The organism is Nonomuraea sp. NPDC059023, from assembly GCF_042740095.1.
Classification (GTDB): Bacteria; Actinomycetota; Actinomycetes; order Streptosporangiales; family Streptosporangiaceae; genus Nonomuraea.
This window is the reverse complement of the sequence record NZ_JBHYIO010000037.1, coordinates 47203-104059: the sequence shown is the minus strand read 5'-3', so window position 1 is coordinate 104059 and position 56857 is coordinate 47203. Positions and strand designations below refer to the sequence as shown.

The 56857-nt window shown below is 70.9% G+C and carries 50 protein-coding genes and 3 riboswitches (1 of these 53 cut by a window edge); of the genes, 14 read left to right on the top strand and 36 right to left on the bottom strand.

What is annotated here, in order from left to right; all coding sequences use genetic code 11:
* Nucleotides 1-142 carry the beginning of a DUF1772 domain-containing protein gene (locus ACFWYW_RS44815; RefSeq protein ID WP_379611109.1) on the bottom strand. 326 nt of this gene lie to the left of the window's left edge, so only the first 142 of its 468 coding nucleotides appear in the window; its start codon is at nt 140-142; the stop codon falls past the left edge of the window.
* Nucleotides 143-233: 91 nt separating this feature from the next.
* On the opposite strand from ACFWYW_RS44815, the gene ACFWYW_RS44810 reads away from it, so the two are divergent.
* The 3 genes from ACFWYW_RS44810 (at nt 234) to ACFWYW_RS44800 (ending at nt 2363) form a co-directional block, all read left to right on the top strand.
* The gene (locus ACFWYW_RS44810) at nt 234-893 is read left to right on the top strand and encodes a TetR/AcrR family transcriptional regulator (RefSeq protein WP_379611108.1); all 660 of its coding nucleotides are present in this window, start codon (nt 234-236) and stop codon (nt 891-893) included.
* Nucleotides 894-1065: 172 nt separating this feature from the next.
* The gene (locus ACFWYW_RS44805) at nt 1066-1821 is read left to right on the top strand and encodes an SDR family NAD(P)-dependent oxidoreductase (protein ID WP_379611107.1); all 756 of its coding nucleotides are present in this window, start codon (nt 1066-1068) and stop codon (nt 1819-1821) included.
* Nucleotides 1818-2363, top strand: coding sequence for a YceI family protein (locus ACFWYW_RS44800; protein ID WP_379611106.1), 546 nt, complete (start codon nt 1818-1820; stop codon nt 2361-2363). Before ACFWYW_RS44805 ends, ACFWYW_RS44800 begins: the two co-directional genes overlap by 4 nt.
* Nucleotides 2364-2396: 33 nt before the next feature.
* On the opposite strand, the gene cydC is transcribed toward ACFWYW_RS44800, so the two are convergent.
* The 13 genes from cydC to ACFWYW_RS44735 all read right to left on the bottom strand — a co-directional run bounded on the left by cydC (nt 2397) and on the right by ACFWYW_RS44735 (nt 16427).
* Nucleotides 2397-4169 (bottom strand): thiol reductant ABC exporter subunit CydC, encoded by a 1773-nt coding sequence (gene cydC, locus ACFWYW_RS44795; RefSeq protein WP_379611105.1) that lies wholly within the window; start codon nt 4167-4169, stop codon nt 2397-2399.
* Entirely contained in the window at nt 4166-5887 is a 1722-nt protein-coding gene (gene cydD, locus ACFWYW_RS44790) for a thiol reductant ABC exporter subunit CydD (protein WP_379611104.1), read from the bottom strand. The genes cydC and cydD overlap by 4 nt, the downstream gene beginning before the upstream one ends.
* Nucleotides 5888-5900: 13 nt before the next feature.
* Entirely contained in the window at nt 5901-6290 is a 390-nt protein-coding gene (locus tag ACFWYW_RS44785; RefSeq protein ID WP_379611103.1) for a VOC family protein, read from the bottom strand.
* Nucleotides 6287-6445 (bottom strand): CopG family transcriptional regulator, encoded by a 159-nt coding sequence (locus ACFWYW_RS44780; protein ID WP_379611102.1) that lies wholly within the window; start codon nt 6443-6445, stop codon nt 6287-6289. Before ACFWYW_RS44780 ends, ACFWYW_RS44785 begins: the two co-directional genes overlap by 4 nt.
* 14 nt (nt 6446-6459) lie before the next feature.
* Nucleotides 6460-7170, bottom strand: coding sequence for an ATP-binding cassette domain-containing protein (locus ACFWYW_RS44775; protein WP_379611101.1), 711 nt, complete (start codon nt 7168-7170; stop codon nt 6460-6462).
* Nucleotides 7163-8074, bottom strand: coding sequence for an ABC transporter ATP-binding protein (locus tag ACFWYW_RS44770; protein ID WP_379611100.1), 912 nt, complete (start codon nt 8072-8074; stop codon nt 7163-7165). Before ACFWYW_RS44770 ends, ACFWYW_RS44775 begins: the two co-directional genes overlap by 8 nt.
* On the bottom strand, nt 8071-8937 hold the full coding sequence (locus ACFWYW_RS44765; RefSeq protein WP_379611098.1) for an ABC transporter permease: 867 nt from the start codon (nt 8935-8937) through the stop codon (nt 8071-8073). The genes ACFWYW_RS44770 and ACFWYW_RS44765 overlap by 4 nt, the downstream gene beginning before the upstream one ends.
* Nucleotides 8934-9878, bottom strand: coding sequence for an ABC transporter permease (locus tag ACFWYW_RS44760; protein WP_379611097.1), 945 nt, complete (start codon nt 9876-9878; stop codon nt 8934-8936). The genes ACFWYW_RS44765 and ACFWYW_RS44760 overlap by 4 nt, the downstream gene beginning before the upstream one ends.
* A complete protein-coding gene (locus ACFWYW_RS44755) occupies nt 9875-11437 on the bottom strand; it encodes an ABC transporter substrate-binding protein (protein ID WP_379611096.1) in 1563 nt (520 codons plus the stop codon). Before ACFWYW_RS44755 ends, ACFWYW_RS44760 begins: the two co-directional genes overlap by 4 nt.
* A gap of 70 nt (nt 11438-11507) precedes the next feature.
* Nucleotides 11508-12581 carry a hypothetical protein gene (locus ACFWYW_RS44750; protein ID WP_379611094.1) on the bottom strand — a complete coding sequence of 358 codons (1074 nt, stop codon included), beginning with the start codon at nt 12579-12581 and terminating at the stop codon, nt 11508-11510.
* Nucleotides 12578-14752 carry a YcaO-like family protein gene (locus ACFWYW_RS44745; protein ID WP_379611093.1) on the bottom strand — a complete coding sequence of 725 codons (2175 nt, stop codon included), beginning with the start codon at nt 14750-14752 and terminating at the stop codon, nt 12578-12580. The genes ACFWYW_RS44750 and ACFWYW_RS44745 overlap by 4 nt, the downstream gene beginning before the upstream one ends.
* A gap of 353 nt (nt 14753-15105) precedes the next feature.
* Nucleotides 15106-15777: a response regulator transcription factor gene (locus ACFWYW_RS44740; protein ID WP_379611092.1), complete on the bottom strand. Its 672-nt coding sequence runs from the start codon at nt 15775-15777 to the stop codon at nt 15106-15108.
* 77 nt (nt 15778-15854) lie between these two features.
* Complete coding sequence (locus tag ACFWYW_RS44735) at nt 15855-16427, bottom strand: sigma-70 family RNA polymerase sigma factor (protein ID WP_379611091.1); 573 nt, start codon at nt 16425-16427, stop codon at nt 15855-15857.
* Between ACFWYW_RS44735 and ACFWYW_RS44730 the strand changes: the two genes are divergently transcribed.
* Nucleotides 16402-17202: a zf-HC2 domain-containing protein gene (locus ACFWYW_RS44730; protein WP_379611090.1), complete on the top strand. Its 801-nt coding sequence runs from the start codon at nt 16402-16404 to the stop codon at nt 17200-17202. The genes ACFWYW_RS44735 and ACFWYW_RS44730 overlap by 26 nt on opposite strands.
* A 106-nt stretch (nt 17203-17308) precedes the next feature.
* Here the strand turns inward: ACFWYW_RS44730 and ACFWYW_RS44725 are convergent, their stop codons facing one another.
* The gene (locus ACFWYW_RS44725) at nt 17309-17848 is read right to left on the bottom strand and encodes a LysR substrate-binding domain-containing protein (RefSeq protein ID WP_379611089.1); all 540 of its coding nucleotides are present in this window, start codon (nt 17846-17848) and stop codon (nt 17309-17311) included.
* Nucleotides 17849-17976: 128 nt separating this feature from the next.
* A complete protein-coding gene (locus tag ACFWYW_RS44720) occupies nt 17977-19323 on the bottom strand; it encodes a short-chain fatty acyl-CoA regulator family protein (protein ID WP_379611088.1) in 1347 nt (448 codons plus the stop codon).
* 150 nt (nt 19324-19473) lie between these two features.
* On the opposite strand from ACFWYW_RS44720, the gene ACFWYW_RS44715 reads away from it, so the two are divergent.
* The 4 genes from ACFWYW_RS44715 to ACFWYW_RS44700 all read left to right on the top strand — a co-directional run bounded on the left by ACFWYW_RS44715 (nt 19474) and on the right by ACFWYW_RS44700 (nt 24246).
* Entirely contained in the window at nt 19474-20964 is a 1491-nt protein-coding gene (locus ACFWYW_RS44715) for an MmgE/PrpD family protein (RefSeq protein ID WP_379611087.1), read from the top strand.
* The gene (gene prpB / locus ACFWYW_RS44710) at nt 20964-21869 is read left to right on the top strand and encodes a methylisocitrate lyase (RefSeq protein WP_379611086.1); all 906 of its coding nucleotides are present in this window, start codon (nt 20964-20966) and stop codon (nt 21867-21869) included. The genes ACFWYW_RS44715 and prpB overlap by 1 nt, the downstream gene beginning before the upstream one ends.
* Entirely contained in the window at nt 21866-22954 is a 1089-nt protein-coding gene (locus ACFWYW_RS44705) for a bifunctional 2-methylcitrate synthase/citrate synthase (RefSeq protein ID WP_379611085.1), read from the top strand. The genes prpB and ACFWYW_RS44705 overlap by 4 nt, the downstream gene beginning before the upstream one ends.
* Before the next feature lie 241 nt (nt 22955-23195).
* A riboswitch (cobalamin riboswitch) is annotated at nt 23196-23399 on the top strand.
* Between the two features lie 43 nt (nt 23400-23442).
* Nucleotides 23443-24246, top strand: coding sequence for a hypothetical protein (locus tag ACFWYW_RS44700; protein ID WP_379611084.1), 804 nt, complete (start codon nt 23443-23445; stop codon nt 24244-24246).
* Here ACFWYW_RS44700 and ACFWYW_RS44695 read toward each other — a convergent pair.
* From ACFWYW_RS44695 to ACFWYW_RS44625, 15 genes are all read right to left on the bottom strand, one after another.
* Nucleotides 24233-24781, bottom strand: a complete 549-nt coding sequence (locus tag ACFWYW_RS44695; protein WP_379611083.1) for a hypothetical protein — start codon at nt 24779-24781, stop codon at nt 24233-24235. The genes ACFWYW_RS44700 and ACFWYW_RS44695 overlap by 14 nt on opposite strands.
* Nucleotides 24778-26496, bottom strand: coding sequence for an ATP-binding cassette domain-containing protein (locus ACFWYW_RS44690; protein WP_379611082.1), 1719 nt, complete (start codon nt 26494-26496; stop codon nt 24778-24780). The genes ACFWYW_RS44695 and ACFWYW_RS44690 overlap by 4 nt, the downstream gene beginning before the upstream one ends.
* 2 nt (nt 26497-26498) lie before the next feature.
* Nucleotides 26499-27569 carry a FecCD family ABC transporter permease gene (locus ACFWYW_RS44685; protein WP_379611081.1) on the bottom strand — a complete coding sequence of 357 codons (1071 nt, stop codon included), beginning with the start codon at nt 27567-27569 and terminating at the stop codon, nt 26499-26501.
* The gene (locus ACFWYW_RS44680) at nt 27566-28747 is read right to left on the bottom strand and encodes an ABC transporter substrate-binding protein (RefSeq protein ID WP_379611080.1); all 1182 of its coding nucleotides are present in this window, start codon (nt 28745-28747) and stop codon (nt 27566-27568) included. The genes ACFWYW_RS44685 and ACFWYW_RS44680 overlap by 4 nt, the downstream gene beginning before the upstream one ends.
* Nucleotides 28748-28878: 131 nt before the next feature.
* Nucleotides 28879-29075: riboswitch (cobalamin riboswitch) on the bottom strand.
* Nucleotides 29076-29133: 58 nt separating this feature from the next.
* Nucleotides 29134-29517, bottom strand: a complete 384-nt coding sequence (locus ACFWYW_RS44675; RefSeq protein WP_379611079.1) for a (2Fe-2S) ferredoxin domain-containing protein — start codon at nt 29515-29517, stop codon at nt 29134-29136.
* 32 nt (nt 29518-29549) lie between these two features.
* Entirely contained in the window at nt 29550-30554 is a 1005-nt protein-coding gene (locus tag ACFWYW_RS44670; RefSeq protein ID WP_379641277.1) for a hypothetical protein, read from the bottom strand.
* Between the two features lie 23 nt (nt 30555-30577).
* Nucleotides 30578-31864: an MATE family efflux transporter gene (locus ACFWYW_RS44665; protein WP_379611077.1), complete on the bottom strand. Its 1287-nt coding sequence runs from the start codon at nt 31862-31864 to the stop codon at nt 30578-30580.
* Nucleotides 31865-31869: 5 nt separating this feature from the next.
* A complete protein-coding gene (locus ACFWYW_RS44660) occupies nt 31870-32892 on the bottom strand; it encodes an LLM class F420-dependent oxidoreductase (protein WP_379611075.1) in 1023 nt (340 codons plus the stop codon).
* Between the two features lie 19 nt (nt 32893-32911).
* Nucleotides 32912-34063 carry a YcaO-like family protein gene (locus ACFWYW_RS44655; protein WP_379611074.1) on the bottom strand — a complete coding sequence of 384 codons (1152 nt, stop codon included), beginning with the start codon at nt 34061-34063 and terminating at the stop codon, nt 32912-32914.
* Nucleotides 34064-34304: 241 nt separating this feature from the next.
* Entirely contained in the window at nt 34305-34880 is a 576-nt protein-coding gene (locus ACFWYW_RS44650) for a (2Fe-2S)-binding protein (RefSeq protein WP_379611073.1), read from the bottom strand.
* 298 nt (nt 34881-35178) lie between these two features.
* Nucleotides 35179-35302, bottom strand: a riboswitch (cobalamin riboswitch).
* Nucleotides 35303-35327: 25 nt separating this feature from the next.
* On the bottom strand, nt 35328-37052 hold the full coding sequence (locus tag ACFWYW_RS44645) for an ABC transporter ATP-binding protein (protein WP_379611072.1): 1725 nt from the start codon (nt 37050-37052) through the stop codon (nt 35328-35330).
* Nucleotides 37052-38761: an ABC transporter ATP-binding protein gene (locus ACFWYW_RS44640; RefSeq protein WP_379611071.1), complete on the bottom strand. Its 1710-nt coding sequence runs from the start codon at nt 38759-38761 to the stop codon at nt 37052-37054. The genes ACFWYW_RS44645 and ACFWYW_RS44640 overlap by 1 nt, the downstream gene beginning before the upstream one ends.
* Nucleotides 38758-39510, bottom strand: coding sequence for an ABC transporter ATP-binding protein (locus ACFWYW_RS44635; protein WP_379611070.1), 753 nt, complete (start codon nt 39508-39510; stop codon nt 38758-38760). The genes ACFWYW_RS44640 and ACFWYW_RS44635 overlap by 4 nt, the downstream gene beginning before the upstream one ends.
* Complete coding sequence (locus ACFWYW_RS44630) at nt 39507-40511, bottom strand: FecCD family ABC transporter permease (RefSeq protein WP_379611069.1); 1005 nt, start codon at nt 40509-40511, stop codon at nt 39507-39509. Before ACFWYW_RS44630 ends, ACFWYW_RS44635 begins: the two co-directional genes overlap by 4 nt.
* Nucleotides 40511-41497, bottom strand: coding sequence for an ABC transporter substrate-binding protein (locus ACFWYW_RS44625; protein WP_379611068.1), 987 nt, complete (start codon nt 41495-41497; stop codon nt 40511-40513). The genes ACFWYW_RS44630 and ACFWYW_RS44625 overlap by 1 nt, the downstream gene beginning before the upstream one ends.
* A 155-nt stretch (nt 41498-41652) precedes the next feature.
* Here ACFWYW_RS44625 and ACFWYW_RS44620 point away from each other — a divergent pair, with 155 nt between their 5' ends.
* Together ACFWYW_RS44620 and ACFWYW_RS44615 are read left to right on the top strand one after the other, a co-directional pair.
* A complete protein-coding gene (locus ACFWYW_RS44620) occupies nt 41653-42252 on the top strand; it encodes a superoxide dismutase (RefSeq protein WP_379611066.1) in 600 nt (199 codons plus the stop codon).
* Between the two features lie 5 nt (nt 42253-42257).
* Nucleotides 42258-42749, top strand: a complete 492-nt coding sequence (locus ACFWYW_RS44615; protein ID WP_379611064.1) for a GNAT family N-acetyltransferase — start codon at nt 42258-42260, stop codon at nt 42747-42749.
* 485 nt (nt 42750-43234) lie between these two features.
* On the opposite strand, the gene ACFWYW_RS44610 is transcribed toward ACFWYW_RS44615, so the two are convergent.
* Nucleotides 43235-46738 carry an NACHT domain-containing protein gene (locus ACFWYW_RS44610; RefSeq protein WP_379611062.1) on the bottom strand — a complete coding sequence of 1168 codons (3504 nt, stop codon included), beginning with the start codon at nt 46736-46738 and terminating at the stop codon, nt 43235-43237.
* Between the two features lie 194 nt (nt 46739-46932).
* On the opposite strand from ACFWYW_RS44610, the gene ACFWYW_RS44605 reads away from it, so the two are divergent.
* Together ACFWYW_RS44605 and ACFWYW_RS44600 are read left to right on the top strand one after the other, a co-directional pair.
* A complete protein-coding gene (locus ACFWYW_RS44605; protein WP_379611061.1) occupies nt 46933-47913 on the top strand; it encodes a helix-turn-helix domain-containing protein in 981 nt (326 codons plus the stop codon).
* 4 nt (nt 47914-47917) lie between these two features.
* Nucleotides 47918-48844: a hypothetical protein gene (locus ACFWYW_RS44600; RefSeq protein ID WP_379611060.1), complete on the top strand. Its 927-nt coding sequence runs from the start codon at nt 47918-47920 to the stop codon at nt 48842-48844.
* Here the strand turns inward: ACFWYW_RS44600 and ACFWYW_RS44595 are convergent.
* The 3 genes from ACFWYW_RS44595 to ACFWYW_RS44585 all read right to left on the bottom strand — a co-directional run bounded on the left by ACFWYW_RS44595 (nt 48825) and on the right by ACFWYW_RS44585 (nt 53540).
* A complete protein-coding gene (locus ACFWYW_RS44595) occupies nt 48825-49781 on the bottom strand; it encodes a TolB family protein (RefSeq protein WP_379611059.1) in 957 nt (318 codons plus the stop codon). The two genes, ACFWYW_RS44600 and ACFWYW_RS44595, sit on opposite strands and share 20 nt — an antisense overlap.
* On the bottom strand, nt 49778-51001 hold the full coding sequence (locus ACFWYW_RS44590) for an MFS transporter (protein WP_379611058.1): 1224 nt from the start codon (nt 50999-51001) through the stop codon (nt 49778-49780). Before ACFWYW_RS44590 ends, ACFWYW_RS44595 begins: the two co-directional genes overlap by 4 nt.
* A 76-nt stretch (nt 51002-51077) precedes the next feature.
* Nucleotides 51078-53540 carry a proprotein convertase P-domain-containing protein gene (locus ACFWYW_RS44585; RefSeq protein ID WP_379611056.1) on the bottom strand — a complete coding sequence of 821 codons (2463 nt, stop codon included), beginning with the start codon at nt 53538-53540 and terminating at the stop codon, nt 51078-51080.
* Nucleotides 53541-53856: 316 nt separating this feature from the next.
* Between ACFWYW_RS44585 and ACFWYW_RS44580 the strand changes: the two genes are divergently transcribed.
* The gene (locus ACFWYW_RS44580) at nt 53857-55416 is read left to right on the top strand and encodes a S8 family serine peptidase (RefSeq protein ID WP_379611055.1); all 1560 of its coding nucleotides are present in this window, start codon (nt 53857-53859) and stop codon (nt 55414-55416) included.
* Here ACFWYW_RS44580 and ACFWYW_RS44575 read toward each other — a convergent pair.
* The gene (locus tag ACFWYW_RS44575; RefSeq protein WP_379611140.1) at nt 55406-55696 is read right to left on the bottom strand and encodes a response regulator transcription factor; all 291 of its coding nucleotides are present in this window, start codon (nt 55694-55696) and stop codon (nt 55406-55408) included. The two genes, ACFWYW_RS44580 and ACFWYW_RS44575, sit on opposite strands and share 11 nt — an antisense overlap.
* Nucleotides 55697-56148: 452 nt before the next feature.
* On the opposite strand from ACFWYW_RS44575, the gene ACFWYW_RS44570 reads away from it, so the two are divergent.
* Nucleotides 56149-56652: a hypothetical protein gene (locus ACFWYW_RS44570; RefSeq protein WP_379611054.1), complete on the top strand. Its 504-nt coding sequence runs from the start codon at nt 56149-56151 to the stop codon at nt 56650-56652.
* Nucleotides 56653-56857: the final 205 nt, after the last annotated feature.

Genomic DNA, 56857 nt, shown 5'->3' with positions numbered 1-56857 from the left:
TGAGCGCCTGCCAATACCGGACGTACGCGGGTCCCGGCAGGCGCGCCACGGACGGAGCGAGCACCACGAACACCACGCCGCCCGCGTACAGGCCGACCAGCAGCAGCGCGACCACCCTGGACGCGGCGTACACCACGGACACGGCACACCCTCCCCTGTCACAAGTTAACTAGACGCACACATTTTCATTAGATGCTTATACAGTCAATATGTCTCTGGAATCATGGTGCGCGATGACTGAGCAGAGCAAGCGCCGCCCGTACACCAGCGCCCTACGCCAGGAGCAGGCCGAGGCCACGCGCCGGAAGATCGCGGACGCCGCGCGGAAACTGATGATCGGGAAGGGCTACGCCGACACGACCATGGCCGAGGTCGCCCGCGAGGCCGGCGTGGCACTCCAGACGCTGTACACGTCCTCCCCCGGCGGCAAGCCCGCCCTGGCCAAGCTCGTCTACGACATCACCTTGGCCGGCGACGCCCGTCCCCTGCCGCAGAGCGGCCGGCCCGAAGTCCAGGCGATCATCGACGAGCCGGACCCGGTGCGCAAGCTGGCCAGGTACGCCACGATGGCCACCGGCATCCTCCGGCGCATCCAGCCTGTGCACCGCGTCCTGCGCGCGGCGGCCGCCGCCTCCCCCACCGACGCGGGACTCCAGGAAGTCCTGACCGACATCGAACACGAGAGGCTGAAGGGCAGCCACGCACCGGCCCGCCACCTGCACGAGCTCGGCGCCCTGCGGCCGGGCCTCACGCCCGCCGGAGCGGCCGCGCAGATCTACGTCCTCACCTCGACCGAGAACTTCGAGAAGCTGACCGAGGTCTGCGGATGGACCGAGGCCGCGTACGAGGAATGGCTCGCCTGGATCCTCGCGACCACCCTGCTTCACCCCTGACGAGCGCACCGGCCACCCGCCCGTACGCGCGCCCCCCGGGCTTGGGGTGGGAGTCAGGCCCCGTTCTCGTCGGGTCCACGAACAGCGCGCCCCCGGGGCAACGGGTGTGGAAGACGGTGACGGCGGCGCCGCATAACGTCGGCCCCATATCCGTCGGGAAAGGATGCCGGACATGCGGCAGGAAGACCGCCCCACAGCGCTGGTGACCGGGGCTTCCACCGGGATCGGCGAGGCGTTCGCACGGGAGCTGGCCCGCCGCGGCCACGACCTGGTCGTGGTGGCGCGTGGCGCCGACCGGCTCGACGCGCTGGCCGCCGATCTGAAGGACGCGTTCGGCACGGTGACGGAGGTCCTGCCCGGCGACCTCACCGACCGGACGCAGGCGGCGGCCGTCGAGGAGCGGCTGGCGGACGCCACCCGTCCCGTCGACATCCTGGTCAACAACGCGGGCGCGCTGACCTCCGGCCTGTTCGCGAAGCTGCCGATCGCCGGCGAGGTCTCCCAGGTGGAACTGAACGCCGTGGTGCCCGTCCGGCTGACGCACAGCGTGCTTCCGGTCATGCTCGATCGCGGCAAAGGCGCCATCGTCAACGTCTCGTCGATCGCCGGTGAGGCCCCGACGCCGTTCGGGGCGACCTACGGGGCCGCGTACTCCTTCTTGACCGCTTTCAGCCAAGCCGTCCACATGGAGGTGCGCAGGTACGGGGTGACGGTGACGGCGCTGCTGCCCGGCTTCACGGCGGCCGCCGCCGACCCGGCGCGGCGCGTTCAGGACGCCGGCCGGGTGGTGCGCGACGGCCTGGCCGCGGTGTCCGCCGGCCGCCCGGTGTGCATACCCGGCCGCCGGAACAAGACGTCGGCCGCCTTCGCCCGGCTGGCTCCCCGGAGCCTCGTGCGGGCCGTGATGGAGGCGAGCCGCAACCCGTGAGCGATATCCCTGAGGTCAAGCCCGGCAGCTGGGGAATCGATGCGGCCACGGCCCGGCTGACGTTCCGGCTGAGCCATCTGACCCTGCGCACCGTGAGCGGACGGTTCAACGCGTTCGCGGGAGAGATCATCGTGGAACCCGACCTCCTCCGGTCGGCCGCCGGCGCCACCATCGAGATGGCCTCGATCGACACCGGCGACCCGGAGCGCGACGCCTTCCTGCGCTCCCCCGCCTTCTTCGACGTCGAGTCCTTCCCGGAGATGCGCTACCGCGCGGAGAAGGTGCGATCGGCAGCCCGGGGGCTGATGGCCGACGGCGCGCTCACTGTGCGCCAGAACATCGGCGCGCTCCGCCTGGACGTGCGCTGGCTCGAGCCCGAGGAAGTCCCGGGAGGCGGGACGCGGCTGTTCGTCTCCGCGATGGGCAGGATCGACCGGCACGAAGTCGGCGTCGCCATCGGCTCCCGTCTGATGGACAGCCGTGCCGTTCTGGGGCGGACCGTGCGCGTCAGCCTCACCGGCCACGCGGTCCTGCGCGACTGACCACCGCGGGACCGCGTTCCGGCGCCGCTCACGTCAGCTTGGCTCCTCTGCGCCGTCCAGGACGCCGCCGACCTGCCGGGCCAGCAATCGCACGTAGGCGCCGCCGGCGGCGACCAGTTCCTCGTGAGTGCCCTGCTCGGCGACCTTCCCCCGGTCGAGGACCACGATCCGGTCGGCGGTCCTGATCGTGGACAGGCGGTGGGCGATGAGCAGCGTGGTCCGTCCCCGCCGGACGGCTCGCACGGCGGCCTGCAGCGCCTCCTCGTTCTCCGCGTCGAGGTTGGAGACCGCCTCGTCGAGGATGAGGATCGGGCAGTCGCGGAGCAACGCGCGGGCGATCGCGATGCGCTGACGCTGCCCGCCGGACAGCTGGGCCCCTCTCTCACCGCACATGGTCTCGAACCCTTCGGGCAGCCGGGCGATGAACTCGTCCGCCCGAGCCTGCCGGGCGGCCTCGGCCACCTCGTCGTCGCCGGCGTCGGGACGACCGAGCCTGATGTTCTCCCCCACCGACCGGTTGAACAGGTAGACGTCCTGCGGCACGATCGCGACCAGTTCCCTGATGTGCTCCTGGGGCAGGGTGCGCAAGTCCCGCCCGCCGATCGCCACCGCCCCCTCTTGCGTGTCCCAGAAGCGCAGGAGCAGGTGGGCGCAGGTGGATTTGCCCGCTCCCGAGTGGCCGACGAGGGCGACCGTCTCGCCGGGCCGTACCTCGAAGGAGGCACCGTCGAGGGCGGGCGGCCCGCCGGAGCCGTAGGCGAAGCGGACGTCCCTGAACTCCACGTGCGGGGCAAGCGGCTCGCGCGGCGCGCGGGCGTCGCCGTCGTCGACGGCGGGGCGCTGCCGGGTGACGGCGAAGATGCGGCGGGAGGCGGCGCGGATCTGTCCCAGCGCCCGTGCGGTCCCCGAGACCTCGATCACCGGGCCGAACGCCGAGAACGCGAGGACCACCACGGCCGGCAACAGCGCGACGGTCAGCTCTCCCGAGGTCACGAGCACGGCCGCCAGCACCAGCACCCCGACCAGCCCGCCCGCGACCAGTCCGTCGGTGACCGCGGCCTCTACGCCCGAGCGGCGGCCGTAGGCGAGTTGCCGTGCCTGGAGGGAGGCGGTGCGCTCGCGCAGCCGGCGCGCGTAGTCCGAGCCGCGGCCGAAGCTCACCAGTTCGCGCATGCCCTGCACGCCGTCGACGACCTCTGCTCCCAGAACGCCCAGCTCTTCGCGCAGCTTCGCGCCCTGCTCGTCGGCCTTGCCCGCCAGCCACACCGGTACCGTGGCCATCAGCACCAGGAACACGCCGACCAGCAAGGCCAGCAGCGGGTGGAAGAAGGCCAGCACGGCGGTCGAGGCGGAGGCCACCAGCGCCGCCACGGCGTAGTCGATGACGGTGTGCGCGTAGAACCACTCGGTGGTCTCCACGTCCGCCATGACCGTTCCGGCCAGATCGCCGGTGCGGCGGCCGAGGAGGTAGCCGGGGGCCCGCCGTTCCAGGCCGTCGAACAGCCGCACCCGCATCAGCGCGAGCAGCCGATAGGCCAGGTCGTGCGCCACCCACATCTGCCACCAGCGGGCCAGCGCGGCTGCGACGACCAGTGTGACCAGCAGCCAGAAGATCGTGGTCAGCGGACCGGCTCCGGAGCCGGTGACGGCCTCGCCGACCATCCACGCGCCCACGGCGGCGGCGGCGACGCCGAAGCCGTGGGAGAGCAGGCCGGACAGCAGGGTCAGCCCGGCGAGCACCGGCTGGCCGAACACCATGGGCACCAGCGCCAGAATGGGCCGTGCGGGAACCGAGGGGGCGTTCATCCCGTCACCTCCTGCGCGGCGACGAGCCGCGCGTAGTCGCCGTCGCGTCGCATGAGCTCGCGGTGGTCACCGATCTCGCGGATGGCGCCGTCCCGCATGAGCACGATCCGGTCGGCGTCGCGGACCGTGGACAGCCGGTGGGCGACGACCAGCGTGGTGCGCCCGGTGGTGACGCGCCGCAACGCGTCCTGGATGACGGCCTCGCCGGCGGCGTCCACGCTGGAGGTCGCCTCGTCGAGCACCAGAATCGGCGCGTCCTTGAGCAGGGCGCGGGCGATCGCGATGCGCTGGCGCTGGCCGCCCGAGAGCGTCAGGCCCCGTTCGCTCACCTCGGTGGCGTATCCGTCGGGCAGGGCCGCGATGAAGTCGTGGATGCCGGCCGCCCGCGCGGCCTCGACGACCTCCTCGTCGCTCGCGTCCGGACGGCCGAGCCGGATGTTCTCGGCGACGGTGCCGGTGAACAGGTAGGTGTCCTGGGCCACGACCGCCACCATCGCGCGCACGTCGGCCAGGGCGGCCTCGCGGACGTCGACTCCGCCGATCCGCACACGCCCTTCGCCGGCGTCGAAGTAGCGCAGCAAAAGTGCCACCAGCGTGGTCTTGCCCGCGCCTGACGGCCCGACCACGGCCACGGTCTCACCCGGTTCGATGTCCAAGGTGAAGTCGCGCACGGCGGGGTGTTCCCGCCCCGGGTAGCGGAAGGTGACCCGGTCGAAGCTCACCCGCGGCTGCCCCAGCGGCCTGGGCGACTCGGGCTCTTCCACCAGTTGCCCGGCGTGCAGGAGCTCGTCGATCTGCTTGCTGGAGGAGATGCCGGTGTATCCGGCGTGCCAGTACTTCGACAGGTCGCCCAGCGGCCGGAAGCACTCGCGGGCCAGGACGAGCACGATCAGGAGCGTCAGCAGGTCGACGGAGCCCGCGGCCAGGCGCAGCGCCGCCACGCCGACCGCGAGCGCGGGCCCGGCGAGCATGCCCAGCGTGGTGACTCCGGTGTCGACCAAGGAGACCGCGAGCTGGCGCATGGTCGCCCCGCGGAGCTCCTCGGCCCTCTCCGACAGGGAGACCCGTTCGCGCGCGGTGGCGTTGAACGCCTTGAGGGTGGTCATGCCCTGCATGACGTCGAGGTAGTCGGAGCTGAGCCGGCCGTACGCCTGCCAGTTCTCCTCGCCCTTGCGGGCGAGCATCTTGTCCAGCAGACGCGGGCTGAGCAGGACCAGCAGGATGCAGATCCCGATCAGCGCCACCGAGATCGGGTCGCGGGTGGCCAGATAGATCAGGATGCCGGCGGGACCGAGCAGGCTCAAGGCCACGGTCGGCAGGTAGCGGCTGTAGTACGCCTCCAGGGCCTCGACCCCGTCGACGAGCACGGTGCGCACGTCCCCGCTGCGCCGCAGCGTCAGGTATCCGGGCCCGAGCAGCAACAGCTTCTGGTAGAGGCGGCCGCGTACCCGTTCCTTGACGGCGTGGGCCGTGTGCTGCGCCGCCACCTCCGCGAGCACCAGGAGCACGAGCCGGCCGGCCACCACGGCGGCCAGCCAGACCAGCAGCCACAGCCCGTCGCCGAGGCCCTGCCCGGTCAGCAGGCGGGCGAACACCAGCGCCACCAGCACGCCCTGGGCGATGTAGGTCGCCGTCACGGCCAGGCCCAGAGCGATGTTGAGCGTCAGCGGTAAGCGGATGTCGCCTGCCAGGGCCAGCAGGCGGCGATGCACCATCATGTCGTTCTCCGTCTCAGGTGTAGAGCTCCTCGTCGTGCTCATTGATCTGGATCAGCAGGCCGTCGGGGTCGGCGAAGACGACCGAGCGCCCGAACGCCTCGTCGGCGACCCCGCGCACGGGCGCGACGCCTGCTTCGCCCATGCGGGTCACGAGGTCGTCCAGGGACTCCTCACTGACCATGCAGAGCGCCACCGCGCCCGCCGGCAGCGGCGCGTCGGGCTCCGGCGGCGGCGTGTCGCCCGCGGGCGCGCCGACGTGCAGCCCTACCCAGCCACCGCCGCCCGCGGCGAGCTCGGCCCATTTCCCGCTGCGTCCTTCGGCCCGTACGGCCAGCCCCAGGGCCCGGTAGAAGCCCGAGGCCCGCTCGACGTCCGAGGTGTAGACCACCGGCATCACGATCATGATTCCTCGTTCTCCGTGCCGCCGAGCGTCGCCAGGTGCTCCCGCAGCGCACGTTCCACCAGCGCGGACAGGGTGATGCCGCTGTCGATGGCGGCGTGCTTCACCGCTCTGATCAGCTCGGGCGGAAGGTAGACGTTGAACTGTTGAGGCTTCATAGCTTGCTAGCATACTAGTAAGCTATCACTTCAAGACGTCCCGCCCTCATGGCGTACACCCGGTCGCAGAGCGCGTGGAGCATGTTCTTGTCGTGGCTGACCAGCACGAGCGCGGTGCCGTCCGCCGTCACCTGCTTGAACAGGCGCAACATCCCCGCCACGGTGGTGACGTCCAGCGCGCTCGTCGGCTCGTCGGCCACCACCGCGGCGGGCGAGGCGGCCAGCGCCCGGGCGACCGCGACCCGCTGGCATTGCCCGATCGACAGCTCAGAGGGAGTCGCGTCCAGATCGAGGCCGCCGAGCCCCACGGCGTCGAGCCGCTCGGCGGCCAGCGCGCGCCGCCCGGCCCGCGGCAGGCCGCCGGCGATGGCCACCGGCTCGGCGACGCTGCGCCAGATGGGCCAGCGCACATCGAGGCTGGCGAACGGGTTCTGGAAGACGGGCATCACATAGCCGGGCCGGGGCGGGTCACGGTACGGCCGGCCGTACCGGCGGCTCCAGGCGGCACGTCCGCTGAGCAGGACCTCACCCTCGTCGGGTGGCTCCACGGCGGCGAGCAGGCGCAGCAGCGTGGACTTGCCCGAGCCGGACGGGCCGTGGACACCGACGATCTCCCCCTCGCGCACCGCCAGGTCGGCATGGCGCACGGCCTGGATACGGCGACGCCCCAGGGCATATCCCCGGCTGACTCCACGGACCTCGATGACCGGGCTCCGCTCAGGCATGGGACACCGCCCAGCAGGCGACGCCGTCGCGCAGCGCCGGGACCTCGTGCCCGCAGCGCTCCGTTACCAGCGCGCACCGGGACGCGAACGCGCACCCGGCCACGGGTTCCGCGGGAGGGGGCGGCCTGCCGGGCAGCGGCTCGGGGAGGCCGGCGCCCGGTTTGGGAACGGAGGCGACCAGAGCCGCCGTGTAGGGATGACGGGGTGCGGCCATCACCTTGCCCGCCTCGCCGACCTCCACCAGGCGCCCGGCGTACAGGACGCCGACCCGGTCCGCGTGCTCGGCGATCAAGGCCAGGTCGTGGCTGATGAGCAGCAGGCTCCTGCTGGCGGCGCCCAGCAGGGTCAGGACCGAGCCCGCCAGTTCGGTGTCGAGCGCGCTGGTGGGCTCGTCGGCCACCACCAGCGCCGGGCGGTGCGCGACCGCCGCCGCGATGGCGGCCCGCTGGAGCATGCCGCCGCTCCACTGGTGCGGCCACTGGCGTAGCCGGGCGGCCGCGTCGGGAATGCCCATCTCGCTCATCAGCGCGGCGACCGCGCCCGGCGGAGGGGTACGGCGGTGCGCCCGCCATGCCTGCTCGACGTGGTGACCTACCCGGCGCAGCGGGTCGAAGGCGGTGACCGGGTCCTGCGGGACGTAGCCGATCTCGAGGCCGAGGACGTCCCGCAGGGCACGACGGGTCGCGCCGACGAGTTCCCGGCCGCCCACCCGGATGGAGCCCGAGGACCGCGCCCCCGGAGGCAGCAGCCCGAGCATCGCCCGCGCCAGCGTCGTCTTGCCGCACCCCGACTCACCCGCCAGCGCGAGGACCTCTCCTTCGGCCACCTCCAGGTCCACTCCGCGCACGGCGTGCCCGCCGCCCGGATAGCGGACCTCGAGCCCGGAGACGCTCAAGGCGCTCATCGCAGCCTCCTGGGATCCGCCGCCTCCGCGGTGGCCTCGCCCAGCAGGATCGCGGCCAGGATCACCACCACGATCGCCGCCGACGGGGCCAGGAGCAGCCACGGGGCGTCCGACAGGTACATGCGGGAGTCCGACAGCATGACTCCCCATTCGGCGTGCGGTGGCTGCGCGCCCAGCCCCAGGAACGACAGCCCGGTCACCGCCATGATCGTCTGTCCGACGTCCAGGGCGGCCACGACCAGGACGTGCGCGGCGGCGCCCGGCAGCAGATGCGCCGCGGCGGCACGCGGCCACCCCGCGCCCGCCAGGCGGGCGGTGAGCACGTCCGGGCGCTCGCGTCCGGCCAGCACGTGGCTGCGCGCCAACCGGGCATAGGGCGGCCATGCGGTCGCGGCCAGCGCGAACACCAGGTTGCCGAATCCCGGCCCCAGGGCGCCGAGCAGCGCGAGCGTCAGCACGACACCGGGGACCGCGAGCGCCATGTCCACGAGCCGCATCGCGATCACGTCGATCACGCCACCCGCGACCCCGGCCAGCGTGCCGACGACCAGCCCGGCCGCCACACTGATGAGCAGCACCAGCCCAGTGGCCTCCAGCGAGCGTGCCCCTCCGTCCAGCAGGCGGGCGAGCTGGTCGCGGCCGAACTGGTCGGTGCCGAGCCAGTGCGCGGCGTCCGGCGGGCGGAGCGCCGCGTCGAAGTCGGCGACGTCCGGCTCGTAGGGCACCAGAGCCGGCCCGGCCAGGATGGCCAGGAACACCAGGCACAGGATGCTCAGGCCGGCCGCGGCCTCGCGGCGGCGCAGCAGCCGGGGAAGCACGCCTCGCACGGGAGGCGTCGTCGCGACGGGTTCGAGCACGGTCATGCGCGGCTCCCGGTTCGCATTCTCGGGTCGATCCACACGGCGGCCAGGTCGGCCAGGAGGCTGACCACGACCCAGGTCACGCTCATCACCAGCGCGAAGCCCTGGACAACCGGCAGGTCCCGCGCGGTGACGGCCAGCACGATCTCGCGGCCCAGCCCCGGCCACGAGAAGACGTTCTCGACGACCGCCGCACCCCCCAGCAGAAACCCGACGGTCATGGCCAGGACGGTCACGAACGGCACCGCGGCGTTCGGCAGGGCGTGGACCAGCAGAACGCGCAGGCGGGAGGCGCCGCGAGCCGCGGCCACGGTGACGTGCTCGGCCCGCAGCGCCTCCAGCAGGCTGCCGCGCAGCAACCGTGACCAGCGGGCGACGGGATACAGGGCGAGCGCCGCCGCGGGAAGCCACACCTGGGCCCAGCCGCCATCGCTGACCACGGTCCCGGCTCCCCAGCGCACGACCACGAACTCGATCAGCAGCAATCCCGCCACGAACGAGGGCACGGCGGCTCCGGCGAGCGCGACGAACCGTCCGGCCGCGTCCGGCCAGCGCCCGGGGACGGCCGCGCCGGCCAGCGCGAGGGGCACGGAGACCACCAGCGCCAGGAGGATGGTGGCCAGCGTCAGCCGCAGGGTCGCCGGAGCGCGCTCGGCGATGACCTGGGTGACCGGCAGCCCCAGCCGGGCCGAGGTGCCCAGATCGCCGCGGACCACGCCGCCGAGCCAGCGCGCGTACTGCTCGGGCAGGGGCCGGTCCAGCCCCAGGTCGGCACGGGCCTTCGCGAGCTGCTCGGCGGTCGGCGCCGAGACGTGCCTGGCCTGCAGATAGCGGACCGCCGGATCGCCGGGGACGAGCGGCAGCAACGCCCACACCACGACGCTCGCCAGCAGCGCGGTGACCAGCGCCTGCGCGAGGCGGCGCGACAGCGGACGCAGGTTCACGGGCGTCCGGCGAGCGCCGCGTCGATGAAGACGAAGCCGGGGTCAGGGGTGAAGTCCCGGAACCGTTGGTTCACGAGGGCGTCGACCGGACGGAACCCGAGCACCGCCGCGTAGGCCCGATCGGTGATCACTCCCTGGGCCTTGCCGAGGTCGGCGCCCGCCTGGTCCAGCGGGGTGGAGTGCATGCGGGCGATCAGGCCGTCGAGTTCGGGATCCTTGACTCCACCGAAGTTCGCCCCGCCGCCGCTGCCCAGCCAGGCCGCCATCGAGTCCACCACGTTCGGGCCGTCCAGCAGCACCGACAGCACCACGATCGTCCACTCCTGCGGCCACGCCTTGGCGTCGTAGGTGTCGTCGACGCGAGCCATGGTCACGTCGAAGCCGAGCGGACGCACCTGCTCGCGCAGCGCGATGCCGAACGCCTCGTGCTCGGTGTCTCCGGCCTGGAAGAGATAGGTCAGGCGCAGGGGTTTGCCCGCTTTGGCCCGCACACCGTCCGTGCCCGCCTTCCACCCGGCCCCGTCGAGCAACGCCGCCGCGGCCCCCGGCTCGCTGCGCTGTGTCGTGGCGGCGAAGGGCAGCGAGGCGGGCACCAGGCCGGTGGCCCGCTCATAGATGACGCCGCCTGCCACGACCGTGGGCAGCTTGGCGTAGTCGAGGCCCAGCGCGAAGGCCCGCCGTACCGCCGGATCGTCGAAGGGCGAGCGACGGAGGTTGAACTGCGCGAAGACGGCGCGGTTGGCGACGCTCGCCCGCCGGTAGGTGAAGGGGCCGTTCTGCTTGGCGGTCTTCACGATCTCGGCGGGAGGGGTGATCGCGATGTCGGCCTCGCCGCTGCGGACGGCGGCCACCCGGGCGGTGGCGTCGGGCATGGCGAGAACGCGCACGCCGGGCAGGGCGGGCTTGGTGCCCCAGTAGCCTGCGAACGCCTCGGCGGTGATCGACTGGGCGTCGACGGCGACGGGTTTGTAAGGACCGGTGTAGATGCCCGCGGCGAGCAGTTTCTTCTCGTCGGCGCCCGCCGTCTCGGCCGCGGCGACGTCGTAGATCTGGTAGTAGCGCACGAGCGAGCCCAGGTCGCGCGGAATGGCGGCGGTCGGCTTCTGCGAGGTGAACGTGATCTCCATTGGGCCTGACGCCTCGATCTTCGCCTTGGCGACCGAGTCGTTGCCGTACCCCTGCGCGGCCCGCTTCTTCAGCGCCTGGATCACCGCCGGGGCGTCGACGGCCTTGCCATTGTGAAAGGTGACGCCCTCCCGCAGCCGCAGCCGCCACGTCTTCGGATCGGTCCGCTCGATGGAGGCCGCCAGCCAGGGTTCGACCGTGCCGTCCGGGCGGGCCCGTAGCAGGTGCTCGCCGATGCCGTAGCTGGCCAGGGAGTAGTGCCAGAACGCGTCCGGCTTCAGGCTCGTGCCCGTCTCCGGTACGGCCAGCCGCACGGCCGCGGGCTTGGCGGCGCCCGTGGCCGCGGGCTTGGCAGGTTCGCCCGCGCAGGCGGCCAGCGTCGTGGCGAGTACGAGCGCGGCCACCGCGATCAGTGGCCGGGCGGGCTGGTCCATGTGTGCTCCTCGCCGAACGGTTCTGCCGGATCGATGGGGTAGTCGATCGAGACCCACCCGGAGTTCCCCGTTAGGTCCGCCATGTGGCGACATGTTCAGCCAGTCGGTCGGCGGCCCGCGGCAGTGTTTCGGGGGCCAAGGGCAGAGGCACGTGGGCGGGGCCGCGGGCGAGGAATCGGCGCAGCGCCGAGGTGAGGAAGTCCGCCGTGGTCATCCCGTCCGCCGCGATCCGGGCCGCCCGCTGGACGAGTTCGGGTTCCGGCCTGCCCAGAACCGGTTCGAAGGCGGCCCGCTGCCCCGGCCACGGGCAGGCATAGGGGTAACCCTCCTCGGCCAGCCGGTCGGTGGCCAGCATCGTGCTGATGGTCCAGCCGGGCAGGACGAATGGCGTGATCCCGGCGCTGGCGCACTCGTGGAGCGTGCTCATCCCCGCCGGGATCAGCACGTGACCCGCCGCGCCCATCAACGTGGCGTAGCCGGCCGCCGGCACGGCGGAGTGCACCTCGACCGCGGGATGGTCCGCCCAGCCGTACGGCAGGAGCGCCGTGAGGTCCCTGGAGCCGCCCGCGACCACAACGCGAGCCCTCTCCACGAGCACGGGCAGCACGGCGGCGAGGAACCAGCGGGCGAAGGTGGCGAGGTGATGGCCGGTGCCCGACATGCCCATGCCCCCGAAGCCGATGACGGCCAGGTGGGGGCGGCGCGCGACGCCCGGACGCCACAGGGCGGTGTCGACGATGGGCGCCACGGGCTCGCCGTGGGGATGGGGCCCGAAGCCCGCCTGTACCAGATGAAAGCGCAGGCGGGCCGGATCGGGCTCGGCCGCGGGCCGGGCGAGCGGCCACAGCCAGGGCAGCACGTCCACGACGCCGACCTCGTGCCCCTGCTCCAGCGCCCAGGCCGCGAACTCCGGGTTGGTGATCGACACGACCAATGCTTCCGGTGGCAGAAGCCCGGCGCAGAGGTCCGGCCGCAGGGTGTTCACGTCGTGGTGGGCACAGCCGGGCCGCTCGCGCAGCAGGTGCCGTGCCGACTCCCCCGTCGCAAGGAGGTGGATCTCCTTGTCCGGGATCCGCGCCAGAGCCGCCAGAGCCGTGGCGGCCGGGCCGAAGCCCAGATTGGGCACGTCCACATAGATCGTCATGCGTGCGGCAGGGGGAAGTAGTTCAGCTCCTCCTCAGCCAGGGGCCGGTCCCGCCAGCCGAGGCTCACCGGGTGGTCCTGGATCCGGCGGCGGCCCAGGAAGGGGAAGGCTGCCGGGAAGTTCGGCACCAGGCCCGGGATCAGCACGCGGACCACGCGCAGTCCGGCCTTGGCGACGTCCTGCGTGGTCAGCTCCACGTAGACGATCTCGTAGCCCCGCGCTTCCACCAGCCGCTGATACGTGCTGAGAGAGCGGTCGGGCAGACGGGGAAGATCGTCCATGGTGCGGGTCACCGGGGTGTCCAGCCAGGGGCGCACGGTGTCGGCCGCCCGCGGGTCGAGGAAGACCTGCTGCTGACACATCAGGTCGTTGACGTCGCGGAAGCCGGGATCGTAACTGTCGAGGTAGGCCCGGTCGGCCCGCCACGGCTTCAGCGGCGCGCTGACCCAGCCCTCGGCGATGGCCGTGCGCGTGAGCCCGCCGGGATCGTCGAGGTCCCTGCTGCCGTCCTGCAGGGTCAGCGCCTCGGTCCACGCCTTCCTGGCCGCCTCCACCGGGTCGGGGCGGGCCGCGAAGCCCACGTTGAGCAGGCCCTCGTCCGGCTTCTCCACGACGCCGGCCATGACGGGGACGCCGAACTCGTTGTCCAGGTGGATGAGCCGGGCGCGCTGGCCCATCTCGGTGGGCCTGCCCGCCCACAGGGCGTCCAGCTCGGCTCCCGGTCGTACGGCGGGCAGGGGGTGCGCGTTCATCCACCAGATCATCGTGATGTCGCGTTCGATGATCTCCTCGATGCCCGAGGTGATCGCCCATTCCAGCGACGGTCCGGCGGCGATGCCCGGATAGTAGAGATAGTTGGTCGGGGGAACCCGCGCGTAGTCGTCCATGTACCAGTTGACGTAGACCAGGCTGGCCGGCACCCAGATGTCCCGGCCGGCTGTGAGCGAGCGGCCCCGTACCCAGTGCGTGGGCAGGTCCGGGTCGAAGCGGACGAACGGAAAGCCCGGCGAGTCGTACAGCCGATCCGAGTACAACACCAGCCGCCCGGGGTCCAAGGCGTGCTCGCCCTTGAGCTCCGCGAAGGTGGCCTCGCGGACGTCGACCTTGTCGGTGACGCAGTTGCCGCAATAGCGCTCCACGGCCTCGCCGATCGCCGACAGCCGGGCTCCTTCGGGATCGCCGAACCTGCTGCCTCCGCACACGATGTTGTTGGCCCAGGTGTAGAGCCTGCGCATGTCGGCGACGTTGCTCTGCACGGTGACGAGGTCGCGGGGGATCGACTCGTGGTGCGGGAAGACCGGCAGCCCGGTGATCAGCCCGGTGCGCGGGTCGATCAGCGCCTCCTGGTCCAGCGGCGGCCCCGGATCACGCAGCGGGCGATCGGGAAGCGGCAGCAGGGGGTGGCGGACGGTCTCCAGGGTCCGCGGATCGAGCTCCAGCTCGGCCCAGGACATCCTCGCCTCTCCCGCGTCCTCGCGCAGCCACCTGTCCAGGTCGAGCATGAAGGCGGAGACCATCCAGCGCAGTTCCCCCTCAGGCGGGAGGTACGGCCGGCCGTACGCGAGCGGAGCCATCAGCGCCTCCTCCACATCGGGCAGCTCGGTAGCGGTACGGCGGCGGCCGAGCAGGTCGCGGTAGTCGGGGGCGCGTCCCGGTGCAACGGCCGGGCCCGCCCATCCCCTGCCCTGGTCGAGATGGAGCTGCGCCCAGCGCACGCCCGCGGCCGCGCAAAGGTCGTTGAGCCATTCGAGAAAGGGCACGTCCAGCCGGTCGCGTAAGGCGATCACCACGCTGCCGGGGTTCGCGGCCAGTGTGGCGTCCAGCTCGCCGGAAGCGGCCACGGTGAGCGGTGTGTGCGCTCGCGCCAGGTCGATGAGCAAGGCATCGCCGACGGCGACCACGGTCGCCGGGAGCCGCGGCTCGGCATCGCCGGTGGTCAGGCAGCCGGTCTCCAGCAGGTGGGTCAGAAGCTCCTGGTACGCCCCGGGATCCGGAGTGCCGTGGACGAGTTCGGCGGGCGAGCGGGTGCCGTCACAACGCTCCAGAAGTTCCCGGATCGCCGGCAGCGGGGCCGCGATCTCGAAGACGGCGCCCGAGGGCGTGGTCACGAGGCTCGCCTCGTCACCCAGGGGACGGAGTTCGACGCTGGTGACACGTGGTCCGGCTGCCATCCGGCTTTCTCCTTTCGCTGGGCCGGGCGGCCGGAGGCGGGCGGCCTCCGGCCTTGGACCGGCCTTACTTCCAGGTGAACGACGGAGCCAGGCTGGTGTGGTGGTTGTGCGGGGCCAGGAGCTTGGCCACGCCCTTCTTGGCGATTCGCTTGATCATGGAGTTCTCCCTCCGGAGCCGGTGCCGAGATCACGGCACGCGGCACAAGCTATGCCGGGAAAGCACGGACGTCTTCCACCCGGTGCTGGCAGAAGTGACGCGCTTTGTGGTGATATTTCCCGGGAAACCAACAGCTGTTGAAGGGGCAGGCGCACGGGTGCGCCCGGCGTGGACGGGTCTTGGGCGGCTGAGGCCGTCAGTCGTCGGGGAGGGAGGCGACCAGACCGTGGCGGAAGGCGAACGCGACGGCTTGGGCGCGGCCGGATACGCCGAGCTTGGCCGCCATGTGATGGACGTGTGATCGCACCGTCGCCTTCGACAGCCGGAGCATGGCGGCGATGTCGCCATCGGTCAGCCCCTTGGCCAGCATCGCCAGCACCTCCCGCTCGCGCCCGGTGAGCCTGGCGGCCTCAACGGGCACCTGAGTACTGCCCGGCCCCGCGGTCATCGCCCAATCGAGCAGCCGCCTGGTCATCGAAGGGGTCAGGCACGCGTGGCCCGCGGCCACCGCACGGACCGCCCGCCCCAGCTCAGAAGCGGTGGAATCCTTGCCCACCACGCCCCGTGCGCCCGCCCGGAGGACGTCGAGCAGCCTGCTCTCGTGCTCCGGCGCGGCCATCAGCAGCACACGCGGCGACGAGTCCAGCCCGAAGGCGGTGAGCTTGTGTACCAGCCCGGTCAGATCGGCCAGATCGTCGGAGACGCCGAGCAGCACCACGTCGGGCTGGGACTTCCTGGCCTGCTTGATCGCCTCAACGCCGTCGCGCGCCTCGCCCACGATCTGGATGTCCGGCTCGCGCGAGAGAAACGCCCGCACGCCCGCGAGTACGAGGGTGTGCCTGTCACAGGTCAGGATCCGGATTCCCACGTCGTTCTAGAGCGTCCGTGTGAAGGTGTGCAACGCTCTCATGGTCCATCCCCGTTTGCTTGGCGCCTTGTCACCATTCACCCAAGATGGTCGTCGCCAACACGCGTGGAGTTCCATGCGGTTCGCCATCCGCCGTCGTCCGACAGCTGTTCCAGCAGGCTCTCGCGTGCCCTCGCCACCCGCGACCTGATGGTTCCCACCGGGCACCCGCACACCCGGCCGGCCTCCTCGTAGGACAGGCCCAGCACCTGGGTCAGTACGAACGCCTCCCGGCGCGCGACGGGCAGAGCCGCGATCAGAAGGCGGAGCTCGATCTCCCCCGCCATGTCCGGGGCGGTCTCGGCACCGGCGGGCTGGGCGAGAACCGCTTCCTCCATCCGGCGCACGCGGACCCGTTTCCTGATCGCGTCGGCCACGACCCGCCTGGCGATCGACAGCAGCCAGGTCCTGGCGCTCGCCTCGCCGCGATAGCGCTTCAGCGCCACGCAGACCCGGGCGAAGGTCTCCTGCGTGAGGTCGTCGGCGCTGTCCACGTCGGCGAGCGCGGCGCACAGCCGCCAGACCTCGGGCGACGCGGCGGCGACGAACTCACGTAACGTCTCCGTGTCGCCGTGCCTGGCCGCGATGGCGAGTCGCGTGAGTTCGTCCATGGGTTCCTCTTCGGGGGGTGGAGATGGTGGCATGAATCAGGGAGCAGCCGCGGAACCCCGTTCGGCCCGGCGGCGACTACCTGCACGAGAGAGGCGAACCGATATGCAATGCAGGCAGGCTCGAGAGGCGTTCTCTGTATTGATCGACAACGAGGAGCCGGAGGTCGGCATCCATGAATTGCGCGCGCACCTGGACGCGTGCCAGGCATGCGGCGACTGGCTGAGCCGGGCCGGTGAGCTCAGCCGCGGCCTGCCCGGCTTGTTGCCGCCCCCGCCCGACCTCACCGACCGCGTCATGCGCCACCTGGCCTCGCGGCCCGTGCCGCCCGCCTGGCCGCTACGACTGGCGCGCGTGCTCCTGGGCGCCCTCGCCACCTGCCAAATCGCGATTGGATACGCAATGGTTATTAAGCCCGACTTTGTTTTAGACACAGGCCCCATCCACGACATTCGGGAAATAGGGGCATTCAACCTGGCGCTCGGGGTCGGGTTCCTCACCGCGGCGCTGCGGCCGCACACGGTTTGGGGCATACTGCCCCTCGCGACGGCGGGTGCGGTGATCCTCACCGCGACCGCGCTCTGGGATCTGTACGGCGCCGCCACCGAGCCCTTGCGGGAATCCCACCATGTGATCGTGATCGTGGGCTGGGCCGTACTGGTGTGGCTGGCGCGGCTCATGCGCAACCCCCCGGAGGCCGACGGTGCACGGCCGGGCGGACTGCCCGCACGGCCGGGAGGAGGGCGCACGGCCACGCCACCGGGGGCGGCGGCCTGACCAGCTGAGCATGGCAGGTTGGCATGCTGGAGGCACCACCGATCGACCTGAAGGACGCGCTCCGATCTTAGGTTTATCACACTACATTAGAAAATGATTATCAAATCTACCGCAATTCCACCCGCATGACAGGGGGGCTCCGCGCACCGACGCCCTGGGGTCGAGTGCGCCGCCGCCCGGTCGCCCCGGACCTTCCGTCGTCCAGCGGCGAAGCCCACGCGCTGACCAGCGGGCCCAGGTCGAGGACGACCCGGGCGAGAGCGCGGACCGGCGGGATCTCGGCGCCCTTGCGCCCGACCAGTCCCCAACGGACCGGCGGGCTGTCGTGGATGAGCACGTAAGTGACGCCGGGGCGGGCATGGTAGCGGGTGGCATGGGCGCTCAGGGGCTGGACGGCTTCCCCGGCCGCGACCCGGGTGAACAGGTCTTCCAGGCTCGCCACCGGCTCGGGAGAACGTTCGATGGACCGCCCCTTGGGGGTGAAGAAGGGGGTGTAGGCGTTCTCCCAGTATTCGGGGACGTTGCGCCGGCCGTTCGTTCGCCCGTCGAGGACGGGCACGTCGCCCAGCGTTTCCAGCGAGACCGGTCCCCGGGACAGCGGGCGGCCGGAGGCGGTCACCAGGACGCGTGGCTGAGTGAAGAGCACCGGGCCGGTGGTGAGGTCGGGCTCCTCGACGGACAGCCAGGCGACCAGGGCCCCACGGCGGCGAGGGCCGGCTTGCCCCCATCGGGGAGTGGTTCCGGCAGGCCGACGCCATCCTGCTGGCCTATCGATCAGGGCGTGGTGTACGGCACCAGCCCGCTCACATGCTCGTCGGCCCGCACCTGGGTGCCGGTGGGCGGGAAGGCACGCTGGGCGCAGTCGTCTCGGTCACACACCTTGCAGCCCAGGCCGATCGGCATGACCTGCGGAGTGGCGAGGTCCAGACCGTCGGCGTAGACGAGCCGGTGGGCGTGCCGCAGCTCACAACCGAGCCCGATGGAGAACAGCGACCCCGGTGAACCATGCCGGGGAGGGCGGCGCTCCACGGTCCGCGCGACCCAGAAGTAGCGCCGCCCGTCGGGCATCTCGGCCACCTGGCTCAGCAGGCGGCCAGGGGTGGTGAAGGCGTCGTAGACGTTCCACAGCGGGCAGCTTCCGCCCGCCCTGGTGAAGTGGAAGCCGGTGGCGGACTGGCGCTTGGAGATGTTGCCGGCCCGGTCCACGCGCACGAAGGAGAACGGCACACCGCGCATGCGGGGGCGCTGCAGGGTGCTGAGGCGGTGACAGACGGCCTCGAAGCCCACGCCGAAGTCGGCGGCGAGCCGGTCGAGGTCGTAGCGGTGATGCTCGGCCGCGTCGCGGAAGCGGCGGTACGGCAGAAGCAGCGCCCCGGCGAAGTAGTTGGCCAGCCCGATCCTGGCCAGCGCCGCGGCGTCGGCATCGGTGAACCCCGCGTCCGCGACCAGCCCGGCGATCAGATCGGCGTGCTCAAGCAGGGCCAGCTGGGTCGCGAGCTGGAAGGCGCGCTGGGAGGAGCCAAGGCCCGGCGCGAGGTGTAGTACCCGGGTGTGGGGGTCATAGCGGCGTCGCGCGCTCCCGTCCTCCGCGACGCGCACGCCGTGACCGGCCAGCCGGGCCGCCGCGAGCCGTCCCGGGTCATCGCCGTCGGCCAGCGATTCCGCCGCCCGGTCCAGCTCGTCGACGTAGTTGTGCCGGTCGTAGAAGAAGTCGCGGACCAGCTCGTACGGCGCGGGCGCGACGGGCTGCGCGCCGGCCAGGACGGCGGCGTGTTCTGTGGCGGCCAGGTAGCGGCGGTGCAGTCCGGCTACCGCCCGCGCGATCTCGGGGCTGGCGGCGGCCAGGTCCGCGAGGGCGACGGCGGAGATCTCCTGACCGGCCAGGGCCTCGCGCAGGTCGGCGATGAGCCGGGTGCCGTCTTCGGGGGCGAAGAATTCGGGGTCGAGGCCGAAGACGTCGCTCAGCTGGAGCAGGACCGGAGCCGTCAACGGCCGCTGGTTGTGCTCGATCTGGTTGAGATAGCTGGCCGAGATGCCGAGCAGCCCCGCCAGACGGACTTGGCTGACCTTCCGGTCGCGGCGCAGCGCCTTCAGCCTCGGCCCCACGAAGATCTTGCCCATGAGGGACAGCCTATGCGAAGAACACTCTTCACAAACTTCGCAAAATCGCTCTCATGCTTCGCGAAACTTCGCAGATGACGTCACTGGCCTGCCAGAGCGGCCACCTGTGATGCTCGCAGGACAGCCTTCGCCGTCTTCGCAAGGAGTCGTATGGTCACCCATGTCGTCCGGGTCAGCCCCAGTGCCGACCGGTTGCCGGTCACCGGGCAACTGGCCTGGAAGCTCGCCGAGCTCGCCGTGCACGCCCCCTCCCCCGACCTCGACGTAGCGGAGATGATCGCCAACAGGGTGATCGACAACGCGGGTGTCGCCGCGGCGTCGTTGCTCCGACCGCCGGTGGCGGCGGCCCGGGACCAGGCGCTGGCGCATCGCGCGGCTTCGGGCGGCGCCGGCGTCTTCGGGGTGGCCGGGCCGTCCGTCTCACCGGAGTGGGCCGCCTGGGCGAACGGCGTCGCCGTACGGGAGCTGGACTTCCACGACACGTTCCTGGCCGCCGACTACTCGCATCCGGCCGACAACATCCCGCCGATCCTCGCCGTCGCCCAGCATCTGGGGCGGACAGGCGCGGAGCTGGCCCGCGCCATCGCGGTGGCCTATGAGGTCCAGGTCGCGCTGGTGGGCGGCATCTGCCTGCACGAGCACAAGATCGACCATGTCGCCCACCTCGGCCCGTCCGCGGCGGCCGGGATCGGCGCGCTGCTCGGACTGCCGGTGGAGGTGATCTATCACGCGATCGGCCAGGCCCTGCACACCACCACCGCGACCCGCCAGTCACGCAAGGGAGAGATCTCCTCCTGGAAGGCGTACGCGCCGGCTTTCGCCGGGAAGGCGGCGATCGAGGCGGTTGACCGGGCGATGCGCGGCCAGGGGGCGCCCGCGCCGATCTACGAGGGTGAGGACGGCGTCATCGCCTGGCTGCTGTCCGGCCCCGGCGCCGAGTACGCGGTGGAGCTGCCCGCGCCGGGCGAGGCGACCCGCGGCATCCTGCGCACGTACACCAAGGCGCATTCCGCCGAGTATCAGGCGCAGGCCCTCATCGACCTGGCCATCGACCTGCGCGCCCGGATCGGCGACCCGGCGAAGGTGGAGCGGATCACCATCCACACCAGCCACCACACCCACCACGTCATCGGCAGCGGCGCGGGCGATCCGCAGAAGTATGACCCGGCCGCCAGCCGGGAGACGCTCGACCACTCCCTGCCCTACATCTTCGCCGTCGCCCTGCAGGACGGCGCCTGGCACCATGTCGACTCCTACCTGCCCGAGCGGGCGGCCAGACCGGACACCGTCGAGCTGTGGCGGAAGATCGCCACGCTGGAGGACCCGGAGTGGACCGCCGCCTACCACCACCCCGAGCGCCGTGCCTTCGGCGGCCGCGTGGTGGTCGAGCTGGCCGACGGCAGCACCATCGAGCAGTCCCGCGCGGTCGCCGACGCCCACCCCGACGGCGCGCGGCCCTTCGCCCGCGCGGACTACATCGCCAAGTTCCGGGCGCTGGCCGCCGGAGCTGTGAGCGAGACCGAAAAGGATCGCTTCCTGGACCTGGCCACCCGCCTCGCCGGCCTGACGGCCGCCGAGGTCGCCGCGCTCAACCTGGAAGCCGGCATCGGCTCCGTGCCCGGGACGAAGGGAATCTTCTGATGCTTCACTCCCGCACCACGCCGCACGACAAGCGCCGCGCTCTGCGCGCCGGGCTGTCCGGGGGCGAGCTGCTGCGCCTTCCCGGCGCGATCAACCCGCTGTCAGCCCGCGCCATCGAGCGGGCCGGATTTGACGGCGTCTACGTGTCCGGCGCCGTGCTCGCCGCCGACCTGGCCCTGCCCGACATCGGCCTGACCACGCTCAGCGAGGTCGCCGGACGTTCGCAGACCATCGCCCGGGTCACCGGCCTGCCCACCCTCGTCGACGCCGACACCGGCTTCGGCGAGCCGATGAACACCGCCAGGACCATCCAGATCCTGGAGGACGCCGGACTGGCCGGATGCCACATCGAAGACCAGGTCAACCCCAAGCGCTGCGGCCACCTGGACGGCAAGACGATCAGCCCGCTACCCGACGCGGTGCGCCGCCTGCGCGCCGCCGTGGACGCCCGCCGCGACCCCGACTTCGTCGTCTGCGCCCGCACCGACGTACGCACCACCGGCGGACTGGCCGCGACGATCGAGCGAGCGAAGGCGTTCGCCGACGCCGGAGCCGATCTGATCTTCCCCGAGGCGCTGGCCGACGCCGCCGAGTTCGAGGCCATACGCAAGGCGGTCGACGTGCCGATCCTGGCCAACATGACCGAGTTCGGCCAATCGACCCTGCTCACCACGACGACCCTGCGCGACCTCGGCATCAACGTCGTCATCTACCCCGTGACCCTGTTCCGCCTGATCATGGGCACGGTCACCGAGTCCTTGAAGATCATCGACGCTGAGGGCACCCAGGCCGGGCTGGTCGAGCGCATGCAGACCAGAGGCGAGCTGTACGACCTGCTGGACTACTCCGGCTACGCGACCTTCGACGCCAACGTGCTCACCCACGGCTACCGGGAGGACCGATGACCATCAGCAAGGGCCTGGCCGGCGTCGTGGCGGACACGACCGCGATCTCCATGGTCAACCCCGACAGCAACTCCCTGACCTACCGCGGATACCCGGTGCAGGAGCTCGCCGCCGCCTGCGGCTTCGAGCAGGTCGCCTATCTGCTGTGGCACGGCGAGCTGCCGGATGCCGGGCAACTGCGCGCGTTCGAGGCGGCCGAGCGAGCCCGCCGTACCCTCTCACGCACCACGCTGGACATGCTCGCCAAGCTCCCGGAGAGCTGCCACCCGATGGACGTGCTGCGCACCGCAGTCAGCCAGCTCGGCGCTGAAGACCCGCGCGAGGACGACGCCGACGCCAACCCGCACGCCGCGCTCGACCTGCTCGCCCGCCTGCCCACCGTCGTCGCCCAGAACCAGCGCCGCCGCCGCGGACAGGCGCCGATCCAGCCCGACCCCGAGCTGGGCTTCGCGGAGAACTTCTTCCACATGTGCTTCGGTGAGATCCCGGAACCCGAGGTCGTGCGCTGCTTCGAGATCTCCCTCATCCTCTACGCCGAGCACAGCTTCAACGCCTCCACCTTCACCGCCCGCGTGGTCACCTCCACGCTGTCCGACCTCTACAGCGCGGTCACCGCCGCCATCGGCGCGTTGAAGGGACCCCTGCACGGCGGAGCCAACGAGGCCGTCATGCACATGTTCGCCGAGATGAGCGACCCCGAGGCCTGGCTGGCGCAGGCCCTGGCGGACAAGCGCAAGATCATGGGCTTCGGTCACCGCGTCTACAAACACGGCGACTCGCGCGTGCCGACCATGGAGGCGGCGCTGCGCGACCTGGCGCGGCTGCGGAACGCCGACGATCTCATGAAGCGGTACGACGCTCTCGCCGACGCGATGGCACGGACCAAGGGAATTCACCCCAACCTGGACTACCCGACCGGCCCCGCGTACCACCTCATGGGCTTCGACATCCCCACCTTCACCCCCATCTTCGTCATGTCCCGCATCACCGGCTGGAGTGCTCACATAGCCGAGCAACTGACTGCGAACTCCCTCATCCGCCCCCTCAGCTCCTACGTCGGCCAAATGGAGCGACACCTCCCGTGACACTTCTCTCGACACGTGATGTGGGGTGTGGCTCTCGGGCCACCCGGTGGGACGGCTGACGGCACCGGCGCGCGGGCTGTGCGACGCCCCTGCCCGCGGCCCTTCTGCGCGACCTCGGTTCAACGACCGCGCTGTCGGCGACCGGCCAAAATGTCGCAGAGCATGATCCCAGGCGGAGAGACAGACGTCCCGTCAAACCACACGTGTACCTCATTTCAACGGGGGAGGCTACCGGCCCGTTATGCTTCCTTCTGCGGCTGGTCCGGCCCTCACGAGGGACCGGCGTAAGAGGGAACCCGGTGTGAATCCGGGACTGCCCCGCAGCGGTGAGCGGGAACGACCGCCGTCCACACAAGCACTGGGCTCCGGCCTGGGAAGCGACGGCCAGTAGACACGTGTGAGACGCCCGCGAGTCCGAATACCTGCCACCGCCCGTGTGCCACCCGGCACGCGGCCCCCAGGGGTTCCGCGAGGGAAAAGGACCCGACGTGAGACAACGCACCACCGTGCTCGGACGCCCGGCGGCCACCGCCGATCTGTGGGAAGGCTGGCGGAACTTCCGCCTGACCGACCTGCCGCTCCACGACCCCGCCTTCGCCTCGGCCGCCACCTTCGGCGTGACCGGGCCGCTGACCCGGGCCACCCGCTTCCGGCTCGACCGCAATGCGCCGCTGGCCGCCTACCATGAGGTCAGGCGGCTCGGCTTCGAGATGCGGCCCGTGCTGCCGGGGCCGCTCGCCTTCCTGCGGAGCATGGGCGGCGATCATCGGCTCCGCCTGCTGGACGCGTTCCTGGAGCCGTACGCGGAACTACTCGAACGGCTGGCCACCGCCGGAGCTCAGGAGGTCCAGCTCGACGAACCCCCGCCGGCCGATCCCGCGGACCTGCGTCACCTGGCGTACGCCTACGAGCGGCTGGGCGAGCTGAGCAACCGCCCCCGGCTGCTGGTGTGCCTGTGCTCGGGCGAAGCCGGTCCAGCGCTGGCCGTGCTGGGCGCGTCACGGGTGGAGAGCATCGCGGTCGACTTCGTGACCACGCCCGGCAACCTCGACGGCCTCGCCCGATTGGGGGGCCTGCCTCGCACGACGATCGTGGCCGCCGTCGTGGACGGCTGCTCGCCCGGCACCGGACAGGTCGATACCGCAGTGACCACATGCGCGGCGGTTTCGGAGCTCGCCGACCAGCTCGTGGTGGCCGCCTCCTGCTCCCCCGGGCAGCAATCGCCCTTGGAGACCGCCGCCGCCGTGGTCAAGATCGGCCGTGTCCGATGGGCGGGACTCAACCGTGTCTGAACCCTTTCCCGGTTCGGTCGAGCGGGTCAGGGGCCGAGCCGAAGTAGGTGGCGCGTAGCTCATCCCACGCTGCCAGCCGGTCGAAGTCGGGAGGATCGAGGATCTGCTGGCGGTCGGTGAGGAAGGGGTTGGGCAGCAGGACGGTCATGAGCTGTTCGTCGCGGCCGTTGAACAGGCGCACTCCCCAGGAGGTGGGGATGCCCTCGTCGTCGACGCGGCGATACAGCTCGGCCCGGGCGCACCGGCGGATGGCGCCGAGTTCGGGGCCGCTGGCGGTGTGCTCGCCGATGCACAGGTGGAAGTGCCAGCGGCCGAAGTCGACGGTGACGTAGCCGTCGTACATGCTGATGCGCTCAGGGGCGTTGGGCGCGGCCACCTCCCAGGCCGCGCCCTGGATGATCACGCCGAACCAGATGTGTTCCCAGTGCCGCTCGAACAGGAAGGTGACCAGGTTCAGCAGGTTGTCCTCGTCGGTGGGCAGGGGCCAGACGTGCAGGGTTCCGTTGCCGTGTTCCTCGACGACCGTGTGGTTCACGATGGGGCTCCTGACTGGTTTCGGGGGATGAGGGCGCAGTCACCGCACTTGCCGCCGCCGGGCAGTCGGTAGTACAGGCAGCAGCTGCGCCGGACGAAGAACGGGCGGCCGGGCTCGGCGAGGTCGCCTGTGCCTTTCAGCAGCTTGGTCCGCAACAACTCGCGACCGATGGGAACCGCCCGCGCGGTCAGCTCGGGGTGCCGGCGCAGCACCGCGCGGATGCTCCCGGCCAGGGAGGAGGCGGCGTTGCCCCACAGCAGGCCGGGTGCCAGCTTGACGATGCCGCGGGTGGTTTCGGCGAGTGGTTCGAGCAGTTCGGTGACGACGTTGCGGTAGAGCGGCTCGATGGCGGCGCTCGGGTCGGCGGCCTGCCATCCGGTCGGGCGGGCGATCCGCAGCGGCAGCGGTCCGCTGGGGACAGGTCGCCAGTGCAGGTCTTGCGGCGGCAGGTCGAGCAGCAGGTCGTGGACGATGAACGCGCCGAGAACAGGCGACCACAGGCGCGCGGCCAGGCCCTGGAACAGGATCGAGGCGGCGACGCGCCTCTCCTGGGTACCGAGCCGCTCTGCGACGGAGTCGATGCGGCCGGCCAGGGCTGACGGGTCTGCGGACAAGTCGGTGAACGGCTGCCATCCGTCACCGGGTGGACCGACTTCCAGTTCGAAGTAGCCGCCCAGCGTGCTGGTGCCGGCCACGGCGACGGCGGGGGCGGCCGGGAGAAGGACGGGGTGGTCGTGCAGGTGCCGAGCCCAAGCCGCGACCTCGGGGATGGTGGGGAACCAAGGGGTTCGCCCGTCGTAGGCGGCCGCGTATCCGCCCTCCCTGTGATCCACGGCCAGTTGGACGGCCCCGGCGGCATCCCGGCGCCAGCCCTCCCTGGCCAGGGCGCGCTCCAGCAACGGGTCGTCGGGCAACCGTACGGGGCGGGCGCGTGCCGGGTTCAGCGTGAACACTCCTGCCTGCCGGTCGAAGGACAGTTCCTCGCCGTCGAAACAGGCGCCGATCAGGCCGTTCTCGGTCAGTTCCTCCGGTGTACCGGTGTGCAGGACACCCTCGGCCGTGACCAGCCACACCCGGTCGGCTACGCGAAGTGCCAGCTCCAGGTCGTGGGTGGACACCACGATGACCAGACCACGATCACGGGCCAGGGTACGCAGCAGGCCCATGAGGGCGACCCGAGAGGTGACGTCCAGGAAGGCCGTGGGCTCGTCCAGCAGGATCACCGAAGGTTCCTGGGCCAGGGCGCGGGCGATGAGGACACGTTGCCGCTCGCCGTCCGACAGTTCGCTGACCTGGCGTTCGGCGAGATGACCCGCGTTGACCGCGCTCAGCGCCCAGGAGACGACCGCGTGGTCGGCCGGGCCGAGCCGGCCGGTGAAGCCGGTGTGCGGGTGGCGGCCGAGTCCGGCCACCTCCCGCGCGCTCAGCAGGGGCGGCAGGTCGCGTTCGGTGAGGACGGCCGCCAGCTTGCGAGCCACCTCCACGGGAGACAGCGAGCCGAGGACCTCCCCGTCGAGGTGCACCCGTCCGGTCAGCGGCGGCTGAAGCCCGGCCATGGTTTTCAGGAGGGTGGACTTGCCGCTGCCGTTGGGGCCGATCAGCACGGTCAGCTCGCCGGGAGCGGCGCTTGCGGCCAGGCCGTCCAGGACCCTCCGCTCCCCTCGTCCGCGGCGTGCCGGGTAGCCCGCGCACAGCGCCTCCAAGCGCAGGGACATCGTCACACCGCCAGTCCGGTCCGGGCCGCGCGGCTGCGCAGCAGCACGGTGACCACGACGGGCGCGCCGACGATCGTGGTGACGGCGTTCAACGGCAGCACCACGCCGCTGCCCGGCGCCTGCGTGGCCACGCAGCACAACAGGGCGGTCGCCGCGCCGAGCAGGATCACGCCCGGCATGAGCAGCCGGTGATCGGCCGTGCCCAGCAGCAGCCGGGTCACATGGGGTACGGCCAGACCGAGGAAGGCGACCGGGCCGCAGTAGGCGGTCACCGCCCCGGCCAGCACCGAGGCCACCAGCAACGTGAGCGTGCGCACCAGCCGGACGTGCACGCCCATCGTGCGGGCGTAGCTCTCACCGAGCAGCAGCGCGTTGAGCGGCTTGACCCCGGCCAGCGCCGCGCCCAGGCCCGCCAGGCCCACGGGTGCGAACAGCGCCAGATCCGCCCAGGTCGTCCCGGCGAAGCTGCCCAGGCCCCAGCTGATGAACTGCTGCGCCCGCTGCGGATCGGTGTAGACCAGGAGCAAGGTGATGACCGACACTGAAGCGGACCCCACCATGACGCCGATGACGAGCAGGGTCACCACCGAGTGCACTCGCCGGGACAGCGCGAGCACCAGCGCGAGCACGGCCGCGGCACCGGCGGAGGCGGCGACCACGACGCTCGCCTTGCCCAGCCCGGCCAGCCCTGCGGTGAACGCCCCGGCCGCACCGCCCATCCCGGTCGTGACCAGGGCGACACCCAGGCTGGCGCCCGAGCTGACGCCGAGGATGTACGGCTCGGCCAGTGGGTTGCGGAACAGCGTCTGCATCTGCACGCCCGCCGCCGCCAGGGCCGCTCCGGCCAGCGCCGCCGTGATGGCGCGCGGCAGCCGTACCGTCCACATGATCTCCTGAACGGCGGGGTGGGCGGCGGGAGAGCGGATCAGTGCGGCCAGCGCCTCGCCCAGCGGGACGGGTGTGGAGCCCAGCGTGACCGCCAGCGCGAACGCGGACGGGACCGCCGCCGTCATCGCGAGCAGAGCAAGCGCCCGGCGGCGGTAGGCCACTGGGACGACCGCGAGAGCCGTCACTTGGTCATCTTCTGGTAGAAGGCGAACTCGTGGCCGGGGGCGAGGTCGGGGTGGAGGATGGCGACCAGGTCAGCGAGGATCAGGTCGGGGCGGGCGACGCCGCGTTCGTAGAAGTCGTTGCCGCCGCCGGGTCCGAGCGCCTTGTTCGACGACCAGATCTCGCCCGAGGTGAAGGCGGCGAACTTGGCGTAGCGCGGGTCGGCCTTCTCCACGTCCGATAGGCCCTTCCACTCAGCGGCGGTCGCGAGCCAGACCTTGGCGTCCTTGGCCTTGGCCAGCACCGCCTCCAGGTCCAGCGTGCTGCTGCCGGGGCCGGGGGTGTCGGCCCAGGCGTAGCTGCCACCCGCGTCCTTGATCAGCTGGGCGACGTAGCTGCCGCCGTTGGCGATCGACCACTGACCCTCGTACATCTGGCCGGGCAGCACCGTCACCGGCGTGACCGCCTTGACCTTGCCCGTCAGCGCCCGGTAGTCGCTCTCGATCTTGTCGAACACCTGGGTCGCCTGCTGCTCGGTGCCGGTCAGCGCGGCCATCAGCTTGATCCATTCGGCGCGGCCCAGCGGGGAGCTCTCCAGCCACTCGGCGTTGGCGACGATCTTGACACCTGCCTGGCGCAATGGGCCGTAGGCCTTGTCCTCGGTGCCGCCGGTCATCAGCACGCCCGGCTTGGCGGCGATGACCTTCTCGGTGTCGACCTCCTGACCCTTGGCGTACTCGGTGATGGCGCCCTCCTTCACCTTCGCCAGCACCTGTGCCGAGGTGATGAACCCGGCGGAGGCCACGCCTTTGAGCCGGTCGAGCACGCCGAGTTCCGTGACGAAGGGCAGGTGTGTGGTGGAGGCCGAATACAGCGACTCGATGGGGGTCTCGACCACGGTGGCCCCGGCCACCTTCGGGTCGGGCGTGCCGCAGCGCAGCAGCACGTACGTCTCCGGCTTGGCACCGGGTGTGGGCTGCTTGACGGTGATCGTCTGGTAGTGCCTGGCGTAGGTGAGGGTGAAGTTGCCGGCGTGCTTCAGCGTCTGCTTGGCCGGGAAGTAGTCCTTGGCCGGGTCATAGGCGGTGACGCAGCGGCCGTCGGCGGCGGCCGATGGCCTGACGGGCTGGGCCGTACCCGCGCAGCCGGTGACGAGCGCGAGGGCGAGCAGTGCTCCGCCGACAGGGCGAAAGAAACCCAACGGATTCTCCTGGAGGGGAAGGCCGCGACCGCCATTCCTCGACAGCGATCACGGCGTGCGAGGGGGCGGCGCTCCAGGAGGGAGACGGTCGTGCTCACGGTCCATCCTCTCTTGGGGAGATCCGCCCCAATTTCTCGAGGAGGCGACCGCGTGAGTCTCCTGGCTCTCGGGTCAGCGCCTACCCCGGCCTTCCCACCCACGAGAGGCAGTGGCATTGTCGGGGCACGCTCGCCGATCACAGTGGCGGGACCGCGCCGGATTCACACCGGCTTCCTCGTTCCGCCGTCGCCTACGCCGATATCGTCGCACACGTCTTCAGGACTTATCCGGGCGAAGCCGTGTCGAGGGGAACCGGCCTTGACCAGCCCACGATTCCTCGTGCACGACTAGGACTCTCCAAGAAACGCAATGAGCTCGGTCCGGTCCGATGCCCGTGGGCGAAGACGTCGAGGCGGTGTGAAGCGGTGCAGTTCGAGGATGGGCGGCAGCGGGACCAGTCCTGGGCCGCCGGCGCTGATCCAGTCGGCGACGTCCGTGGTGGCGCCCTCGTCGTTGACCAGCGCAAGCCACACCGGACGACCGCCGGCGGCCCGCCCCTCCGGCGTCGGCTGCACGATGACGACGTTGGCCTGGTCGCACACGTCGAGGCAGTCGGTGACGCGGACGTCGGAGACCTCCGCCAGCCGGCGGATCTGCTCGTCATGGTCGAGGGCGGGCACCTTCCGGACGCTGCCGCAGCAGCAGTCCCGGCACACGGTGATCCTTTTCACGGATTCCTTTCATGAGTACGACAGGGTGTGACTCAGCAGCGCTCGCCGCCCCCACCGGCACGCCAGGAGTAGCAGGCGGGGATCATGACCGGGTTCAGCGAGATCAGCCGGACGCTCCGGCCGATCGGAGTGGGAAAGTCGACGCCGACACACCAGGGCTTGGGGGTGTCGCCGCTGCAGTTGGGGCTCTCTCTCTTGATACGCAACGCCTGTGCGGTGAGGTTCATGTGCGACAGTACGGCGCCGCCGTGGCCGCCCCAGGTGTCGACGGTGTAGGTCGTCCCGCCGTTGAGCTGGTGGGCGTTCCAGGAGCCGACGGTCATGTCCTGGGTGTTGCAGGGGTCGCTGGCGTTGGTGTCGAAGTAGGCGCCGGGCAGGTTGCTGGACCACCCCAGCCCACCGTTGCGCAGGATCCAGAAGTCGTTGTCGTTGCAGCCGCCGTTGACGGACAACACCTTGGTGTCGTGCTCGTAGGCGTAGAAGCTGTAGCCGGAGCCGTAGGCGCCGTTGCTGTTGCTCAGGCCGAAGAAGGAGTGGCGGATGCCGCGGTGGCCCTGCTGGTTCAGCGCGAGGGTCATGCCCCGGTCGGGCACGTCGAGTTCGGCGGCGACCGCCGCGGAGACGGGCTGGGGGCGGACCGCGCTCACCCTGTCGTCGATCACGGTGACGGGTGTGGTGGACGGGACGGCCGTCTCCGCGGTCACGTAGCCCTTCAGGACGTTCTTGACCTGGGCGGCGGCCTGAGCGGGCACGCGGAGCGCGTCGATGTACAGCGGCTTGCGCTCGCTGAGGTTCCACGTGTCTTCGAACGTGGTCAGTGCGGCTGCCACGCTGCCCTCGGGGGCCAGATAGCCGCCGCGGAACTCGCCTCGATCACCACCGAGAATCTCCAGCGCCGTCGTGCTCAACGATCCCAGCTCCTGCCGCAGGTGCGCGACGGGTGTGGGCGTGAGCTTGAGGACGAGCGTGTCAGGTGTCTCGGCCTGAGCGACCGGGCTCGCGAACGCGGCCATGAGGGCCGTGGCCGCGACGACCACAGCGGTCCGATGTGCTAATGGCATCATTCTCCCCGTTCGTTGGTTGTTGACATCACCAAGCCGCGCCGGGCACGCAACCCCACAAGCACGGCCAGGAGGATCGCGAAGGCGTTCCACGCCAGGTAGATCCCGGGCAGCCCGAGGCCGAGGGTCAGGCCGAGCAGCCAGGAGAGCGGGATGAGCAGCAGGTAGTCGCAGGCGACGTTCGCCAGCATCACCGAGCGGGTGTCGCCCTGGGCGCGCAGGAAGCTGCCGGAGGCCATCGCGGGCACCATGGGCGCCAGGCTCAGCATGGCCAGCGGCACCACCTGCCAGGCCAGCGCGACAACCTCGGGGTTGTCGCTGAACCACGACAGGACGGTGGTACCGCCGAGCAGGAGCAACCCGGCCGGCACGGCGAAGACGATCAGCAGCAGCCGGGTCCCGGTGCGCCGCCAGTGCACCGCCCGGTCCGTCTGGCCCGCGCCGATCTCCTGCCCGGCCAGGATGACGATGGACGCCGAAGCCGAGGCCATCACGGTGAAGACGATGAGCAGCAGATTGTCCACGATCCGGTACGCGGCCAGCTCCGGGGTGCCCATCCGGGCGGCGAAGCCGGCGAGGAGCGCCTCGTTGAGGTAGCCGACGCCCATCGCGCTCATCTCCGGCCAGCCGATGCGCCACAGGTCCCGTGCCACGGGCCGGCCGCCGGCGGCCACGCGGGGCAGCCGGGCGCGGCCGTACGCCAGCAGGAACGCGGTGCCCGCGACGGTGGCCGCCAGCGTGGCCAGGGCCGCGCCGGTGACGCCGAACCCGGCGGAGAAGATCAGCCACAGCCCGAGCGGCAGGTTCACCAGGTTGACCAGCAGTGCGTGCCACATCGCCGCCCGGGTCACCCCGACCCCGGAACAGGCGCTCTGCAGCGTGAAGGAGGCGGCGGCGAAGGGCACCGCGAACGCCAGCACCCGCAGGTACGCCACGCCCGGCCCGGCCAGCTCGGCGGAGGCGCCCAGCAGGCTCAGCACCGGTCCGGCGACCGCGTACAGAAGGGCGCCGATCGCGGCACCGGCCAGAAGCGAGGTACCCAGCCCGACGCGGACGACCCGGACCACGGCCGCGGGCGTGCCGGCGCCGTGCGCCTGTGCCACCTTGATCTGCACGGCGGTGGCCCAGCCGCGTACCACGACCAGGGCGATCAGGTAGACGGGCGCGGCCAGCGCGAAGGCGGCCAGCGCGGTCGTGGAGTGGCGGGCCAGCATGACGGTGTCGACGACGTTGACGACGATCTGCGTCAGCCCCGCCACCAGCAACGGCACCGTCAGTGCCCACATGCGTCTCACAGCACGGCCCGTGCCGCTTCCAGGAGGGCCGGGTCGCGATCGAGCAGGATGACCGTGTCCACCCGCGACTCCCGCCACACGGCAAGCCGCTCGGTCATGGCCTCGATCGGGCCGATCAAGGCCACCTCGTCGAGCAGCCGGTCGGGCACCGCGGCCGTGGCGGCGTCACGGTCGCCGGCGGCGAAGTGCTTGCGGATGTCGTGGGCCGGGCCCTCGTACCCCATCTGGACGACGACGTCGGCGTAGGTGTTGCGCACGCCCGGTGAAGCCGCACCGATCAGATGGGCGTAGAGCGGACGTAACCGCTCCCTGCCCGCCTCGACGGTTGCCGCGTGCGCGACGTACAGAATGGGGCAGATCTTCACCTCTCCGGCCGTGCGACCGGCCTTGGCGATGCCCGCGTCCAGCGGAGCCAGGATGGCGGCCTCGTGCTCGGGCGCGTACATCCCCGACAGCCACCCGTCGGCGAGCTCACCGGTGAGCGCCAGGTTGCCGGGCCCGATGGCCGCCAGATACAGCGGGATGCGCGGGCGGAGCGGGGTCATCTCCGAGCGAACCGGCCGCGCCCGCCCCGTCGAGCCCGCCCCGGTGTACGGCAGGCGGTACAGCTCCCCGGCGTACTCCACCCGATCCTCGCGCGCGATCGCCTTGCGCACGATCTCGACGTACTCGCGGGTGCGGCGCAGCGGCCGGTCGTACGGCAGGCCGTGCCAGCCCTCCACGATCCACGGCACCGACAGCCCGAGGCCGAGCTGGAACCGGCCATGCGACAGCACGTCCAGCGTCATGGCGGTCATGGCCGTGGCGGCCGGAGTGCGGGCCGGGATCTGCATGATCGCGGTGCCCAGCTCGATGCGCTCGGTCACGGCGGCGAGGTAGCCGAGCACGCTGACGGCGTCAGGTCCGTACTCCTCCACGCTCCACACGGAGTCGACGCCGATGCTCTCGGCGTGCCGGATCGTCGGCAGCACCTCCTCCATCGGCTCGCCGCCGTAGCCCATCGCAAGTCCGAGCCGCATGTCTTGTCTCCTCCTGGGTTCACGCGAAGGGCAGGGGAACCGGGGTCAGATCTGATGACGGCGGGATCCGGGTCCCGCCGAGAAAGGGGAACGCGGCCGGGGCGTTGCACAACAGCCCGGGCACGATGACCCGGGCGACATGCAGGTCCGCGCCCGGGACGGTGAGGTCCACGGCGTAGGCCCGGAAGCTCGCCTCACCCGTGGCGGGCGATCCTGCCGGGTGGCGCAGCCGGTCGAGCGTCTCGCCCTGCAGGCGTTCGTCCAGGTAGAGCTGGACGTGCAGGCGCACGTCGTTGACCGAACGCCAGCCGCGCCGCAGGTCGTCGAGGTAGCGGCGGTCGGCGCGGCGCGGCAGGTACGGCGGCCCGGGGTCCAGGCGCAGCAGCGCGCGTCCGGTCTCGTAGGTGCCGATGGCTTCGGTGAACGCCTTGGCGGCGGCCTCCTCGATGGTGTCCCGGCAGGCGCTGCCGAAGCCCACGACCCCGCGCTCGCGGTCCTCGGCGAAGACCCCCGCGACGATCGCCCCGAACTCCGATGGAATCTCCAGCAGCGTGACCCTCAGCCCGGATTCCGCCGCTTCTTCCATCGCTGCGGCCAGCGGGCCTGTCCCGGGCGCCGGCAGCGGGGCGGCTTCGTGGCGGCCGGCCCACCAGAGCGTGACCGCGTCACGTTCCAGCACTTCACGCAGGGCCGCCCGCCTCGCCCGCTCCCGCGTCGGGCCGGCTGCGGTTCCGGCCAGGACCGGATAGTTCGTGTACGGCTCGCCGCGGCGTGGGCCGGTGAAGTAGTTGACGTAGGCCAGCGAGGCGGGCACCAGGACCCGCTCCCCCGAGGTCAGGTCCTCGGCGGGCGCCCAGGCGATCTCCAACTCCCTGGTCATCGGGACGAACGGAAAGCCCTTGGCCGCGTACTGGGCGGGTGAGTAGAGGGCGAAGTCCCGGGGGTCGAGCGCGGGTTCGGCGAGGTCGCGGTGGGCGGCCCTGATCAGGTCGTCGGGCACCTGGTTGGCGCAGTGGCGTTCGACCGCCTCACCGATCGCGGCCAGACGAGCCGCGTCGTCGTCACCGAGGGCCGCGCCGCCGGTCACCTCCGTCCCTTGAACAGCGGTGTACGAGACCATGCCGGCGACGACAGGGTGGCGTGGCCGGTCCCGGCGCACTTCGCGGATCATGAGCAAGACCTTCCTGGGTGTGCCGGGACCGGGGAATCAGGTCTTACTCGTCGTCGTCCTCACGCCACTCGAACGGCGAGTCCACCGCGGGGGTGTGGGACTTCAGGCAGGTCTGGGGGTCATCGGGTTCGGCGAAACCGTGGTGCGCCATGTGCGTCCTCCTTCGGTGTTCTGCACGTATTGTGCAGTTGCGAACTCTTCGCGAGAACTTTAGGCACAGGCTCGTCGGGATTTCAAGAATTCATGTGTCCAGCAGCGCGCAGTCGCCGCATTTATCGCCGTCCGGCACCCGGTAATAGAGACAGCACGTGGTGCGCCGGAATGCGAGTTCCGGTGAGGTGAGGGCGCCTTTCCCGGTCAGCCCGCCGGTGGCCAGCAGCAGGTTCACCAGCCGGGCGGCCCGGGGGGCGAGCTCCGGGCGGGCGGTCGCCACGGCGCGTCCTGCTTCGGCGACGGCCGAGGCGGCGTTGCCGTACAGCAGGCCGGAGGCGACCTTCACCCGCAGGCCGCGCGCGAACGGTTCGAGGTGGCCACGCACCACCATGTCATAGAGCAGGGCGGTGACCTGCTCTTCCGTGCCGGCACGCCAGCCGGCGAGCATGGGAAGCCGCAGGCGGGCGTCGGCGTCGGCGCGGTCGAGCCGGGTCAGGTCGGGGATCACTCCGTGGGTGAGCACGGCGCCCACGACGGGCGACCAGAGGCGGGCCGCGTGGCTCAGCTGAGCGATGGAGGCGCCGATGCGCAGCTCACGGGTGCCGTACTTGGAGGCGGTGGCCGCGACCAGGTCGGCGAATCCACCCGCGTAATCGGAGGCCACGTCATGCCATCCCGCGGGGTCGCCGCCAAGATGCGGAGCGAAGAACGAACCGAATTCGGTTATTTCCTCAAGTGCGCTGCGGACGGACTCTTCCGACGCCGCTTCCATGGTTCCAGGCTCCATTCTCGAAAAGGGCATGACTAAATGGGCCGGACGGCGAATCCGGCAGTTTTTTGGAGAGGTCAGGAACTACTCACGGCGGGACCGAGCGGTCGGCGGCGCGCCATCGTCGTTCAGGCACCATGGCCTGCTCCTCTCCGGGGAGATCCGCCCCAGTTCGTCGAGGAGGCGAGCGCGTGAGTCTCCTGGCTCTCGGGTCGATGCTCGTCCCCGCCTTCCCACCCCGGAAGGTGGTGGCGTTGAGGGGATCCGCTCGCCGATCACAGTGGCGGGACCGCGCCGGAGTCGCACCGGCTTCCTCAGTCCGCGCTCGCCTTTACCCGGCCATCATGACACGGATCCGGTCAGTTGGGCCGATATGAGGCGGGTGTAGGCGCCGTCGCGGGCCAGCAGTTCCTCATGGGTGCCGGTCTCGGCGACGCGGCCCGATTCGAGCACCACGATGCGGTCGGCGGTCAGGATGGTCGACAGCCGGTGCGCGATGATCAGCGTGGTCCGGTCACGGCGGACGGAGGCCATGGCGGCGGCGACCTCCTGCTCGCTTTCTGTGTCGAGGTTGGAGACGGCTTCGTCCATGATGAGGATGGGCGCGTCCTTGAGGATGGCCCGGGCGATGGCGATGCGCTGGCGCTGGCCGCCGGACAGGCGGGTGCCGAGTTCGCCGGGCAGGGTGTCGTAGCCGTCGGGCAGGCCGGTGACGAACTCGTGGGCCTGGGCGGCCGTGGCGGCGGCGATGACCTCCTCAAGGGTGGCGTCGGGGCGGCCGAGGCGGATGTTGTCGGCCAGCGGGATGTTGAACAGGTAGACGTCCTGGGGCACCAGGGTGATGCGGCGGCGCAGATCGTCCTGGGGGAAGTCGCGGATGTCGTGGCCGCCGATGGTGATCGATCCGGAGGTCACGTCCCACAGGCGCATCAGGAGGCTGGCGCAGGTGGACTTGCCGGCGCCGGAGTGGCCGACGAGCGCGACGGTCTGGCCGGGTCCGAGGGCGAAGGTGACGCCGGTCGCCGCCTCGGGGAGGGCGGGGCCGTACCAGAAGGTGACGTCGGTGAAAACCACGTGAGGAGCGATGGGGCCGGGCGGCGGCGCGCTGACGCGGTCGGTGACCGGGGCCGGGGTGTCGAGGAGCGTCATGATGCGGGCGCCGGCGGCGGTGACGAGGTTGAGGTCGCGGGCGACGTCGGTGACGGCGACGACGGGGGCGAAGGTGGCGGCCGACAGAACGACGGCGACGGGAAAGAGCAGGGGCTGCAGGGAGCCGGCCGTTACGAGGAAAGCGGCGGTGAGCAGGACGGCCAGCAGGCCGAAGGTGGCCAGGGCGTTGGTGGCGGCGTGTTCGAGGCCGGAGCGGCGACCGTGGGCGAGTTTGGCGGCGAGCAGGAGTTCGTCCTGTACGGCGAGGCGGTCGAGCTGGCGCTCACCGGCGCCGGAGGTGATGAGCTCGCGCAGGCCCTGGAGGGTGTCGACGGCTTCGGCGTTGAGTTCGCCGACCCGGGCGCGGAGTTCGGCGCCCTGGGCTTCGGCGCGTCGGCGCAGCCACCTGGGAACGAAAGCCAGCAGCACCAGCGCGGGCGCCAGCGCGAGGGCCAGGGCCGGGTGGAAGACGCCGAGGGCGGCGAGCGCGGCGACAGGCACGGTGGCGGCGCTGACCAGCGGGCTGAGCGTGTGGGCGAACCACAGCTCCAGCTGCTCGACGTCGGAGATCGCGGTGGCGCCGAGGTCTCCGGAGCGGCGTTCCAGCAGGTAGCCGGGCGCCAGGCGGTCGAAGGCGGCGTAGACCCGGCCGCGCACGTCGGACAGCACGCGGAAGGCGGCCACGTGCGCGAGGTAGGACTCCAGCCAGGGCGTGAGGGCGAGCAGCGGCAGGAGCAGGCCGAGGGCGATGAGGCCACCGCGCAGCTCGCCGGGCGTGGCCCCGGTGATGGCTCGGCTGACCACCCATGCTCCGACACCCGCCGAGGCCAGCATCACGACGTGGTGGGCGATGCCGCTGACGACGGCGGCGACCAGCAGCGGCCGGTGCGGGCCGAGCAGGCGCAGCAGGGCGAACATCAGACGGATCCTTCCTGGGCGGCGACCAGGCGGGCATAGGCGCCGCGCCGGTCGAGCAATGTTCGATGGTCGCCTTCCTCGACGATGCGGCCGTCGGCCATGACGATGACCCGGTCGGCGTCGCGGACCGTGGACAGCCGGTGCGCGATCATCAGGGTCGTGCGGCCGCCGGCCAGCGTGTCGAGGGCTTGCTGGATGCCGGATTCGTTGGCGGCGTCGACGCTGGAGGTGGCCTCGTCCAGGACGAGGATGGGGGCGTTCTTCAGCAGGGCGCGGGCGATGGCGATGCGCTGGCGTTCGCCGCCGGAGAGTTTGAGGCCGCGTTCGCCGACGATGGTGTCCAGGCCTTGGGGCAGGTCGTGGACGAAGCCGGCGCGGGCCGCGCCGATGGCCGCGTCGAGTTCGGCGTCGCCGGCGTCCGGTCGGGCCAGGGTGAGGTTGTGCCGGACGGTGCCGTGGAAGAGGTAGGTGTCCTGGGAGACGACGGCGACGAGCGAGCGCAGCTCGTCCAGGGGCAGGTCATGGATGTCGGTGCCGCCGACCGTGATGCGGCCGCCGGTGGCGTCGAAGAAGCGCAGCAAGAGCGCGGCCACGGTGGTCTTGCCGGCACCGGAACGGCCGACGAGCGCGACCCGCTCCCCCGGCTCGATCTCCAGGGTGAAGTGGTCGAGGGCGGGGCGGTCGCGTTCGCGGTAGGTGAGGCTGACGTCGTGGAAGGCGACCGCGGGCGGTCCCGAGCACGCCGTCGACGAACCCTGCTCCTGCGCCGGGGTGTCCAGTACCTCGAAGACCGCCCGCAGGGACGGGACGGCGTTGTAGCTGGAGTGATAGGCCGCCTCAAGCTCCTTCAGCGGCCGGAAACATTCGGCGGTCAGCATGAGCACCAGCAGCAGCCCGGTCACCGTCAGCTCGCCCGCGGCCAGCCGCAGCGCGCCAACGCCCAGCGCCACCGCCGTGCCGAGGCCGATGACGAAGGCGACGCCGCCCAGGTAGAGGACGACGATCGCCATCAGCCGGATGGAGTCGCGGCAGAACGCCTCGGCCAGCCTGGCCAGCTCGCTGCCGCGCCGGCCGCTGGCGTTGAACGCCTTCAGCGTGCCCATGCCTTGCAACGCGTCGAGGTTCTCCGCGTACAACCCCTTGTACCCGCGGAACCAGGCGTCGTTGCGGTTCCTGAGCACCCGGTCGGAGGCCAGGGGCAGCACGGGCATCAGGACGGCGCAGGCCAGCACCACGATTCCGATGACCGGGTCGAGAGTGAACAGGAACGCGGTCACGCCGACGGCCCCGATCAGCGCGGCGGCCAGTTGCGGCAGGAACCGGCCGAGGTAGGCGTCCGCGGTCTCGATCCCGTCGACCAGCGAGCTCTGGGTCGCACCGGTCCTGCCCTGCTGCGCCCAGCCGGGTCCGAGCGTCAGCAGCTTGGCGGTCAGCCGCCGCCGCAGCTCCTTCTTGATCCCGGCCGTGGCCCGCAGCGCCGCCACCTCTCGTACGGCCAGCGCCAGACTGCGCCCGAGCTGCAGCACGACGATCCCGGCGACGGGCCAGCCGATCGCGGCCACGCCGTCACCGGCGAAGATCCGGGCCAGGCAGTGGGCGACGAGCACGCCCTGGCCGACGTAGGTCGCGGTGATGGCCAGCAACAGCCCCACCACCCCGGCCAGGCGTAGCCGGACCTGCGCTGACAGGCTCAGCAGCCGAGAGATCACTGCTCCTCCTTGAGCTCGAAGACGAGCTGGGTCCGCTGTACGGCACGCACGCCGTACACCTGGGAGATGCGCTCCGGCGTCAGCACGTCGTCCGGAGGGCCGCCGGCCAGGACGCGACCCGCGTCCATGAGGTACAGGCGGTCGCAGTAGGCGGCGGCCTGGTTGAGGTCGTGCAGGGCGGCCAGCGTGGCGACGCCCAGGCCGCGGACCAGGCGGAGGATCTCCAGCTGGTGGCGGATGTCGAGATGGGAGGTGGGCTCGTCCAGCAGGAGCAGGCGGGATCGCTGGGCCAGGGCGCGGGCCAGGAGCACGCGTTGTTTCTCGCCGCCGGACAGGGTCCCGTAGAGGCGGCCGGTGAGATGGGTCGCGGCGACGCGTTCGAGCGCCTGGGCGCAGATGAGCTCGTCGGCCTTGGTGGTGCGGTCGAGGGGGCGTTGGTGCGGGGTGCGGCCGAGGGCGACCATCTCGGCGACGGTGAAGTCCAGCTCCGTGGGGGCTTCCTGGGCGACGACCGCCGTGCGCCTGGCCGACTCGCGCGGCGGCAGCCGTACCACGTCGTCGCCTTCGACGGCGATGAGGCCGGCGTGTGGGCGGACGGCGCGGTAGACGGCGCGCAGGAGGGTGGACTTTCCGCAGCCGTTGGGGCCGAGCAGGCCGACGAACTCGCCGGGGCCGACCTCCAGGTCGGCTGCGTGGACGATCGGGCGGCCGTCGAGCCGGATGGCGACGCCGTTGAGGAGCAGGGTCATCCGCGCCTCCGCAGCAGCCAGAGGAAGAAGGGAACGCCGAAGACGGCGGTGACGATGCTGAGGGCCAGCTCCTGGGGCGCGGCGACGGTGCGGGCGGCGATGTCGACGAGCTGGAGGAAGAGCGCGCCGAGCAGTGCGGAGACGAGCAGGACGCGACGGTGGTCGGCGCCGACGAGCAGGCGGGCGGCGTGCGGGACGATGAGGCCGACGAAGGCGACGGCGCCGCTCGTGGCCACCAGGACGCCGACCAGCAGCGAGGTCAGCACGAACAGGCGGGCGCGTAGGGCGGTGACGCTGACGCCGAGGGAGACGGCGCTGTCCTCGCCGGAGCTCAAGGCGTTGAGCGGGCGGTGCTGGACGAGCAGGTACGCGATGCCGGCGAGCAGGACGGCGGCAGGGATCGGCAGCATGTGCCAGCGGGCACCGCCGAGGCTGCCCAGCAGCCAAAACAGCACCTGCTGAGCGGCCCGGCCGCTGTGCGCCTGTTGCAGCACGTAGCTGTAGACGGCCTGGAACAGGTAGGCCAGGGCGACTCCGGCCAGCACCAGGCGGGCGGGGGTGATCCGGCCGGAGCGCTGCGCCAGCACGTACACCAGCATGAGGGCGAGCAGCGCGCCGAGGAAGGCCGCCATCGACAGCGGCAACCCGCCGAGCGCCGAGGCGCCGAAGATCAGGACCAGGACCGCGCCCAGTGAGGCGCCGGAGGAGACGCCGAGCAGGAACGGGTCGGCCAGCGGGTTGCGCACCAGGGCCTGCAGCACCGCGCCGACGACCGCGAGCCCGGCGCCGACCAGGAGTGCCAGCAACGCTCTGGGCAGGCGGAACTCCCAGACGATCTGCGCTTGCGCGGGTGTCCAGGAGGGGACGGCCGCGCCGGGGATCAGGCGGTCGGCGACGATGCCCCAGACCTGGGCCGGGCCGACGTGCACCGCGCCGATGCTGACGGCGGCCAGCGTGGAGCCGATGATGGCCAGCGCCAGCAAGGGGGCGACGACCCTCATCAGGCGAAGGCTTCGGGGTGCAGGAACCTGGCGATGTCGGCGATGGCGAGGATGTTGCGGTAGCCGGGGTGCTGGGCGGCGGCCGGTAAGGCCAGGAAGCGCTTGCCGCGGGCGGCGGGGCTGTTCTTGGCGATGGCGAACGCCTCGTCGGCCTTGGCGGTGGCGGCGGGCATCTTCTCACCCGACAGCACGGCGTAGTCGCAGACCAGCAGCGCGTCGGGCGCGGCGGCGGCGATCTTCTCGGCGCTCACCTCGGTGTAGTCGCCCTTGACGTCGGCCAGGACGTTCTGACCACCCGCGAGTGTGATCATCTGGTTGGTGAGCCCGGCTCCGCCGTAGGCGTTGACCGGCCCCTTGCCGCCGTCGGTGGCCAATACCTTGACCTTGGGCAGGGCGCCGACCTTCGTGGTGACCTCGGCCAGCTTGGCGCGCAGCTCGGCGATCAGCTTGGCGGCACGCTCGGGCACGCCGAAGATGGCGCCGAGGTTGCGCAGGTCGGTGAAGGTGTCCTCGATCGTGAACTCCAGGGTCGTCGCCGCGTCGCACCAGCCGCCCAGGATGTAGACCGGGGTGCCGGCCGCGCCGAGCTCGTCCACGGTCGCGTACCCGCCGGAGGCGTCGAAGCTGGTCATCGTGTTGTCCAGGACGAAGTCGGCGCCCTGGGCGAGCATGACCTCCTTCTGCGGCAGCATGATCGACGGCGAGATCTCGGGGATCTTGTCGTACAGCTCCTTATGGCCGGGCAGGAAGGCGCTCTCGGAGAAGTCGGTACGGCCGGCCACCCGGTCCTGCAGGCCCAGGGCGAACAGGGTCTCCAGCGCGGGCTGGTAACCGGTGACGACTTTGGCCGGAGGCTTGTCGAAGGTCAGCTTGCGCCCGCAGTTCTCGACGGTGACGGCGGCGGCTTCGGGTGCCGCGGGTCGTTCGGGCGGGGACGCGCAGGCCGTGAGGATCAGCACCGACATCAGGACAGGAAGCAGCCTCATGACCGATGACTCCTTGCGAGGGGATCGCAGATGCGAACAAGTGGCAAGTTAGGCGGCTCGTGGCGGTGGGTCAAGGGTCGGTCACAGATGGCCGCTAATTGCCGTATTAGGGTTGTTGCGAATTAATCGCAACTACAGGTCCGAGGGGATACACGATGGGTCAGTACACGCTGCCCGACATGCCGTACGACTACGCGGCGCTGGAGCCCGCCATCACCGGCGAGATCCTGGAGCTCCACCACGCCAAACACCACGCCGCCTACGTCAAGGGCGCCAACGACACCCTCGACCGGCTGGCGGAGGCCCGGGACAAGGGCGAGTTCGGTGGCCTGGTGGGGCTGGAGAAGACGTACGCGTTCAACCTGTCCGGTCACGTGCTGCACACGATCTTCTGGCAGAACCTCTCTCCCGACGGCGGCGACCGCCCCGACGGCGAGCTCGGCGACGCCATCACCGAGCACTTCGGCTCCTTCGAGGCCTTCCAGAAGCAGCTCACCACCGCGACCGCAACCGTGCAGGGCTCCGGCTGGGGCGTGCTGGCGTGGGAGCCGCTCGGCCGCCGCCTGGTCGTCGAGCAGGTCTACGACCACCACGGCAACGTCGGCATGAACACCACCCCGCTGCTGGTGTTCGACGCGTGGGAGCACGCCTACTACCTGCAGTACCGCAACGTCCGCCCGGACTACGTGCAGAAGCTGTGGGGCCTGATCAACTGGGACGACGTCATCACCCGCTACAACGCGGCCAAGGGCTGACCCCCGTGAGCGGCGCGCGGCCCCGGGTCGGTCTCGTGGCCGCCGGCGAGATCGCGCGCCACCTCACTTCGGTGGCCGACGTCGGCGGGCGCAGCTTCACCCGGGCGCCCTGGCACGAGCCGTACGCGGCGGCAAGATCCGTCGCGGCCCGCCTGCTCTCCGACAGCGCGCGTCCCGGCTTCGTCCTGGCGCTCGCGCTCGGCGGGGATGAGGACGAGGAGGTGTACGGCTTCGCCTACGGCTACTCCTGCTCCTCTCTGGCGGTGCTGGCGGGCCGGGTGGCGGGCGACGACTTCACCCTCAAGGAACTCGCGGTGCTGCCGGAGCGGTGCGGGATGCGGTACGGCGCGGCGCTTCACGACACGATCGTCGCCGCGGCAGGCGTCCGGCCGAAATGGCTGTCCACACATCCGCACGCGCGGGCGGCGCTCGGCCTGTACCGCAGCCGGGGCTGGCAGGTGGTCGGCCGGCCCAGGACGGAGCGCGTAGTCATGTGAAGGTCCGTTTGAGAACCTTGCTGCGGCAACGCGGTGTCGATCCCGAGGAACTCGCCCTCTACTCCCTCCGCCCAGAACGCGGCCAAGGCTTCCCCCTTCGTTCCCATCACCCCTCATTCGGAGATTCGAGTCAGCCGTCTCGCCACGAGTCCAATGAGCGGCCGGTGCCCGATCCAGCTGGGCGATGTCGGACTCGGTGTTGCGCTCCAGATACCGGCGTAGCGCCACCGCACAGAGCTGATGCTTGCCGGCGCCGGCGTTGTAGAGGTCCTGCGCGGAAGTGGAGGCCTACCCACGAGCCCAGAAGGCCTCCGGCACCCGCTCACCGTCGAACTCCCCGCGGCACGCCAACGGCGCCGCCGGGGCGAAAATCGAGGCCCTGGGCGCGCGCGTTGTGGATGAGACGCCGCTGCGGCCCGCCAGCATGGCGACCACCATCAGGAAGGGCGGCATCGTGACCGATGGGCCCGTGACCCCATCTCACCTCACCCGTCGACGGTGTCCGGCGTGATGACCGAGTCGTAGTCGTAGGGCTCGTAGTCGACGACCACGTTGCGCAGGCTGTCGATGGCGTCGGGGTTGGCCAGCGGGCTGCCGCGCAGGCTGACGTGCTGGAGGTCCGGCAGGTCGCGCAGCGCGAGGAGACTGTGCAGGCGGGTGCAGTCGTCCAGCCGCAGCCGCCTGAGAGAGCGCAACCCGGTGAGGAAGTCGAGGTGCTCGATGCGGGAGCCGCTGAGGTCAAGCTCCGTCAGGTGGACGAGGTTCGCGATCCCGCCGCACCCGCTCAGCTCCCGGCAGCCGGTCAGCGCGAGTTTACGCAGGTACGTCAGGCCGGAAAGGCAGGTGAGATCCATCAGATTCTCGACCTCCTCCGCGTGGAGACTCAGCAGCCGCGGAGAGTTCGTGAGCGTCATGAGGTCGGCGGCGAGCACCGTTCCGGTCAACTTCAGGCTCCGCAGCCTCTCGCCGCCGGGAAGCTCGAACGTCTCGCGGCCGAATCCGGCCAGGCGCAACTCCAGCCGTTGCAGGTTCTCGCACTCCTCCAGAGCCGACGTCTTCGAGACACCTTCGCGCGTGAGGGCGCGCAGCGTGGTCAGCGCGGGCATCTCGCGGCAGAAGCTCAGAGAGCCGACCTTGCATCCGTTGATCGACAGAGTGCGTAGGTCACGGAGCGCGCGCAGAGCGGCGAAGCCCCGCGCGTTCACGCATCCGTCGAGAATGAGGATGCGCAGTTTGCGCAGGTCGGCCAGCGGCGCCAGATCTGTCAGCTTGTTGCAGCCGTCGAGGTGGAGTTCCTCGAGGCCGGTGAGGGCACGCAGCCGGTTCACGCCCGGGACGCCGCGGAGACTGAGCCTGCGCAGCGCCGTCAGCTTCTCGATCCCGGCCAGCGAGACCGGGCCCTTGTGCTTGCCGCAGTCGAGCTGGACCAGCTTGGACAGTCCGCGCCAGGAAGCGAGGCTGAGCGCGCCCTGCCCGACCGCCACGTCCAGGGCGGTCAGCTCGGTCAGACGGCCCACATGGCCGAGCAACGCCTCCGAGCGCACGTGTACGACGACCCCGGCGAGGCTCATGCGGGACAGCACCCGGTCCACGTACTCCCCGATCTCGAACCGTTCGCCGCAGGCCACGATCTCGTCGACCACTCGCTGTTCCCGTGCCAGCGGCGCATAACGGGCGATGACCTCGAGCCCCTCATCCCCGCCCAGCACCGCCGCCGCGTGCACGCAGGCCTCCTGGGTCGGTGGCGGCTCGCCGGTGAACCGGGTCAGCCACCTGACCATGCCCTCGCTACCGCCGATCAGTTCCGCCTCTTCGATCGTGCGGGGCGGTAGCACGTCGGTCAGCGCCGCGCCCGCCCGCTCCGCGATGGCCGTGGTCACGCGCCGGCCGGTCGAGATGCACTCGGCGGCGAGAAGAAGCAGGACGCGGCGCCGGTCATCGGCGGCCTCGTCGGCCGCGTCCAGGATTCCGCCGACCAGGCGGCTGGCCGACGGCCGGTCCAGCTCTGCGGCGGCGAAGGCGATCACCCTGTGCCAGCCGTCGTCGGTGATGTGCCGGGTGAGGTCACCGGTTCGGCCGGCGTGGGCGTACCCCAGCGCGGTCAGGTACTCCTGGAAGCTGCGGTGGGCGAACTCGGCCACCCCGGCGCTCGTCTCCCGGAAGACGATGGTCCGGTTGACGAGGATCTTCATCACGTCTCTGGCGCCGATCGTCACGTTCATCATGCCGGGCAGGCACTCCTTGACGATCTCCAGCACGGTCTTCTCCGGCAGCCGTAGCTCGGGCCGTTCGGCAGGGGTGAGCGCGCCGGGCGTTTTCACCGTCGGGCGCGGCTGTTCCCGCAGGCGCAGGTCCTCCATACGGACGCGGATCGCGGAATGCTCGCTCAGGTGGCAGGCCACTGCTTCGAGGAGGTCGAGGCGGTCCTGCTCGTTGAGCTCCAGGCCCACTCCGCGCGGGGCGCGTGCTCGCTCCCGTTTCCAGGCCAGGGCGCTGATGACCTTGTTGTAGAGCTCGCTACGGCTGCTCGGCGCAGTGTCGGAGAGGTTGTCGGCGTAGAAGGCGCAAAGCATGGCGCACAGCAGCGGCGTCTCGGCGATCTCCCGGACGGTGATCCTTCTGCGGAGGTCCCGCAGAAGGTCCTGGCGCCTGTCGCGGAAGTAGTCGCGGCGTTCCTGCGTCTCGAACAGGAGAAAGGAGTCGAACCACGCGTTGACGCACAGGATGATGCGGCCGTCGTCCATGGGATGGAGCCGCAGCGGCGAGAAGCGGTTCCCGGCGAACCACGACATGTTCGCGCCCTCAGGACGGGAGGTGACCACGTACCGCACGTCCGGATACTCGTCGAGAAGCTTCTCCAGCCAGGAGGAGAAGTCGCTGCGATGCAGTTCGGACAGCTCGTCGAGGCCGTCGAGGATCACCAGCGCCTTGCCCGACTCCAGGGTGGAGGTGATCCAGCCGGTCGGCACGTCCTTGCGCCGGTGCGAGGCCGCCTTGATCAGGTCGTCCCGCGTCGGGTAGATGTGCTCGGAGCCGGAGAACACGTTTCTGAGCTGCACGACGAACGGGATGAGACCGTTCCAGACCCGCAGCACCGGCGGGAAGGAGTGCCGGGCCGCGCACACCGCCAGCCACTGGCTGATGGTGGTCTTGCCCGACCCCGCCGTGCCGACGATGAGGATGCGGTTGGAGCGCGTGGAATTCTTGACGATCTGGGCGATGCGCTCGTCCACGGGACCGGCACGCGCGTTCTCCTCCTCGGCCGTCAGCGTGATGTAGGCGATCTCGATCGGCTGTCTCTTGAGCTCCATCGGCAGGTCGAGGCCGAACAACTCCATGTTCTTGTACGTGTGGATGATGTCGGCCAGGTAGAGAGCCTCGAAGGCGCTCATCTCCCGGGGCGTACGCGGGCGGAAGTGCGGCAGGATCACCCCGTTGATCGCGTCCTCGAGCAGTTCGTAGGTCCTGAGCGCCAGCACGAACGTGTCGACGGACAGTTCCGCCTGGAAGTCCGGCATGCTCTTGGCCAGGGCTACGACGTACTGACACGAAAAGTGCAGGAACCACTCGCCGTAATCGTGTGCGCCGCTCGACAGGTGGGCCCGCCGCCAGTGCCTGCGCGCCTCCGGCCGCAGCGGCGCGGCGATCTCCTCCACGTCGAACCTGCTCTTGGCCAGGGCCGAGCGGTCCAGCCGCGCCGACTCGAGGGCCCGGCAGACGCCGTCGACGGCCAGGTCACGCTCGGCGGCGTCGAGGTTCCTGAACTCCACCTGCTCGAAGCGGCGCAGCCGTTCCACCAGCAGGTCCCGTGCCTCCGTCAGCCGGTGCTCGAAGGTGTCGCGCGCCCTGCGCTCATCCTGTCTGGTGAAGACCAGGTTCGCCATGTCGGAGATGCCCTGGGCCCGCGTGGCGGCGCCGGGAAACAGCACCCGGAAGACCGAGAGCATGATCTGGTTGGCGAGCCGCTTGTTGCGATCGTCGACGGCCATGGACACCTCGTGCGGTCCCGGGCATCCAATCGTCCCACGGGCGCAGGGCCTCACCAAGGGGAACGGACACGCACGGACAGCCGCTCCCCGACCCACCCTTGCGTCACCGGCTTGCCGGCGCTCATCCCATCCCCAAACCCGCGTTGTACTGCAGACTCCTAGGAAGGGGTCATCCGGCTGTCTATAGTGACGGAGTGGAACAGAGTGATCTGCGCCATCAACTCCTGCTCTTAGGCCTGCGGGCTGAAACTGCCCAGGTCTACGAGCGGCTGCTCTGGGTCCAGCAGGCGAGTGAGGGGGAGCTGGCCGCGGCACTGCGCATGCGCCATGAGGCCGTGCGCGTCGCGCTGAAGGACCTGATCGCCTGGGGTCTGGTCGCCCGGCACGACATCCATGGCGCCGACAGGGTGGTGCGCGCGGTTGTTCCGGAAACCGGGCTGGAGGCGCTGGTTCATCGGCACCAGGCCGACCTGGAGCAGGCGAGGATCGCCGTGAGCCAGGCGTTCGAGACACACCGCAGATCCGCGCGTAAGGCCGACGTCGAATCGCCGGTCGAAGTGGTCACCGGCGCGGCGGTCAAGGTTCGCATCAGGCAGCTTGTGAACAGTGCCCGGCACGAGATCCGCCGGCTCGACCGGCCGCCGCATCTGTTCGGCGCCGCCAACAGGACCGAGATCGAGCAGCTCGGCCGCGGGATGCACTACCGGGTGGTCTACTCACGTGAGTGTCTCGAGCTGTCCGGCTATCTGGAGGACAACGTCAACCCCTGTATGGAGGCGGGCGAGCAGGCGCGGGTGACGGCCGTGCTGCCGGTCAACATGACCATCCTGGACAACGACTTGGCCTGGCTCGCCAGGCCGGCCGAGGGACCTGCGGCCGCGCTCACCATCGTCTATGCGGGAGGTCTGCTGGAGGCGCTGGTCGGGCTCTTCGAGATGTGCTGGACCACGTCGGTGCCGTTGCACCTGGCGGACGGCGGGAGCGGATCCATCAACCCTGCGGATCGCAAGCTGCTCGTCCTGCTCAACGCGGGAGTGAGTGACAACAGGGCGGCGGAGACGCTGGGACTGAGCCGTCGGACCTTCTACCGCCGCCTGGAGCAGCTCATGGCGCGGACGGCCACGACCAGCCGCTTTCAGCTCGCGGCCGCGGCCGCGCACCGAGGGTGGCTGTAGCGAGATGAGGGAGGAGTTACGTGGGGCGCTGGCGAACGGTCCGTTCAGCGCGGCGTTACGGCTGGCCGTACAGGAGAGCGGGCTGAGCCTCGACCGCCTCCAGCACCACCTGCGTGAGCAGGGTCTCTCGGTCAGCAGGACCGCGCTGAGCTATTGGCAGTCCGGGCGTACTCAGCCGGAGCGAGCCGACTCGATTCGTGCGGTGCACGTGCTGGAGGAGGTGCTCGCCGTACCGGCGGATTCGCTGGTCGGGCTGCTCGGCCCGCCTCGGCCCAGAGGCCGGTGGATCGGGCAGCAGGCCGCGGCCGCGCGAAGGCCCGACCAGAGCTGGGCCAGACCCGAGGGGCTGCGGCGCGTGCTGGCCCAGGTCGAGGCCACTCCCGACGACCTCTCTCAGCTGGTACGGCTGCGCCACAGCATGCTGGTTCAGCTCGACGCACACCGGCAGATCCGCACGATCACCGAGCAGGTGGTGGTACGCGCCCGCGCGGCGCAGGTGGGCCGGGACCTGATGGTGCATCGCTACTACATGGCGGGTGCGCAGGGCCCCGTCGTCGAGCGCGCCCGCGGCTGGCGCCCCGGCAGGATCAGGAGCGACCATGAGACGGGCTTCGAGGTGCACGAGATGATCCTGGACCGGGTGCTGCCCGAGGGCGGGATGGCGGTGATGGAGTACACGCTCGCCTTCCCACCCGGACACCTTGACCCCTATGCGAGCTTTCGGGTGGAACCCGGCATGCGCGAGCTGACCATGGAGGTCGAGTTCGACAGGGCGGCGCGGCCTGCGAAATGTCGGGCTTGTTTTCAGCCGTCGATCGATCGCCCGCGGCCGACCGGCGATGAGCTGTGGATCGGTGGCACGCTGGTCGCCGCCCACATCGTGTTCGACCCGGAGCCCGGGATCCACAGCGTCATCTGGGAGTGGGACTGACCAGCGCTGGTGAGGTGGCGTCGGCGCGCAGCAGACGGGGTGCGCCGCTGCCGTCGGCCGGTACGGCGAACAGCGAGGGGCGCTCGCCGCGGACCGGCCGCGCGTACGCGACCGTGCCGTTGTCGAGCCAGGCCGCCTGATCGTCGATGTCGGCTCGCTCGGCGAGCGGGATCTCCTTGCCGCTCGCGAGTTCGAATACGTGGAGCCGCCACCGGTCGCCGACCCGCTTCTTGAATGCCAGGCGGGTGCCGTCAGGAGAGAGCGAGGGGCACTCCACGCCTGGCCGTATGGCGGTGAGCACCTGGCTGGACAGCCGGCCACGCATCAGCCAGATTCGCCCGGCCGAGCGCATCGTGACGTAGAAGGTTTCGTCGTCGGCGAAGGTCACGCCCCAGAAGTTACGATCCTCTCGCGTGTACGGCCGGCCGTTCACGACCACGGGGAAGTCCTCGAGCGAGCCGTGGTGCGCGCCGGTCACGGTGTCGTAGATGCCGGTGGTGGTGGCGAAGGCGCCGGGATCGTAGGAGTCGCCGGTGCGAAAGACGGTCCAGGCGGCCAGCCGCCCGCTGGGTGAGACCCGGGCCCGGCTGGGCGTGCCGTCGATGTGGATCGGCTCGGCCGTCGGCTTGCCGCTTCGCAGGATCACCGCCTCGAATCCGGCGGGTATGGCGACAGGACGCAGGCAGATGGTGGTCCCGCCCGCGGTGTGGGATCGCAGGCAACTCGGCCCGCGGCGAACCGCGGTGGCGCCCGGCCGGCTGAGCGGTACGTCCGCCAGGGTGCGGCCGCCGTCAAGGAAGACCAGCAGGGGCTGCCTCGGCGCCGCGGCGGGCGGTTCGATCGGGCGGTCATCGCCTCTGATCGCCCAGGCGACGTAGCCCCCACCGGCCAGGAGGATGGCGGCGATCGTGGCGATCGCGATGAGGATGCGTCTCATGTGCCCGACCTCCAGGCGGCGAGCAGGGTCGACAGCAGGAGCGTGGCGCCGATCAGGAAGCACCAGCGCAGGTCGAGTCCGGTGGCCAGGAACCCGAAGCCGATCGCTCCTGCCATGCGGGCCAACGCCTGCCCGGTCTGGGTGACGGCCAGGCCGGTGGCGCGCAGGTGTGCGGGGAGCATGCTGGCGAGGTGGGCCATCAGCACGCCGTCGGTCGAGGCGTAGAACAGGCCGTGCAGCAGGAGGGCGGCGGCGGCAGTGTCCGGATGGGCCACGAAAAGGTACGACAGTGCGAGGAGCACGTGGCCCATCAGGAAGATCCGCCATCCGCCGACCTTGTCGGCCAGCCTGCCCAGCGGGACCGCGGCGGCCAGGAAGACCAGCGAGGTGACCAGAGGGAGAAGAGGCAGCGCGGAGGCCGGGAGCCCGGCTTGGCGCTGCACCGCGACGAAAAGGATCGCGTCGCCCGCGGTCGCCAGGCCGAGGAGAGACGCGAAGAGCGTCACCCGGCGTAGTGGGCGCTCGGCCAGCAGGCGCAGCCCCTCACGCAAACCGGCTCCTGCTCGTGCGGCTTGTCGTCCGGGCGGGTGAGTCTCCGCCGGTGCGGCCGGCCGTACCGGATGATTTCGCACGAAGGCGGCGAGGATCACGATGCCGACCAGCGCCAGGCAGAAGCTGACGACGAACACCGCGTCGTAGGCATCGCCGACCGCGCCCACCAGCGCGAAAACCGCGATAGGGCCTAGTAGCGCGCCGGCGGTGTCCAAGGCCCTGTGCACCCCGAAGGCGGCGCCGAGCAGCCGCGGCGGAGTGGCAGCGGTGATGAGGGCGTCACGCGGGGCGGCACGCAGCCCTTTGCCGGCCCTGTCCACCGCGATCGCCGCGCCGATCCCACCGAGCGCGCCGCCTGCCAGCGGGAAGGCCAGCTTGCTCAGCGCCGACAGGCCGTAGCCGCACAACGCCACCGCCTTGGGCCGCGACCACCGATCGGCCAGGTGGCCGCCGGCCACGCGCAGCAGCGCGCTCGCGCCGGTGTAGAGGCCGTCGAGCAGGCCGAGCTGAAGCAGGCCCGTACCCAGCCCGTACATCAGGTACATGGGCAGAAACGCGGCCACCATCTCCGCTGACACGTCGGTGAAGAAGCTGACCAGGCCGAGCGCGAACACCGTCGCGGGCAGGCCGCCCACGCGTAGCCGCCGCCGGGGTCCCGTGGAGGACACGTACGTCGAGGACAGATACACAGCACACCTCCGGGAAGGGGTGCGGGGCCGATGCGCCCCGCACCCCGCGGGTCGGCTAGAAGGTCAGGCTCCACGCGGTCAGGACGCCGTTGTCCTGCGCGAGGGTGTCCTTGACACGTAACCGCCACGTCCCGTTGGCCATCACCGATGAGGCGTCCACGGTGGTGACGATGGCCACGTCGGCGCCGTCTTCCTTGTTGCGTGCCGCCTTGAGCGGGAAGACACGCCCGTCGGGGGCGACCAGCTCCACCGCGAGATCGCCACGGTAGGGGTGGGTGATCCGCGCCGTGACGCGCAGCGCGGCGGGGGCGTTGCCCTCGCGGCCGGTGACCTCGATGGGGCTCTCCACCGTGGCCTGGTCCGCGACGGGCACGTCGGTGTCGTTACTGAACGTCGCCCCGCCCGAGGTCGCCGATGTGACGCTCACGTCGTCGACGGCCGCCTCGATGAGGCTGGCCGTGCCGGTGTCGGCCGCTTCGACGAGGATCCGCACGCTCTGTCCCGCGAGGGACGACAGGTCCGCGGTGATCGGCGACCACGCGCCGTCGAGGTCGGTGGATGCGGTGCCGAGCCTTTCCAGGACCGTGACGGTGGTCGAGCCGATCACCTTGATCCGCAGGTAGTCGCCGGTGGAGGAGTTGTCCCGGTGTGCGAAGGTGTAGGACAGCTTCAGCGTGGAGGCGCCGGAAGGCAGTTGGATCGCGGGTGACCGCACGCTCGTGACGCCGCCGTCGACGTCGTGCGCGCCCGGCCCCGACCCGGCCAGCCTGCCGGTGACCAGCACGTTGGCACCGCTGACCGCGTCACCGAGTTGCTTGATGCCGGATTCGGCGGTCTCCTCGGGGTCGCCGCGCTCCCATCGTCCGCTGGTGGCGGTGTCGGTGCCCGCGGGGTTGACGGTCCAGCCGTTGTCCTGCTCGAAGTCATCGGCGAAGACCGGAGGGATCCCGATCACCAGCCGGACGGTGGTGGTACGGGTGATCGTGCCGGACGTCCCGGTCACGGTCAGCGTGTGAGTGCCCGTCGGGGTGGACTGCGCCACCGAGATGTTGAGGGCGGCGCCGGCCGTACCTCCATTCGCGACCGTCACCGATGACGGCGACAGGCTCGCGGTCACACCGGACGGCGCGGCGACCGTCAGGTTGGTGGTGCCCGAGAATCCATTGACGCTGGCCACGCTGACTCTGGAGCTGCCGGATGCGCCGGGCGCGACGGTGAGTGTGGCCGGGTCGGCGCTCATCGTGAAGCCAGGTTCGGTCGAGCCGGCCTTGTGGCAGGTGGCCGAGCCGGAGTCGGTGAAGGTACGGCCGGCGATCGGCACGAAGTCGAACTTGTAGCCGGTGGCCGAGAGCGTCAGCTTGAGCACACCGTGTGTGTTGGCGTTCTTGGCCTGGAGGTTGGCGGGGTTGCTCGAGCTGAGGCCATAGAAGCTCCTGCCACCGGTGCCGACCAGGATCTCTCTGATGCCGTCCGCCTTGGCGTTGCCTTGGTGGTCCTGAAGGGCCCAGCGCTGATAGTTGTGGTCGTGACCGGCCAGCATCAGGTCGGCCTTGTGGTCGTACAACGCCTTCCACAGCGGGCGGGTGCCGGTGGAGGGGCTGTGGTTGCCGACGTTGTAGAGCGGGTGGTGCAGGTACGCGGCCGTGCACGGCTTGGTGTTGGCGGCCAGATCCTCGCGTAGCCACTGCTCCTGGGCCGAACCCGCGCTCATCGAGATGTTGCTGTTGAGGGCGATGAAGTGCCAGTCGCCGATGTCCCAGCTGTAGTAGCCCTTCCCGCGGGCTCCCGCACGCGCTCCGAAGTAGTCGAAGTATCCGGCGGCGCCGCTGGTGTTGTACTCGTGGTTGCCCGGCGTGGGGTAGGTCTTGCCGAAGAAGGGGCCCCAGGTGCGATGGTAGGCGCCGCGGTACTCGCTGAGGGTGCCGCTGTCGTAGGCGTTGTCGCCGGTGGTGAAGACGGCCGCCGGGTTGATGGCGGTGATCAATTTGCCGGTTTCCGCGCAGGCGCTGCCGCAGATGTCGCCCGCGCCCGCGACAACCACCTCAGCCGACTCGAGCGGCCGGGTGCCGGTCTGGACGCCGTCCACGGCGTACGTGCTGGCCGGGTCGGCGAAATGCGGCTTGACCTTGACACACTCGCCGGGGAACGCGCGGGTCGTGAAGGCCCGGCCGCGCCATTGGCGGCCGGCGAAACGGAAGCTGCCGCCTTTCGCGCCGATGATGGTCAGGTTGTCGTCGCCGCGCAGATCCAGCTCGGTGAAGCGCAGGCGCAGCCAGGTGGCACCGCGGCCGCACACCTCGCGCGCCGTCGTGCCCGATGCCGACGCAGGCCGGAGGACCGTGCCGGCCTCCGCCAGTTGCGGCACGTGGCCGGCCTTGGCTGGTACGGGTACGGCTTGCGCGGTTGCCGTCGCGGGGATGCGGGACTCGGCTTGCGCGGTGCCCGCGCCGAGCGCCACCAGCATCACCAGGCATGTCGCGCCGGCCACGAGCCGGCGCCGATGCTTGTGATGAATCACGGAATGGGTCCTCTCGGATGGGGGTGTGACTCCGTAGGCCCACGGCGGTACGGAAACTACCCGCCGTGACAGCCGCGTCAATGGCGCGTGACCTCATTCAGTGAATGCCGCGACCAGCCTGGATGCCCTTCGCCGAGGTGAGGCCGGGGCCCTGGCTGGCTCAACACTGGCCGTTCCGTGATTTGACGCCTCCGGCATGGGGCAACTGGACCCGATTTATCCGGATTTATCCAGATTAAATTCATTGATTGTGGCGCATTAGTGCCAGCGGCACTGGATGTCCCACAAGTGCGGTCTTTGGCGCGACGTTGTGGCCATGAGACGACGCATCCTCACCCTGGCCTTACGCGCGACGAGCGCCCTCGGCCTGGCCGTGGCCGCGGCAGCCGTACCATCTGGCGTCGCCCACGCGGATCCACCACCGGGCCGGCTCGTCGCGGCCGACCCCGCCGTGGCCATCCCCGACCGGTACATCGTCATCCTCAAGAGCACCGCGGATCTGCGCGGCGGCGTGCCACCGGTGGCCAGGCGGCTGGCCGAGCGCTACGGCGGCCGGGTCGAGCGTACCTACACCACCGCCGTCACGGGCTTCTCCGCCGCGATGAGCGAGCGGGACGCGCGGCGCCTGGCGGCCGACCCCGCGGTCGCCCACATCGAGCAGGACCAGATGACGACCGTCGCCGACCGCCAGGACAACCCGCCGAGCTGGGGCCTGGACCGCATCGATCAGCCCGACCTGCCGCTGTCGCGCTCCTACACCTATGCGGGCACGGCCCAAGGGGTCCGCGCCTACGTGATCGACACCGGCATCCGGATCAGCCATGCCGACTTCGGCGGCAGAGCCACATACGGGCGCGACCTCTACGACGGCGACGACGTGGCGAGCGACTGCAACGGCCACGGCACCCACGTCGCCGGCACCATCGGTGGAACCCTGCACGGGGTGGCCAAGAAGACGTCGCTGATCGCCGTGCGCGTGCTGGGCTGCGATGGCAGGGGGCCCGGCTCCGGCGTCCTGTCGGGGGTGGACTGGATCGCGGCCAACGGCACCGCGCCCGCGGTGGTCAACGTGAGCGTGAAGACCGCGGTCAGCTCGGCGCTGACCACCGCGATCCAGTCCTCGATCCGCCGCGGCTACACCTACGTCGCGGCCGCGGCGAACGACAACGCCGACGCATGCGGAGTCGGACCTCCTTCCGTGCCTGAGGTGATCACGGCGGGTGCGGCGAACTCCGACGACAGCCGGCGCAGCACCTCCAACTGGGGACGTTGCCTGGACCTGTTCGCCCCGGGAGGCGGCATCACCTCGGCCTGGCACACCTCCGACAACGCGACGAACACCATCAGCGGCACCTCGATGGCCTCGCCCCACGTGGCCGGCGCCGCCGCGCTGCTCCTAAGCGCCCATCCGGGCATCACGCCCGCGCAGATTCAGGAGTCCCTTGTGAGTTCCGCGATCACCGGCAAGGTGACCAACGCCGGTTCCGGATCGCCCAACCGGCTGTTGCACATCCCTCCCGCGACGCCGTCCTGCGGGCCGTTCACCGACGACCAAGGCGCCGAACTACCCGACCGCGCGACCGTCGAACGCAGTTTGGAGGTGACGGGCTGTGCGGGGAACGGTTCCACCACCTCCAAGGTCTCGGTCAACATCCGGCACAGCTACCGCGGTGACCTGGTCCTTGACCTGATCGCTCCGGACGGCACGGTCTACTCGCTCAAAGGCGCCGGCCCGGACGACTCCGCCGCGGACCTGGTCGCCGACTTCCCCGTCGACCTGAGCGCGGAGACCAGGAGCGGAACGTGGCGGCTGAGGGTGCGCGACGCCTACAAGGGAGACGCCGGAACCCTCACGTCCTGGAGCCTCACCCTCTGACCGGCGCGAGCCTGTGAAGGGACTGGACGTACCTTCGGGGGTTGAACAGGCCTGCTCGGTGGGCTTGGGCCGCCGCCTCCGTTCTCGTGGCGACGCTGAGTTTGGTGAGGATTCTGGCCACGTGGGTGGCGACGGTGTTGGGGGCGATGAAGAGGTCCTTGGCGATCTGGGGGTTGGAGCGGCCGAGGGTGAGCAGGCGTAGGACGTCCAGTTCGCGGCTGGTGAGGTTGAAGGGGCTCGCGGGGGTGGTGGTCGCCTCGCCGAGGCGGCCGCGGGCGATGAGATCATCGATGCGGGCCAGGAGTGGGGTCGTGGACGATCACCCGGGCCTCGTCCCATCGGCCCAGGAAGATCAAGGAGAAGGCGCGTGCAGCGGCGAGCATGCTGCCGCGAGATCGGGCCGGGCCGGGCCGTGCGGCTGCCTCCTGCCCGGCCCGGGCCGATTCCAGGCGCCCTGCGGTGCCGTCAAGCTGGGCCGATACCAGCTTCTCCGACCGTCATCCCCGGATCTCATCCGCGCTGCGTCCGGGCTGACGACTCCGCCGACCTCACCCATCTCTCGTCCCGAGTGTGTTTGAGCCGACGCCGCGGGGTAGAGCTCCACACTTGCGAAACCGGTAGCGACACCGAAGGGAGCGCGATACCCGCGCATCCACCCCGGACGCGCATACCCGGACATGTCCCTGACTCACTGGTCATCCTGGCTCGACCCTCGACCACCAGGAGGAACTGATGCTCGAACAGAAGCGAGACCCGTTCAGGCGACTCGCTCCCGCCGCCGCAGGCACCCTGCTGCTGTCCGCGGCTGTCATCGGCCTGGCACCGGCACCGGCCGCCGCACACAGCCTGTCTGCGGCTGTGCGCTCCTCGCAGGGATGCGGTTGGTCATCCGGCGGCTACAAGGTTCAGGATTCACGATCCGTCGTCAACCGCAAGGGCACCCGGTACGGCACGGTGTACCTGCTGTGGAGCAGCAGGTACGGGCAGAACTGCGTGGTGACGCTCAAGTCGGCCTGGCATGGCAGGGCGACCTTCACCCAGGCCGCGCTCTTCTACCGAAGTTCCGGCAGCGGCGCCGAGGGCGTCGAGGAGGACGACGGACGCTACCGCCACTACGCCGCGGCCAAGCAGAACACCGCCGGGCAGTGCGTCAGGTTCTACGGCGCCATCAGCAGCGGCGGCCACGGCGGACCCCTGGCTCAGGGCGCCCGCAACGGCTGGGGCAATTGCCGCTGACGCCGTCGGTGTCGGTGTCGGTGTCGGTGTCGGGCGTACTGTCCGCCCTCACCCATGACTGGAGAAACTCACCCGAAACCGCGCCCGCGTCGGCGTCGCCGGGGGGGGGCCCGGGGCGCCCCCCGCCCCGTAGGGTGTGCCAAGCGCCCGGGAACCCCCGCCAAGAACCGCGGTACCCCCCCCAAAAAGGGAGGGAAATTTTTGT

Bases quoted from the DNA above. Each gene is read 5' to 3' on its own strand.
- ACFWYW_RS44810 (WP_379611108.1), top strand. From the start codon at position 234: ATGACTGAGCAGAGCAAGCGCCGCCCGTACACCAGCGCCCTACGCCAG.
- ACFWYW_RS44805 (WP_379611107.1), top strand. From the start codon at position 1,066: ATGCGGCAGGAAGACCGCCCCACAGCGCTGGTGACCGGGGCTTCCACC.
- cydC (WP_379611105.1), bottom strand. From the start codon at position 4,169: ATGAACGCCCCCTCGGTTCCCGCACGGCCCATTCTGGCGCTGGTGCCC.
- cydD (WP_379611104.1), bottom strand. From the start codon at position 5,887: ATGATGGTGCATCGCCGCCTGCTGGCCCTGGCAGGCGACATCCGCTTA.
- ACFWYW_RS44785 (WP_379611103.1), bottom strand. From the start codon at position 6,290: ATGATCGTGATGCCGGTGGTCTACACCTCGGACGTCGAGCGGGCCTCG.
- ACFWYW_RS44780 (WP_379611102.1), bottom strand. From the start codon at position 6,445: ATGAAGCCTCAACAGTTCAACGTCTACCTTCCGCCCGAGCTGATCAGA.
- ACFWYW_RS44775 (WP_379611101.1), bottom strand. From the start codon at position 7,170: ATGCCTGAGCGGAGCCCGGTCATCGAGGTCCGTGGAGTCAGCCGGGGA.
- ACFWYW_RS44770 (WP_379611100.1), bottom strand. From the start codon at position 8,074: ATGAGCGCCTTGAGCGTCTCCGGGCTCGAGGTCCGCTATCCGGGCGGC.
- ACFWYW_RS44765 (WP_379611098.1), bottom strand. From the start codon at position 8,937: ATGACCGTGCTCGAACCCGTCGCGACGACGCCTCCCGTGCGAGGCGTG.
- ACFWYW_RS44755 (WP_379611096.1), bottom strand. From the start codon at position 11,437: ATGGACCAGCCCGCCCGGCCACTGATCGCGGTGGCCGCGCTCGTACTC.
- ACFWYW_RS44750 (WP_379611094.1), bottom strand. From the start codon at position 12,581: ATGACGATCTATGTGGACGTGCCCAATCTGGGCTTCGGCCCGGCCGCC.
- ACFWYW_RS44745 (WP_379611093.1), bottom strand. From the start codon at position 14,752: ATGGCAGCCGGACCACGTGTCACCAGCGTCGAACTCCGTCCCCTGGGT.
- ACFWYW_RS44730 (WP_379611090.1), top strand. From the start codon at position 16,402: ATGGCGAGTCGCGTGAGTTCGTCCATGGGTTCCTCTTCGGGGGGTGGA.
- ACFWYW_RS44735 (WP_379611091.1), bottom strand. From the start codon at position 16,427: ATGGACGAACTCACGCGACTCGCCATCGCGGCCAGGCACGGCGACACG.
- ACFWYW_RS44720 (WP_379611088.1), bottom strand. From the start codon at position 19,323: ATGGGCAAGATCTTCGTGGGGCCGAGGCTGAAGGCGCTGCGCCGCGAC.
- ACFWYW_RS44715 (WP_379611087.1), top strand. From the start codon at position 19,474: ATGGTCACCCATGTCGTCCGGGTCAGCCCCAGTGCCGACCGGTTGCCG.
- prpB (WP_379611086.1), top strand. From the start codon at position 20,964: ATGCTTCACTCCCGCACCACGCCGCACGACAAGCGCCGCGCTCTGCGC.
- ACFWYW_RS44705 (WP_379611085.1), top strand. From the start codon at position 21,866: ATGACCATCAGCAAGGGCCTGGCCGGCGTCGTGGCGGACACGACCGCG.
- ACFWYW_RS44690 (WP_379611082.1), bottom strand. From the start codon at position 26,496: ATGTCCCTGCGCTTGGAGGCGCTGTGCGCGGGCTACCCGGCACGCCGC.
- ACFWYW_RS44665 (WP_379611077.1), bottom strand. From the start codon at position 31,864: ATGTGGGCACTGACGGTGCCGTTGCTGGTGGCGGGGCTGACGCAGATC.
- ACFWYW_RS44660 (WP_379611075.1), bottom strand. From the start codon at position 32,892: ATGCGGCTCGGACTTGCGATGGGCTACGGCGGCGAGCCGATGGAGGAG.
- ACFWYW_RS44655 (WP_379611074.1), bottom strand. From the start codon at position 34,063: ATGATCCGCGAAGTGCGCCGGGACCGGCCACGCCACCCTGTCGTCGCC.
- ACFWYW_RS44645 (WP_379611072.1), bottom strand. From the start codon at position 37,052: ATGTTCGCCCTGCTGCGCCTGCTCGGCCCGCACCGGCCGCTGCTGGTC.
- ACFWYW_RS44635 (WP_379611070.1), bottom strand. From the start codon at position 39,510: ATGACCCTGCTCCTCAACGGCGTCGCCATCCGGCTCGACGGCCGCCCG.
- ACFWYW_RS44630 (WP_379611069.1), bottom strand. From the start codon at position 40,511: ATGAGGGTCGTCGCCCCCTTGCTGGCGCTGGCCATCATCGGCTCCACG.
- ACFWYW_RS44625 (WP_379611068.1), bottom strand. From the start codon at position 41,497: ATGAGGCTGCTTCCTGTCCTGATGTCGGTGCTGATCCTCACGGCCTGC.
- ACFWYW_RS44620 (WP_379611066.1), top strand. From the start codon at position 41,653: ATGGGTCAGTACACGCTGCCCGACATGCCGTACGACTACGCGGCGCTG.
- ACFWYW_RS44610 (WP_379611062.1), bottom strand. From the start codon at position 46,738: ATGGCCGTCGACGATCGCAACAAGCGGCTCGCCAACCAGATCATGCTC.
- ACFWYW_RS44600 (WP_379611060.1), top strand. From the start codon at position 47,918: ATGAGGGAGGAGTTACGTGGGGCGCTGGCGAACGGTCCGTTCAGCGCG.
- ACFWYW_RS44595 (WP_379611059.1), bottom strand. From the start codon at position 49,781: ATGAGACGCATCCTCATCGCGATCGCCACGATCGCCGCCATCCTCCTG.
- ACFWYW_RS44580 (WP_379611055.1), top strand. From the start codon at position 53,857: ATGAGACGACGCATCCTCACCCTGGCCTTACGCGCGACGAGCGCCCTC.
- ACFWYW_RS44570 (WP_379611054.1), top strand. From the start codon at position 56,149: ATGCTCGAACAGAAGCGAGACCCGTTCAGGCGACTCGCTCCCGCCGCC.